Origin of the sequence: Clostridium lamae, from assembly GCF_033043255.1 — a bacterium.
In the GTDB taxonomy this organism is placed as follows: domain Bacteria; phylum Bacillota; class Clostridia; order Clostridiales; family Clostridiaceae; genus Clostridium; species Clostridium lamae.
In genome coordinates this window covers 1-57671 of the sequence record NZ_JASCQJ010000019.1, presented here as the reverse complement: position 1 = coordinate 57671, position 57671 = coordinate 1, and the positions used below count along the sequence as shown (strand labels likewise).

Annotated in this window: 50 protein-coding genes (1 of these 50 running past the window's edge); 3 read left to right on the top strand and 47 right to left on the bottom strand. The window is 29.0% G+C overall.

From position 1 onward, the window contains the following. The 16 genes from xdh to QK892_RS10555 form a co-directional block, all read right to left on the bottom strand. A protein-coding gene (gene xdh, locus QK892_RS10630; protein ID WP_317273525.1) for a selenium-dependent xanthine dehydrogenase crosses the window boundary here: on the bottom strand, positions 1-921 show its 5' portion. It extends 1638 nt beyond the left edge of the window; the window shows 921 of its 2559 coding nt (coding positions 1-921); its start codon is at positions 919-921; the stop codon falls past the left edge of the window. A 75-nt stretch (positions 922-996) separates the two neighbouring features. Continuing rightward, on the bottom strand, positions 997-2691 hold the full coding sequence (locus QK892_RS10625; RefSeq protein WP_317273524.1) for a 4Fe-4S dicluster domain-containing protein: 1695 nt from the start codon (positions 2689-2691) through the stop codon (positions 997-999). Positions 2692-2730: 39 nt separating this feature from the next. Continuing rightward, positions 2731-4059 carry a putative aminohydrolase SsnA gene (ssnA, locus tag QK892_RS10620; RefSeq protein ID WP_317273523.1) on the bottom strand — a complete coding sequence of 443 codons (1329 nt, stop codon included), beginning with the start codon at positions 4057-4059 and terminating at the stop codon, positions 2731-2733. A 291-nt stretch (positions 4060-4350) separates the two neighbouring features. After that, positions 4351-5622 (bottom strand): sigma-54 interaction domain-containing protein, encoded by a 1272-nt coding sequence (locus tag QK892_RS10615; protein WP_317273522.1) that lies wholly within the window; start codon positions 5620-5622, stop codon positions 4351-4353. 131 nt (positions 5623-5753) lie between these two features. Beyond that, positions 5754-6977, bottom strand: coding sequence for a YgeY family selenium metabolism-linked hydrolase (locus tag QK892_RS10610; RefSeq protein WP_317273521.1), 1224 nt, complete (start codon positions 6975-6977; stop codon positions 5754-5756). Between the two features lie 92 nt (positions 6978-7069). After that, complete coding sequence (locus QK892_RS10605; RefSeq protein ID WP_317273520.1) at positions 7070-7648, bottom strand: NTP transferase domain-containing protein; 579 nt, start codon at positions 7646-7648, stop codon at positions 7070-7072. Positions 7649-7726: 78 nt separating this feature from the next. Then, positions 7727-9088, bottom strand: a complete 1362-nt coding sequence (locus QK892_RS10600) for an 8-oxoguanine deaminase (RefSeq protein WP_317273519.1) — start codon at positions 9086-9088, stop codon at positions 7727-7729. Positions 9089-9140: 52 nt separating this feature from the next. Continuing rightward, a complete protein-coding gene (gene xdhC / locus QK892_RS10595) occupies positions 9141-9614 on the bottom strand; it encodes a xanthine dehydrogenase subunit XdhC (RefSeq protein ID WP_317273518.1) in 474 nt (157 codons plus the stop codon). Beyond that, complete coding sequence (xdhB, locus tag QK892_RS10590) at positions 9607-10488, bottom strand: xanthine dehydrogenase FAD-binding subunit XdhB (protein ID WP_317273517.1); 882 nt, start codon at positions 10486-10488, stop codon at positions 9607-9609. Before xdhB ends, xdhC begins: the two co-directional genes overlap by 8 nt. Before the next feature lie 12 nt (positions 10489-10500). Further along, positions 10501-12792, bottom strand: a complete 2292-nt coding sequence (gene xdhA / locus QK892_RS10585) for a xanthine dehydrogenase molybdenum-binding subunit XdhA (protein WP_317273516.1) — start codon at positions 12790-12792, stop codon at positions 10501-10503. A 98-nt stretch (positions 12793-12890) separates the two neighbouring features. Then, on the bottom strand, positions 12891-14654 hold the full coding sequence (locus QK892_RS10580; RefSeq protein ID WP_317273515.1) for a sigma-54 interaction domain-containing protein: 1764 nt from the start codon (positions 14652-14654) through the stop codon (positions 12891-12893). A 252-nt stretch (positions 14655-14906) separates the two neighbouring features. Then, on the bottom strand, positions 14907-16262 hold the full coding sequence (locus QK892_RS10575; protein WP_317273514.1) for a uracil-xanthine permease family protein: 1356 nt from the start codon (positions 16260-16262) through the stop codon (positions 14907-14909). A gap of 403 nt (positions 16263-16665) precedes the next feature. Then, positions 16666-16890, bottom strand: coding sequence for a hypothetical protein (locus QK892_RS10570; RefSeq protein ID WP_317273513.1), 225 nt, complete (start codon positions 16888-16890; stop codon positions 16666-16668). Between the two features lie 49 nt (positions 16891-16939). Then, entirely contained in the window at positions 16940-18961 is a 2022-nt protein-coding gene (locus tag QK892_RS10565) for an amylo-alpha-1,6-glucosidase (RefSeq protein WP_317273512.1), read from the bottom strand. A 204-nt stretch (positions 18962-19165) separates the two neighbouring features. Further along, complete coding sequence (locus QK892_RS10560; RefSeq protein ID WP_317273511.1) at positions 19166-19582, bottom strand: hypothetical protein; 417 nt, start codon at positions 19580-19582, stop codon at positions 19166-19168. Between the two features lie 17 nt (positions 19583-19599). Next, on the bottom strand, positions 19600-19938 hold the full coding sequence (locus tag QK892_RS10555; protein ID WP_317273510.1) for an arsenate reductase family protein: 339 nt from the start codon (positions 19936-19938) through the stop codon (positions 19600-19602). Here QK892_RS10555 and QK892_RS18435 point away from each other — a divergent pair. Beyond that, entirely contained in the window at positions 19852-20934 is a 1083-nt protein-coding gene (locus QK892_RS18435) for a site-2 protease family protein (RefSeq protein ID WP_394855023.1), read from the top strand. The genes QK892_RS10555 and QK892_RS18435 overlap by 87 nt on opposite strands. A 56-nt stretch (positions 20935-20990) precedes the next feature. On the opposite strand, the gene QK892_RS10545 is transcribed toward QK892_RS18435, so the two are convergent. Continuing rightward, the gene (locus QK892_RS10545) at positions 20991-22199 is read right to left on the bottom strand and encodes a DUF6398 domain-containing protein (RefSeq protein ID WP_317273508.1); all 1209 of its coding nucleotides are present in this window, start codon (positions 22197-22199) and stop codon (positions 20991-20993) included. Between the two features lie 216 nt (positions 22200-22415). Between QK892_RS10545 and QK892_RS10540 the strand changes: the two genes are divergently transcribed. Next, positions 22416-23027 carry a GerMN domain-containing protein gene (locus QK892_RS10540; RefSeq protein ID WP_317273507.1) on the top strand — a complete coding sequence of 204 codons (612 nt, stop codon included), beginning with the start codon at positions 22416-22418 and terminating at the stop codon, positions 23025-23027. Positions 23028-23094: 67 nt separating this feature from the next. Here QK892_RS10540 and QK892_RS10535 read toward each other — a convergent pair whose 3' ends face one another. The 3 genes from QK892_RS10535 to purB all read right to left on the bottom strand — a co-directional run bounded on the left by QK892_RS10535 (position 23095) and on the right by purB (position 26169). After that, a complete protein-coding gene (locus tag QK892_RS10535) occupies positions 23095-24342 on the bottom strand; it encodes a hypothetical protein (protein ID WP_317273506.1) in 1248 nt (415 codons plus the stop codon). A 115-nt stretch (positions 24343-24457) separates the two neighbouring features. Then, entirely contained in the window at positions 24458-24625 is a 168-nt protein-coding gene (locus tag QK892_RS10530; RefSeq protein WP_317273505.1) for a DnaJ-like cysteine-rich domain-containing protein, read from the bottom strand. 113 nt (positions 24626-24738) lie between these two features. Continuing rightward, a complete protein-coding gene (gene purB / locus QK892_RS10525; RefSeq protein ID WP_317273504.1) occupies positions 24739-26169 on the bottom strand; it encodes an adenylosuccinate lyase in 1431 nt (476 codons plus the stop codon). Positions 26170-26329: 160 nt separating this feature from the next. Here purB and QK892_RS10520 point away from each other — a divergent pair, with 160 nt between their 5' ends. After that, positions 26330-26548 carry a DUF378 domain-containing protein gene (locus tag QK892_RS10520; protein WP_317273503.1) on the top strand — a complete coding sequence of 73 codons (219 nt, stop codon included), beginning with the start codon at positions 26330-26332 and terminating at the stop codon, positions 26546-26548. A gap of 104 nt (positions 26549-26652) precedes the next feature. Here the strand turns inward: QK892_RS10520 and QK892_RS10515 are convergent, their stop codons facing one another. The 27 genes from QK892_RS10515 to QK892_RS10385 all read right to left on the bottom strand — a co-directional run. After that, complete coding sequence (locus QK892_RS10515; RefSeq protein ID WP_291625140.1) at positions 26653-26913, bottom strand: HPr family phosphocarrier protein; 261 nt, start codon at positions 26911-26913, stop codon at positions 26653-26655. A 185-nt stretch (positions 26914-27098) separates the two neighbouring features. After that, entirely contained in the window at positions 27099-27359 is a 261-nt protein-coding gene (locus QK892_RS10510; RefSeq protein ID WP_016206312.1) for a stage V sporulation protein S, read from the bottom strand. A 201-nt stretch (positions 27360-27560) separates the two neighbouring features. Continuing rightward, positions 27561-29114 (bottom strand): ribonuclease Y, encoded by a 1554-nt coding sequence (gene rny / locus QK892_RS10505; protein WP_394855022.1) that lies wholly within the window; start codon positions 29112-29114, stop codon positions 27561-27563. Positions 29115-29414: 300 nt separating this feature from the next. Continuing rightward, complete coding sequence (recA, locus tag QK892_RS10500; RefSeq protein WP_317273502.1) at positions 29415-30455, bottom strand: recombinase RecA; 1041 nt, start codon at positions 30453-30455, stop codon at positions 29415-29417. A gap of 167 nt (positions 30456-30622) precedes the next feature. After that, positions 30623-31213 carry a CDP-diacylglycerol--glycerol-3-phosphate 3-phosphatidyltransferase gene (gene pgsA / locus QK892_RS10495; RefSeq protein ID WP_317273501.1) on the bottom strand — a complete coding sequence of 197 codons (591 nt, stop codon included), beginning with the start codon at positions 31211-31213 and terminating at the stop codon, positions 30623-30625. Continuing rightward, positions 31197-32534, bottom strand: coding sequence for a 30S ribosomal protein S12 methylthiotransferase RimO (gene rimO / locus QK892_RS10490; protein WP_317273500.1), 1338 nt, complete (start codon positions 32532-32534; stop codon positions 31197-31199). The genes pgsA and rimO overlap by 17 nt, the downstream gene beginning before the upstream one ends. Positions 32535-32616: 82 nt before the next feature. Further along, a complete protein-coding gene (locus QK892_RS10485) occupies positions 32617-35013 on the bottom strand; it encodes a DNA translocase FtsK (RefSeq protein ID WP_317273499.1) in 2397 nt (798 codons plus the stop codon). 154 nt (positions 35014-35167) lie between these two features. Beyond that, positions 35168-35899, bottom strand: a complete 732-nt coding sequence (locus QK892_RS10480) for a ClpP family protease (RefSeq protein WP_317273498.1) — start codon at positions 35897-35899, stop codon at positions 35168-35170. Between the two features lie 47 nt (positions 35900-35946). After that, positions 35947-37149 carry an aspartate kinase gene (gene dapG, locus QK892_RS10475; RefSeq protein WP_317273497.1) on the bottom strand — a complete coding sequence of 401 codons (1203 nt, stop codon included), beginning with the start codon at positions 37147-37149 and terminating at the stop codon, positions 35947-35949. Positions 37150-37167: 18 nt separating this feature from the next. Continuing rightward, positions 37168-37494: a YlmC/YmxH family sporulation protein gene (locus QK892_RS10470; RefSeq protein WP_317273496.1), complete on the bottom strand. Its 327-nt coding sequence runs from the start codon at positions 37492-37494 to the stop codon at positions 37168-37170. Positions 37495-37559: 65 nt separating this feature from the next. Further along, complete coding sequence (locus QK892_RS10465) at positions 37560-38867, bottom strand: M16 family metallopeptidase (RefSeq protein WP_317273495.1); 1308 nt, start codon at positions 38865-38867, stop codon at positions 37560-37562. Between the two features lie 131 nt (positions 38868-38998). Continuing rightward, positions 38999-41107: a polyribonucleotide nucleotidyltransferase gene (locus QK892_RS10460; protein WP_317273494.1), complete on the bottom strand. Its 2109-nt coding sequence runs from the start codon at positions 41105-41107 to the stop codon at positions 38999-39001. Between the two features lie 81 nt (positions 41108-41188). Then, positions 41189-41452, bottom strand: coding sequence for a 30S ribosomal protein S15 (gene rpsO, locus QK892_RS10455; protein ID WP_136004902.1), 264 nt, complete (start codon positions 41450-41452; stop codon positions 41189-41191). A 129-nt stretch (positions 41453-41581) separates the two neighbouring features. Then, positions 41582-42505, bottom strand: coding sequence for a bifunctional riboflavin kinase/FAD synthetase (locus QK892_RS10450; protein ID WP_317273493.1), 924 nt, complete (start codon positions 42503-42505; stop codon positions 41582-41584). Positions 42506-42515: 10 nt separating this feature from the next. Beyond that, the gene (gene truB / locus QK892_RS10445) at positions 42516-43394 is read right to left on the bottom strand and encodes a tRNA pseudouridine(55) synthase TruB (protein ID WP_317273492.1); all 879 of its coding nucleotides are present in this window, start codon (positions 43392-43394) and stop codon (positions 42516-42518) included. Further along, the gene (locus tag QK892_RS10440) at positions 43394-44371 is read right to left on the bottom strand and encodes a DHH family phosphoesterase (protein WP_317273491.1); all 978 of its coding nucleotides are present in this window, start codon (positions 44369-44371) and stop codon (positions 43394-43396) included. The genes truB and QK892_RS10440 overlap by 1 nt, the downstream gene beginning before the upstream one ends. Beyond that, positions 44371-44721, bottom strand: coding sequence for a 30S ribosome-binding factor RbfA (gene rbfA / locus QK892_RS10435; protein ID WP_317273490.1), 351 nt, complete (start codon positions 44719-44721; stop codon positions 44371-44373). Before rbfA ends, QK892_RS10440 begins: the two co-directional genes overlap by 1 nt. 18 nt (positions 44722-44739) lie before the next feature. Next, a complete protein-coding gene (gene infB / locus QK892_RS10430) occupies positions 44740-46785 on the bottom strand; it encodes a translation initiation factor IF-2 (protein ID WP_317273489.1) in 2046 nt (681 codons plus the stop codon). A gap of 15 nt (positions 46786-46800) precedes the next feature. After that, the gene (locus QK892_RS10425; protein ID WP_317273488.1) at positions 46801-47112 is read right to left on the bottom strand and encodes a ribosomal L7Ae/L30e/S12e/Gadd45 family protein; all 312 of its coding nucleotides are present in this window, start codon (positions 47110-47112) and stop codon (positions 46801-46803) included. Further along, positions 47105-47368: an RNase P modulator RnpM gene (rnpM, locus tag QK892_RS10420; protein WP_317273487.1), complete on the bottom strand. Its 264-nt coding sequence runs from the start codon at positions 47366-47368 to the stop codon at positions 47105-47107. The genes QK892_RS10425 and rnpM overlap by 8 nt, the downstream gene beginning before the upstream one ends. A 12-nt stretch (positions 47369-47380) precedes the next feature. Next, the gene (gene nusA / locus QK892_RS10415) at positions 47381-48481 is read right to left on the bottom strand and encodes a transcription termination factor NusA (protein WP_317273486.1); all 1101 of its coding nucleotides are present in this window, start codon (positions 48479-48481) and stop codon (positions 47381-47383) included. Positions 48482-48497: 16 nt separating this feature from the next. Then, complete coding sequence (gene rimP / locus QK892_RS10410) at positions 48498-48962, bottom strand: ribosome maturation factor RimP (RefSeq protein WP_317273485.1); 465 nt, start codon at positions 48960-48962, stop codon at positions 48498-48500. 251 nt (positions 48963-49213) lie between these two features. Continuing rightward, entirely contained in the window at positions 49214-53548 is a 4335-nt protein-coding gene (locus QK892_RS10405; RefSeq protein ID WP_317273484.1) for a PolC-type DNA polymerase III, read from the bottom strand. Positions 53549-53660: 112 nt separating this feature from the next. Next, complete coding sequence (gene ispG / locus QK892_RS10400) at positions 53661-54710, bottom strand: flavodoxin-dependent (E)-4-hydroxy-3-methylbut-2-enyl-diphosphate synthase (RefSeq protein ID WP_317273483.1); 1050 nt, start codon at positions 54708-54710, stop codon at positions 53661-53663. A 13-nt stretch (positions 54711-54723) separates the two neighbouring features. After that, the gene (locus tag QK892_RS10395; RefSeq protein ID WP_317273482.1) at positions 54724-55743 is read right to left on the bottom strand and encodes a M50 family metallopeptidase; all 1020 of its coding nucleotides are present in this window, start codon (positions 55741-55743) and stop codon (positions 54724-54726) included. A 12-nt stretch (positions 55744-55755) separates the two neighbouring features. After that, on the bottom strand, positions 55756-56916 hold the full coding sequence (gene dxr, locus QK892_RS10390; RefSeq protein ID WP_317273481.1) for a 1-deoxy-D-xylulose-5-phosphate reductoisomerase: 1161 nt from the start codon (positions 56914-56916) through the stop codon (positions 55756-55758). A gap of 19 nt (positions 56917-56935) precedes the next feature. Continuing rightward, positions 56936-57671 (bottom strand): AI-2E family transporter (locus QK892_RS10385; protein ID WP_317273480.1); only part of this gene is annotated, 736 nt, incomplete at its 5' end.

The following is a 57671-nucleotide window of genomic DNA, read 5'->3' as shown; positions in this document are numbered from 1 at the left end:
TATATTTCCATTTGGATGAATATTAGGAGCGCCTTCCTTCATTGCCTCTTCTGGATTTGTTAATGGAGAAAGCTCTTCATAATCTACTTCTATTAAACTTAGTGCTTCTTTTAAAGTTTTCTTATTTTTTGCTGCTACTAAAGCTATTGCATCACCTAAATATCTTGTTGTTTCGCCAATATCTATTAAAGCAGGCCAATCTTGAACTAAATGCCCTATATATCTATCTCCTGGGATGTCTTTAGCTGTTAATACAGCATATACGCCTTCAAGTTCCTTTGCTTTTGTTGTATCTATTCCTTTTATTAAAGCTCTAGGATATTTTGTTCTTAAAGCTGAACCATATAGCATTCCCTCAAAATTCAAATCATCTGCATACTTACCTATACCTAGTGTTTTTATTTCAGCATCTATCCTTGGTAAATTTTCTCCAACTAAGCCCTTACAATAAACTTTTGGAACTTCTTCATTATTTCTTAAAAGCTGGGCTACTAACATTATTGCGTTAATTATTTTTACATATCCTGTACATCTACATATATTTCCTCTTAAGGCATTTTTAATTTCATCTTCTGTTGGATTTAAATTATTATCTAAAAGTCCCTTTGCACTTATAACCATTCCTGGAATACAAAAACCACATTGAACTGCTCCGCATTTACCAAAGGAATATGCAAAAACATCTCTTTCTCTTTCACTGATACCTTCTACTGTTATTATCTCTTTATTTTCTAACTTACTTAATTTTTGAAGACATGCTCTTTGTGCTACCCCATTAATAAGTACCATACATGCTCCACATGCACCTTCAGCACAACCATTTTTTATAGAAGTTAAATTGGCTATATCTCTTAAATACTCAAGTAATCCCATATCCTCTTGTACTGTTATATCTCTTCCATTGAGCCTAAAACTATACATTTATATTGCTCCTCTCAATTATCAAAATTCCTTTATATTCTCAACTACCTTTTATAATTATTAAATTAATAAAGTTTATTTAATATAATAAGGATAGTCTTCAGCAATAGTTTCAGTTGTAATTTCTAACTTACTTTTATTTTCGTTTGAATTAACTTCATAAATATATTCTTTACCTTCTTCTCTTAATAGGAACTTATCCTTATCTAATCTTAGTATTCCAGTATTACTTGAAGCTTTGTATTCTTCTAAATTTTCATAAATAGTTGTTTTCTTTAAATATGGATATCCTCCCTTAGGACAAAACATATGACAATTGCCACATTCGTTACACATATTTTCAATATGAACTATTTGATAATCAGCGGAAAGCTCTTCTACTACCACTTTCATATTTGCTCTATTAGGGCATACATCTACACAAATACCACAACTCTTTAAACAATCAAAAGTTTCTAGCTTATCCTCTAGGACTTTTCCATTACCTTTATTTTTATAATTTAAATCACTTTTTGCATTATCAGCTAATATATTAAGCTTTTCTATGTTTAAGCCTTCAGTGGCATGTCCTATTTTCTTCATTTCATTTAATACATCATTATTGTTTAAGTATCCTTTTGGCTGTAAATATAAAGTAGCTATTGTAATTGGTGCAATTCCAGTTTCAAATACATCTAAAACATTATTTTTATCTATTCCACCTGACATAGAAATTTTTATATCTTTAAACTCATTAGCTATATTCTTTGCTACATTTATTGCTATAGGATATAAAGGTTTTCCTGACATATACATAGCTTCACCAGGCATAATGTTTCTATTATTAATTACAGGTAATGTATTTGTTAATTTAACACCAAAAGTTACATTATTCTTTTTACCTACTTCTAATAACTTAGCTATTATTTCTTTAGCCATATCAAATTTTAAATCATGTTCAAAATCCTGAACTTTTAATTCTATATCCCCATAACCTAAATCATCTAAAATTTTTCTTACAGCATCATATCCTAATAGAGTAGAATTGCATTTTAATAGAGTATTAATTTTTTTATTATCTATTAGATGAGTTGCTATATCTAATATTTCACTTGCTTTACATCCATGCATTGTAGATAGTGTAATTATATTGCTAATCTTTGAGCTAATATTATTTATATCTTCTAATTTAAATCTTTTAAATTTATCTATATTTTTCTTTAATACTTCTATGCACTCTTTAAACATATCTGTATCTTTAGCTTCTTTTAAATCATCAATAAAATTAGATATTTTTTCTGATTGTATACCCTTTAAGTCATAACCTACACTTATATTAAATATAAAATCCTTTACATCTGACAATCCAAGTTCTATTCCAATAACCTGTAATAAAATTGAAGCTTTAATGTATTCTTCTTTTGCCTCTTCTACAGTTAATTCAGTTGACCATTCTACGTTATATCCTACATTTTTAACATCTATACATGGTCTAGGTATCATTTCTTGCATGTCTTTCCCATCTACAATTTGAACAGTCTTTGGTTCAAAATATCTACAGCCAGTTAAATATCCTGCAAGAAAGTTTTGAGTTAATTGTGTATGTGGACCTGCAGCTGGTCCTATTGGAAACCTTAAGTATTCGTTACAAAAGTTCATTTCTATACTATTGTCAATATCTCTATAAAAATGTTTTTCTTCTACTCCAAATATTTTTCCTTTTGTATAATAATCTTTAAGAGTTATCTCAAGAATCTTTTCGAAAGACATTATTTTCATTACATCACTCATACTATCTCCACCTTTATTCAAATATACAAATTATATCTATTACATTTGACTCCATAATTTACTTGCTAGTTCTCTTGACGTAGCAAATATTTTTTCTTCATCTATATTAATTAATTCTCTATCTTTCATTACAACTCTTCCATTAATTATAGTTGTAATAACTGATCTACCAGTAAATCCAAATAACATATGTCCAAATAAATTATTTGAATTCATAGGTGTTAATGGATTGTAGTCTACTATAATTACATCCCCATAAGCTCCTTCTTTTAAAACTCCTAGTTCCTTTTTAAAATATTTATTTGCAATATTTCTGTTGTTATCAAATAACATTTTAAATGTTTCAGTAAATGCAACACTTGGATTACATCTATTATGCCTTTGTATTATAGGAAAAACCTTCATAGATTCAAACATATCACTTGTATATCCATCTGTTCCCATTCCTATATTTATCCCTTTATTAATCATCTCTAAAGCAGGGGAACATCCAACTGCATTACCCATATTAGATTCTGGGTTATTTACTACATTTGTTTTTGTAGATTTTATTATATCCAATTCTCTATTATTAATATGAACACAATGAATTGCTAAAGTTTTTTCTCCTAATATTCCAAAATCATATAACCTTTCTACTACTCTCTTCCCGCTATATCTTAATGAATGTTGCAAATCTGAAATTCCTTCAGCTACATGTATATGAAATCCTGAATTTAGCCCCTCTATCTCTTTAATACATTTTTCAAGAGTACTATCACTTAAAGTAAATGATGCATGTAAACCGAATAACCCTTTTATCATATCGCTTTCATCTTTGTTAGCATACTTTATAAAGTTTACGTTTTCAGCAATACCCTCATTTGCTATATCTAATCCATCCCTTTCTGAAACTTCATAACATAAGGAAGTTCTAATACCAAGTTCCTTAGCAACTTCTGCTATTGTGAACAAACTATTTTTTATACTCATTGGACTTGCATGATGATCAAAAACAGTAGTTACTCCATTTTTTATACAATCAATATAAGTTGTATAAGCACTATATTTAGTATCTTGAATACTTAACTTTTTATCTAATTTCCACCATAATCTTTCTAATATTTCATTAAAGTCTTGTGCTAGCTCTTCCTTATTATCCATTCCTCTTGCAAAGGCACTATAAATATGATGATGTGTATTAATTAAGCCTGGCATTATAACCTTGCCCTTGGCATCAATAAATTCATATTCTTTATACTTGTTCTTTAATTCAATAAAATTTCCTACTTCTAATATTAGGTTATCTTGTAACACTACAGCTCCATTACTTATAAATGGATTATCTATATCTTGTGTTATAACCATACCATTTCCTATTAGAATCATTTATCTTACCTCCAATATAATATAATCATAAATATTTCAAGCATTAATCATGCCAAAATAAAAAAATTAAATATATATAGAATTATTTAATTGATTTTCTTTTTTTACTTTTTATATAACTATTATTTCTTGTCTATTGTTCTAAGTTTTTATCATATTTATAAATGCAATTATCATTTTAAGAAATTAAATATAATTATCTAAATAAATAAAAAGAAGATAACTGACATATCAATTATCTTCCTAAATATTAAACTTCTTAATTCTCTTACATCTTCTAAATATACTTTCCTAACTCTTTCTATATAAGGTAGCTAGTCCTATTCCTAACTTCTTTGCAGCCTTAGATTTTCCTTTAGTATCGCTCCCATATTTTTTTAATGCATAGTTTATGTATTTTTTTTCTAATTCCTCTAATGTTATAAACTCTCCATCAAAAATTGTTTCCAATGGTTCTTTGTTATTATCGTAATACTCAATAATATAATCTGGCAAAATACTTGTTGTTATTAAATTATCTTCTCCAACTAAATTAATCATAAATTCAACTGAATTTTGTAATTCCCTTATGTTGCCTTGCCAAGGATAATATTTTAATTTTTCAATTACATTATCGTCTATATTAATATTAGGTAAATTATTTGCGTTGCAATATTTATCTATAAAACTTAATACTAATGGCTTAATATCTTCTTTTCTTTGAGAAAGACTTGGCATTTCTATAGGTATAACGTTTATTCTATAAAATAAATCTTCTCTAAAAGTCTTTTCCTTAATCATTTCTCTTATATTTTTATTAGTTGCTGAAATAACTCTAATATCTAAATTAATCATTTTATTAGACCCAACTTTACAGAACTTTCGCTCTTGAAGTACTCTAAGTAACTTAACTTGCAAAGCTAATGGCATATCACCTATTTCATCTAAAAATATCACCCCACCGTTAGCTAGCTCGAATTTCCCAATTCTTCCAGAATTGCTTGCTCCACTAAAAGCACCTTTTGCATATCCAAAAAGTTCACTTTCTAAAAGTGGCTCTGGTATTGCTGCACAATTAATTGCAACAAAAGGTTTATCTCTTCTATTACTTTGATAATGTATAGCTCTTGCTATTACTTCCTTACCTGTACCACTCTCTCCTGTAATAAATACTGATGAAGTAGAATTTGCTATTTTTACAATTTTATTTTTAATATTTTTCATAGAGTCTGAGTTCCCAATTATCGACTCAAGAGCTACTTCTCCCCATACATTATTTTTTCTTTCAATATTACATTTATCTTTATTACAAATTTTATTCAATATAATTATACTCTTATAATTATAAGAATCACTGTCAATATTAAAACTTTCTCCTATACCATCAAACTCGGCTTCTTTAAATTTGATTATAATTTTATTTTCATTTTCTATAAAAACTTCAATCTTTTCTACTTCTTTATTTCCTACATTCAAAGCCTTTCTTACATAATTATTGGCATAAATTACCTTATTATTAGAATTTAAAATGATAATTCCATCACTAACTTTATTAGCAATATTCTCAATAAATCTCTCTTCCATACTATCACCTGTATCCCATAGTATTTATAATTCCCATTTATTATATGTTACCATTTTTACCCTCATCCTACAAACAAAAATAGCATTTGCTTTGAATATTATTTGTTATCTGTATAAAGTAATTTAGTATATTATTGTCTCTTTTTTATTTTGTCTAAATATATTAAAGGAATTAATGAATACATAGCTGCTGCTTTAACAATTTCACTTTTCCATGTTCTTTCATTTGGTGAATGAGCTTGTTCCTCATGCCCTGGTCCAAATCCTATACAAGGGATATTATATCGTCCCATTATTGACACCCCATTAGTTGAAAATGTCCATTTATCAACTATTGGATCTGTTTTAAAAAGCATTTGATAAGTATCTATTAAGCTCTGACAAACATTATGTTCTTCAGGTATAACCCATGTTGGAAAATATGCTTTAGTCTTATATACTAGTCCTGTATATGATTTCTTACTATAATCATACATTGTAACTTTTGCATTATTTTTCTTTATAGAGTCTAAGTTTCTTATTTGTTCGAGTGCAAATTCGTAGGTTTCTCCATAGGTTAATCTTCTATCTATTGAAATACTACAACCATCTGGCACAGCACATCTTGATGGTGAAGAATAGAATATTTCTGATACTGTTACTGTTCCTTTGCCTAAAAAATCATTATCAATTAATTTTTCATCCAATTCCTTTAGTTCATTAAGTATAGGAGCCATTTTAAATATGGCATTTTCTCCTCTTTCAGGTGCAGAGCCATGACAGCTTAATCCTGAAGTACTAATCTTAATTTCCATTCTTCCTCTATGACCTCTATATATATTACATCCTGTAGGTTCTGTTACTACAACAAATTCTGGTCTTATATTATCTTCATTAATAATATATTGCCAACATAACCCATCACAATCTTCCTCTTGAACTGTACATGTAATTAATAATGTATAATCGTCTTCTAAATTTAACTCTTTAATTATTTTCCCTGCATAAACCATGGCAGCGATACCACCACCTTGATCACTAGTACCTCTACCTAATATTACCTCTTCATCTTCGTCACCTTCATAAGGATTATAATTCCAAAGACTTGGATCTCCAATACCTACAGTATCTACATGTCCATCCATAGCTATTAAATGGCTTCCTGTTCCAATATAAGCTAAAATATTTCCCATAGGATCAATTTCCACCTTATCAAAGCCAACTTTCTCCATTTCTTTTTTTATTCTCAATATTTTAATTTCTTCATTACAACTTTCACAAGGAATGGCTATTATTTCTCTTAAAAACTCACTCATATCTTCTTTATACTTTTCTGCACATTTTTTAACCTCTTCAGATATAAATCTATAATCCATTTTGGTTACCTCCACCTTAATCTCTAAAGATATATCTTTTAACTTATATAAATCGTATTTTGAATCAAATTCTAGTAATAATAAGAATATTGTTATTTATTTATAGCTTTAATGAATTTATTATAATCTTCTATCGTATCTATATCTTGTAGAAATGAAGTATTCTCTATATCTATATACTTAACTTTATCTTTATTATTTTTTACTACTTCTTTTCCTCCAATGTCCCCTTCTAATTCTTCTAACTCATTCTTTAAATATTTTGGAAAAATAATAGGACTCCCAGTCTCCCCTTTAACCATCGGTATTATTATATTATTTTGAAACTTTATAGAAGAAGCTATTAACTTATTTATAGAAATACTATCTATAAATGGTTGATCTCCACAGAAAAACATAAAATTTTGCTTTAAATCTGCTTTTGATAATCCAAGTTTTATTGATTGACTTTGTCCATAAATAGCAAAATCATTCTTTATCACTTCTATATCTTCTTTTATTCCAATATTAATAACATCCTCTTCTTTTGCCACTAGAATTATTTTAGAAATATTACTTTTCTTTATTTCTCTTATAACCTTTTGAATAATAGCCTCTTCGCCAATATTCATTAGCAATTTATTTTTTCCCATTCTTCTACTAAACCCAGAGCCTAAAATTATTCCATTCATTTTTTCTACACACCTTTATTTTTAAGTAAGTAATCCCAAGTACTAAATTTATTTAATTAGTAAATATACATATGATTACTATATTTTTGCAAATAAATTTTCTACTGCTTTTCTAGCTTCAAAAATAGTTTTTTCTTCATCTATTGTAGTAATTTTCCCTGCTTTAACTACTACTTTTCCAGCAATAATAGTATAATCTACAGGTGCCTTACAACCTACAGTTCCTAATATTGATTTTGGATCATATTCTGCACCTATAAATTCTAATCTATTTGAATTAATCATAAATAAATCAGCAGCTTTTCCAACTGAAAGTTCCCCTATATCTTTTCTTCCAAGTATTCTAGCACTTCCTTTAGTAGCTAATTTTAATATATCATATCCAGTTGGTGCCTTATTACTCCAATTTAATCTATGAAGTAAATAACAAATTCTAAGTTCTTCTAGAAGGTTTGATCCATCATTGCTTGCACTACCATCAACAGCTAATCCAACAGGCACATCTAATTCTATCATTTCTGGAATCCTTGCTATTCCTGATGATAATTTCATATTGGAAATTGGACAATGAGCTACTCCTGTTTGCGTTCTTGCTAATACCTTAAGCTCATCTGTATTAAAGTGAATTCCATGTGCATACCATACATCACTACCAATCCAATTAAGGGTTTCCATATATTCAAGTGGTCTCATATTAAATTTCTCAAGAGTGTACTTTTCTTCATCTTTTGTTTCTGCTAAATGCGTATGAAGTCTAACATTATACTTTCTAGCTAAAGCTGCACTTTCTTTCATTAGCTCAGCTGTCACATTAAATGGAGCACATGGTGCTAATACAACTTGTCTCATAGAAAATTCATTAGCATCATGATATTTTTTTATTACTCTTTCAGAGTCATACATAATTTTATCAATCTTTTGAACTACAGAATCAGGTGGCAAACCTCCATCTTTTTTACTTAAATTCATGCTTCCTCTTGATGCATGGAATCTAATTCCTAACTCTTTAGCTGAATTAAATTGCTCATCGATAAGAGTTTCTTCAGCTTTCTCTGGGAAAAGATAGTGATGATCAAAACAAGTTGTACACCCATACTTCACTAACTCTCCCATGCCAACTAAGGCACTATATCTTACTGATTCAGAAACTACTCCTTTCCAAATTTCATACAAAGTAGTTAACCAATCAAAAAGCTCCATATTTTGTACTTGTGGTAAGTTTCTAGTAAATGTTTGGAAAAGGTGATGATGTCCATTTACAAGACCTGGATATACATACATATCCTTTGCATCAATTACCTCTTCAGCTTCATATATATCATTACCTATATACTTTATAATTCCATCTTCAATATATAAATTTACATTTTTAAATAAATTATCTTTTTCATCACATGTTACTAAAGCTTTGATATTTTTTATAAATAAGGTATTTTTCATAATTACTCCTCCAAATTTTATAAATTAGATAGCTTTAATAGACTTAAGAATTTTATTCCTCCAATGATTTTTTTGTAGCATTAAATATCTTTTGATATCCTGTACAACGACATAAATGCCCTGAAATTTCTCTCTTTATTTCTTCATCAGTATAATTTTTACCACTATTAACTAGAGACGTTGTTGTAAGGACTAATCCTGGTGTACAAAATCCACATTGTACTGCTCCTTCTTCTATATATGCTTTTTGTACCTTTGAAAGCTCTCCATTTTTCTCCACGCCTTCTATTGTTAAAATTTCTTTTTCATCTGCCCATATAGCCATATATATGCATGCATCTATTGGGACTCCATCTACTAAAACTGTACAAGCACCACATTCCCCTACAGAACATCCTCTTTTTACTCCTGTATAATGCAACCTCTCCCTCAATACATCTAATAAAGTTTCTCTTATATCAACTTCTAAACTACGCTTTTTCCCATTTATTATAAGAGTTATTTTCTTCATAAATTCACTACTCATAAACTACACCTCCAGCTCTTTTTATTACTTCTAAAATTCCTCTCTTAGTTAGCTCTTTTATCAAATGTTCCCTGAAGTCTTTAGAGCCTCTCCATGAATTTCTTGGTCTTGCATCAAGTAAAGCTTTTTCTGATATTTCTATTATATTTTTCATATTTAATTCTATGCCACTAGCAAATTCTTCTGCCACTAAACATCTAACTGGAGTTGGAGCTGCCACTCCTAATGAGATTCTTAAATCTTTAATTTTATCATTTTCAATAGCTCCAAATACAGATACCCCTAACATTGCAATATCCATAGCTTTTCTATTACTAAATTTTATATAATTTCCTTTATAACCTTTATAATCTTCTTTTCTTATTATTATCTTTACTAATATTTCATCTGGAAGAATACTAACCTTACCTGGCCCTAAATAAAAATCTTTTATAGGCACTATTCTTTCTTCATTTTTTCTTCTTAATAAAAGCCATGCATTTAGCGCAAAAAGAGTTGTAGCACTATCTGCTGAAACTGCACCATTACATACATTCCCTCCTATGGTAGCCATATTTCTAACTTGTGGACCTCCCATAGATACTGCTGCCTCTGATAATACATATATATTTTCATTTATTATTACATTTCTAAATATATCTGTGAAAGAAGACATAGCACCTATTTCAATATCTCCATCATCATTTAATACTATCTCTTTTAACTCCTCTATATCTCTTATACTAAGAAGTTCTATTCCACACATTTCTCCGTGATGTAATTTTATTAATACATCTGTTCCACCAGCTATAATCTTTATATTTTCACTACCATCTAAGATATCTAATGCTTCTTCTATAGTTTTAGGTCCATAAATATTTTTTATATCAAACATTTCTCTTCCTCCTTAAATTAGTCCAAGTTCTTTAAATTTCTCAAAAACTGACTGAGGATTCATTGGAATTTTATTAAAAGCAACCCCTGTTGCATCTAATACTGCATTACGTATTGCTGGCGCTGGTGATATCGTTGTATTTTCGCCAAGAGATTTTTGTCCAAAACCAGCTGCTGGTTCAAACTTTTCTACAAATGCAGAACCTATATTAGGTGTATCCATTATTGTCTGCAATTTATAATCCAACAAATTATTATTTAGTGGCTTTCCTGTTTTTTCATCAAAAAGCATTTGCTCTGAAAGCGCATAACCTAAGGACATACTAACTCCGCCGTCTACCTGACCTTCTGCTAATTTGTGATTCATTATTATACCTGAATCATGTATATTATAAATTTCTAAAACTTCTATTTTCCCTGTTTTCATATCTACTTCTACTTCTGTAAAAGTTGCACCATGAGAAATTGAATTAACTCTAACATTTACTGATGTATCACTTGTAATAGGAGCAGATTTTATTCTGTCATAATATGATTCCATAGCTATCTCTTCTAATGAACAAACAGTTCTACCCAACTTTTTTTCTATAATATTGCAATTTTCAATATCTAATGCATCTTTTTCTAGTCCACATTTATCACTAGCAAATTGCAAAACTTTATATCTAACTTCTAATGCTGCCTTTTTTACTGCTGCTCCTGATACAAATGTTTGTCTTGATGCAAATGATCCTAAATCAAAAGGTGTTATATCAGTATCTTGATTACTTATAACATGTACCATATCTAAAGGAATTCCTAGTACTTCAGCTACCATTTGCCCAAATACAGTATCACTACCTTGTCCTATTTCAGTAGCACCTATTTGTAATTGTACTGATCCATCTTGATTCATAACTATTCTTGCCCCTGCAGCCTCTAAAGCAACTGGATGTGTTCCGGCGAAATAGCTAAAACATGCCATTCCTATTCCTCTTCTTTTATCGCCTTTTTGATTCTTATATAATTCTTTCTTTTTGTCCCAATTTATTAACCTTTTTCCTTCTTCTATACATTCAGGAAGAGCAAAAGCTCTGACAATATTTTTGCTAACTGGCTCAATATATCCTTCACTAACTAAATTCTTTAATCTAAACTCTATTGGATCCATCTTTAATTCTCTTGCAATATCTTCAACATGACTTTCAAGAGCAAAAAACATTTGTGGTGCACCATATCCTCTCATAGCACCTGCTGCAGGTAAATTTGTATAAACTGTCTTAGGAGCATATCTAATTGAATTAAAATTATATAATGGTCTAAATTTACTACCAGCACTCATTGTTACCGAATGACCATGAGAAGCATAAGCACCATTATTAACTAAATTGTCTATATCTATCCCAAGCAATTTTCCATCATTAGTTACTGCAGTTTTAAATTTTAATTTCATAGCATGTCTAGTTCTTGTATCAATAAAACATTCTTCTCTATTTAATGCATATCTAACTGGTCTACCATTTACTGCAAGGCTCATTGCGACTGTTAGCGGTTCCAAAACTACATCTTGTTTATTTCCGAATCCACCTCCAATATAAGGTTTTATTACTCTTACTTTTCCCCAAGGTATTCCAAAAGCTTGTCCTACTATTCTTCTTACAATATGAGGTATTTGTGTAGATGAAATAATTACTATTCTTCCTTCACCATCAACATAAGAATATGCACTATGATTTTCCATTTGACAATGTTGTACTATACTAGTTTCAAAAGTTGCTTCAAATATTTTGTCAGCATTCTTCAAATCCTCTTCAATATTTCCTGATTCTGAACCCCTATCACCTAATATATTATTCGGTCTTTCTTCATGTATTATTGATGCTCCTTCTTTAATTGCATCTTCAGCTTTTATAATATGAGGTAAAACTTCATATTCAACTTTAATAAGCTTTAATGCTCTTTCTGCTATTATCTCATCACTTGCTACTACTGCTGCTATAGCATCTCCAGCAAATCTAGCTTTATCAGTTAATATGAGTCTATCTTCAATATCTCTATGGCTAGGCTCTAAGGACCAAGGATGTCCTGCTGTAGCGAATTTTATATTTGGTAAATCTTTATAAGTTATTACAGCTTCTACTCCTTCTACCTTAATTGCTTCACTTACATCAATATCGATTATTTTTGCATGAGCATAAGGGCTTCGTAGAACCTTACCAATAAGCATGTCCCTTTCAAAAAAATCATCAACATACTTTGCCCTCCCCGTAACTTTAGCAACTGCATCAACCCTATTTACATTGCTTCCTATTACTTTATAAGTCATTTTACACCTCCAAAAATACTTCTTGTAACTGTTTACAAATAGAGTAGTTTAATATATTTTTTTCTATATATTATCAATACATATTTCATTATTATTGCTTACGACTTTAATAATTTATACTCATCGATCTTTCTATATAATGTTGCTATACCTATTCCTAATTTTTTAGCTATCATTTTTTTATCTTCCGTTGTTGTTCCATAAATATTTAGTGCCTTTTTAATTTCAATTTCTTCTAATTCTTTAAGAGGAAGGATTTCATTTCTATCAAAATTTCTTTCAACTTTTTCACATGATAAAATGTTCATTGGTATAACTTCTTTATCAATCACTCCATCAAGACCTATCATATTAACTATAAATTCTATTGTATTTTCTAATTCTCTCACATTTCCTGGCCAAGAATATCTATAAAAAGATTTCTTTACATCATCTGTCATTACTATATTTTTAAAGCTTTTACCTAATAAATTAGTGTATTTATTAATAAAAAACTCTATTAATACTTCTATATCTTCTATTCTTTCTCTTAATGGTGGAATTTCAAAAGGTATTACATTTAATCTATAATATAAATCTTCTCTAAATTTATTTTCTTTTATTAATTCTTTTAAATTTTTATTTGTCGCTGCAATAACTCTTACATCTATATCAATTTCTTTATTTGACCCGACTCTTGTAATCTTTCTTTCTTGAAGTACTCTTAATAGCTTTGTTTGAAGATAAATTGGCATATCCCCAATTTCATCCAAAAAAATAGTACCTTTATTTGCAAGTTCAAATTTCCCTATTTTCCCCATAGGATCTGCACCTGTAAATGCACCTTTGACATAACCAAATAATTCGCTTTCTAAAAGAGTGTCTGGAATGGCACCGCAATTAATTGCAACAAAAGCCTTAGATTTTCTATTCCCCTCGTTATGTATGGCTCTTGCAAAAACTTCTTTACCAGTACCACTTTCCCCTGTTATTAATACTGTTGAAGTTGATAAAGCTATTTTTTTTACTTTTCTTTTTAAATCTTGCATTATGTTAGTTTGTCCTAAAATATTTTCTGTCCTAATTGTGTTTTTTATATTCGTATATTCTGATATATCATCTCTAAACCCTTTATAATCTCTAAATACAAATATTTTATCAAACTGCTTATCATTTAACTCCATTGAAAAAATATTCCCTATAAATTGAAATGTTTGTTTTCCAATAGTTACTTTATATATTTCCATTTGAAATAAACTATCTCCAGTTGCTTCAATAGATACCCTTGAAATAAAAAAATTATCTACCTGTTTAATTAGCTCAACACCTTTAGAATTTATATGTGTTACTTTATCATTTTTATTTAAGACCATTACTCCTTGATCCATCTTATCTATAATTAAATTCATTGACTTTAGTACTATGTCTTCTCTTTTTCTTTGAAAGTTTTCGTATGCAGCTGTACTTATAAATTCGGCTATTTGTTCCATAAAAGCTTTATAATTTTCAAATCTATCAATTATTTGTTCTTTTTGTTCCCTACTAAAGCAAACTAATCCAATTACCCCAATAATTCTCCCTTGAAATTTAATTGGTGTACTCATCTCAAATAATTCTTCGCATTTTCCTCTTTTTATACAACTGTTACAAATACTATCTTTTCCTGGTTCAGTTATAGCTCTAAATTCCCCAGTTTTCAATACATCTCTATATGCATATCCTTGCTTTGATATATCTTTATCTATTCTATTTCTGTAAGCTCCTGTTGCTGCAATTCTTATTAGATTTTCATCAACCACTTCTACATCAACCATTAGTATTTTTTCTACTATGTTAATATATTTCATTACGGCACCTTGAATTTCTTTCAATATAGATGACATATCTATACACCTCTTTTTTGCTTTTTTATATAACTATTTATTACTTCTATATATAATTAAGCAATTCCCATGCCATTATCTTACAATTCATAAACTTTACACTTCTAGAATTCCATAACTATTAAATATATTTAAGTATATTCATAAATATTCCTTCTCATTTTGATAATATCCTTCTTCTTATACTCTTTAGTAAAAATTATCATAATAAAACACTATACATAGATTTAACTCTATATATAGTGCTCTATTTTAGTTCTCTATTTTACTTCTTTCATTATCTTCATCTTCTATAGTTTGTTTTGGTAATATTAAATTTAGTAATATTACAGTAATTGTTGTTATTACTACTGGTGAACTACCAAACACCATATTAACCCAGCTTGGAAATGTATCTAAGGCTCCTGGAACTTGTGTTATACCCATCCCAAGTGCAACAGAAAGCCCAACTATACTCATATTTCTACTTGAAAGCTCATCTTTTATAATTACTTTTATACCTGTCATCGTTATCATAGCAAATACTATTATCGTAGCTCCACCTAAAACACTTTGTGGTATTGTCGTGATTAAAGCTCCAAACTTAGGTATAAAACCTGCTATTAACATAAACATGGCTGCTAGCATTATTATATACCTGCTTACGACCTTAGTCATAGCAACGATTCCAACATTTTGACTGTAAGTCGCCGTTGGCAATCCTCCAAAGAATGCACCAACTATACTAGATACCCCATTTGCCATTATTCCTCCTGCCAACTCTGTATCCTTTGGTTCTCTACTTAATCCACCTTCTGTTGTAGCTGAATAGTCTCCAACAGCTTGCACAGAGTTAACTATATAAATTATTACCATAGATATTATTGCAGAAGGCATAAACTCCATTCCGAAATGCATCGGTGTTGGAACTTGAACCCATCCAGCATTTGAAATTGCTGCAAAATCTACTCTTCCAATAATTATTGAGAATATATAGCCTGCAATTATTCCTACCAATATAGATGCTAACTTTACATATCCCTTTGTAAAATGGTTGCAAAATAAAACTACAACTAGTGTAACCATTGCTATTATCCAATTTGTAGGAGAACCAAAATCACTTGCTGTTGATCCACCCGCCATATACCTTATTGCAGTTGGATATAAAGATAATCCAATTGTAAATACTACTGTTCCTGCAACTAGTGGTGGAAATAACCTTCTTAGAGGCTTAATAAAGGCACCAACTATTATTGCTGCAATACCTCCAATTAATTGAGCTCCGAAAATGGCCTCTATTCCATAAGCAGAGCCTATAGCTGTTAATGTTGGTACATAAGCAAAACTTATTCCCATAACTACAGGTAACCTTGAACCTAGTTTCCATATTGGATATAATTGCATTAACGTTGCGATACCAGCCATAAATAATGAACATTGAACTAATAAAGTTTTATCACTCAAGTTCATTCCAGTAATACCAGCAACTATTATAGCTGGAGTAACATTTCCAACTATCATAGCTAGTAAATGTTGCATAGATAATGGCATAGCTTTTTTTATACTAGGCACCCCATCTACATCAAATATTGAATAGCTTTTAACTTTCTTTTTTTCTACTTCTATCATGATATTCCCCCTCATGTAAATTAAAGGTATAAACTTAATACATCACTCGAGAATATATGATTATTATCAATTTGAAAAGCTTTTCTCAAATTGATAATAATCGTATTCTTTAAATTATAAAGTAATCGTTTAATTATATTTTTGATATAATTATCTGTTTCAAAATTATTTTGAAACTAAAAAAGAGCTCTAAAGTTTCACATATTATTTAAGCAATAAATATGCCAAAACCCTAAACACTCTTCTTAATCTTGTAAATACTATATATAATTTAATTCTATGTGAAATTACTTTTGTAATTTAAGTATTAAAATGATAAATTATACAACTCTAATTAGCTAAACACCTGTTAATGCTTAATTTGTATCATATTAATAAAAATTATCATATTGATATAGTTATATTATTCCAGAATTTTCTTTTTTGCTATTTTGTCTTCTATATATGATATTATTATTGATAATACCATAAAGAAAATCCCTATAAATAATATCGGTCTATTATTATCAATAGGACATACTCCAGCAGGAAGCAGTTGTCTTACTGTAAATATTTTATAAGCTCCGTAGATAAATATCCCTACGGAAATAATAAATACTATATTAGAATAAGTTATTAATTTCTTCATTTCCCTACCCCTTCCATATATATATATTATAAAATGATACAATAAAAAACTACTTATGAATATCCATTTTTTTATATAGAATATTATAGATTCGTAATACTTCTCCTACACTCCATGCTTGTGTGTAGCATCCTCTACTAATAGACGCAAAATCCCCATCAAATATTTCAGCTATACCGTTAATACATCCATCTTTCATATGATCTTCAAATGCTGATAGCATTTCTTTTGCTTTATATATTGAATTTTTATTATAATCATTTACCTTTAAATAAGCTGTGATAAATGGTCCAATTAAAAAGCTCCAAGTAGTACCCATATGGTATGCTAAATCTCGATTAATAAGTTTTCCAACATACTTCCCTTTATATTCTTTATCCATAAAAGATAGAGATCTTAATCCATATGTAGAATATAAGTGCTTATAAACAGTATTTACTACAAGTTTTTCTTTTTCCTTTGATAAAATGGAAAAAGGTAATGATACTGCCCAAATTTGATTAGGCCTAATTTTATCATCTTTTTCATCTATAACATCATATAAGCATTTCTTTTCATCATTCCAGAACTTTCTCTCAAAGTTATCTTTTACAGTTTGTGCTAATTTTTGATATCCTAAATCTTCTTTATTAAATTTAATTCTTAGCTCATCCATTATACATAAAGCATTATACCATAATGCATTTATTTCTACTGGCTTACCATGTCTTGGAGTTACTACTAATTCTCCTATTCTTACATCCATCCAAGTTACTTGATCTAACCCTGATCCCGCAAAAATCAGCCCATCTTCATCCATACCTATTGAGAATAATGTTTTAGTAGAATATGCCTTAAAAATTTCAACTAATTTATCATATATCTTTTCCTCTATAAATTTATAATCTTTCTCTTCTCCCGTATATTTTAAATACTTATAAACAGCTTGAAAATACCAAAGAGAAGCATCTACAGTATTATATAGAGGTTCTGTATTTTCATCCGGAAATAAATTTGGAACCAGTCCATTCTTTACATACTTAGAAAAGGATTCTAATATTTCTCTAGCATCCTCATATCTATTTGTACATAACGCCACTCCTTCAAAGGCTATCATTGTATCTCTTCCCCAATCAGTAAACCAAGGATATCCAGCCAATATAGTCTTAAGTCCTGTGCTATTTCTTTGCACAATAAAATGGTCAGCAGCTTTAACTAAATTGTTCGCAAAATTATCCTTGTAGCCTGCTTTTATAACTAATTTGTTTATTCTATCTTTATATTCCTTTTCTATTTCAAATCCATCTTTTTGTATCTCTTTTTCTATACTACATATTATGTACAACTTTTTTGTTTCATTAGCCTTTATTTTTATATTTATTTCATATGGTGTATAGTGGTTATCTAAACCTAAAAATCCAGTTCTATTTTCAATATTATAATAATTATTTTCTTCGTATAGATAATTTGGATCTGTAATATTGGATGGTATCAATCTCCTATCATATAATTCACCCTCTGAAGCTTCACAAATAATTTTTATATCTTTATTTTCCTTTGGAATTAAGATTAGCCTATTACCATTTACTTCTGCATTAAATTTTAATTTTGATTTTTCTATAGCTTCTCCTGATAGTCTATAATTAAAGAGAGGTACTATTTTGAAATTTATATCTTCTATACCATTTTCAATTTCATAGCAAACAGCTACTGTATTATACCCATAATCCATCGATATGGTCTTTTTAATATTCACATCTTCAACTCTGTATCTATATTCTGGAATAGAATCAAAAATAAATCTTTCTAGATATTCATGACCATTCTTCGATGTGTTAATGTAATTTTGAGAAGTTAAATCGTACTTCCTAGAATTTATATTTATTTCTTCTTGAGTTCTTGATAAAATTAAATATCTATTTACAGGTGGATTTAAAGCTGCAACCAAATATCCATGATGAAGTATTGCACTTCCACCAGCTACTGTTGAGTTAGAAAACCCTCCAACACCGTTACTAATTAACCAACTTAATTCATTGCCTTCATTAATTGTTTTAAAACTCCCTCTACCATAATTATAAAATTTCTCCATATTATCCCCCTATACTATTTCTATTACAATTATTATACAATGAATTTTAAATTATTTTAATTGTATGAACTTACAAAAAAATAAGTGTCACCTATTAAATCTTTTTCATATACTATATTAGCTATTAGCTTTTAGGCTAATCCATATAAATTCATCTCCTTCATTAATTATAAAAAGAATCAAAGCAACCTGGCTTTGATTCTTTTATATTATTGACTCAAATTCAATATTTACTTTTTTAAATGCTATTTCTTTAGATAATTCTAATGTTTCAGGATTAATCCTGATTTTAAATATATTTGGGCATTTTTCTTGTCTCCATATTTTCATAAACTTAGGAGTGGCAGTTAAACTTGAATAATATTTTTCCTCAAACTCATCATAGAACTCTAAAAATTCTAGCTTACTATGTCTATCTATACAGATATTATCTTTATCTATATTATTTACTATAGGAACTAAAAATCTTAATGGAATTTCATAATTGAAATTACCCTTTATAGACTTACCTTCAATTATAGCTCTTTTTAAAAATCTATACTTTTCAATCTCATTATTTTTTATGTTAATCTTAAAAATTAAACTATCATTTTTTTCTTTTTGTATTTTAATTCTAATCATCTGTTCACCTTATTTTGTTATTCCCATTTGTCCCAAATCTCTTTTTTATATCCTAAAGTTGCTAAATTACCATTCCTTACAATAGGTGAGTTAAATAACTTTGGATTTTTTAATAATAATTCTTCCTTCATATCTGTATTTCTTATTTTATCTAAGTTAAGGCTTTTATATTCTTTTGCTTTTGTATTAATTAATTCATTAATTGATACATTTCTTTTAACTGAATTAAGTTCTCCATTACTTAATCCCTTTAAATCTATATCTATATATTGAAATTTAATATTTCTCTCTTTAAAATATCTTTCTGCTTTTTTTGTATCAAAGCATTTCTTTCTTCCAAATATTTGTATATTCATATTTTCCTCCCTTATTTTAAAATTTTTATTATAGAATATTCCATTTTATTTATTCATGAATTTATTCATTATATAACAGCTCTAGTTCTAGGTTTTAAAGTTAGTAGTTTTTACTTAATTCCCTTCAATATATGTAAGGAGAAGTCTAAATTTAAAATATCATTTATAAAAGATAACTTTATTACTAGTAGAATACATTTTTATTCGATTAATTTATCTTCTAAATTTGAATATAATATTTTATTAAAAAAGCTTAGAGTATACTTTTGGTTAGGTCCAATTTTTGATTTTATTATATTTGTTATATTGTTTTCTTTTGGTGTGGCTAATATATCCTATTCTTATTTGGTCTTAGTTTCTATAATTCACTTTTTCATATCCTCTATTAATTTTTTTAATAGTGATGGAAAATATGCTATTGGATTAAAAGAAGATAGTAGAATAGCCTTTGATGTCGTAAGAAATTGTACCCTTTGTGGAGATGGTGATGTTTCTCACAATACTAAAGGAATTATGACCGATATTCATATGGAAATCGCAAAAAGTATTTCTATAGAGCCTTTTGATGTTAATGATTTATGGAACTTTTTAAATAATACTTCTTTTTATACAAATTCAATAATTAGCTTTTTAAACAAAGACATTTTCACTTTACATCCATCTACGCTTATATTTCTAAATAATTTGCAGAATGATTTTGATAGTATAAAACAATTTGATTATAGACAGGTTGAAAAAACCTCTATAGCTATTCTTTATTATTTAATATTTGAGAAGATATCAAATGCTTCTTTTATTCCTAAAGAAGCAATTGTTGAAAAAATTTTTAAAGGTATTAAAGATAATTATTATAAAAAACTTTATAATTTATTTTTTAATAACGAAGTGGAAAGCATCCAATTTTTATTAAATAAAGATAATATGCCTGCTTCTATATCTACCATCGAAGGTCATAATAAACTCCTTTTAAACTTAGTGAATATCTATAAAAAATAATAGGAGCTGTCTTAATACAGCTCCAAATTTAAAATGTAGAATATAAAATATTTATATTAAAGTTTATTTTTAACTTCTTTAACCCAATTTCTAGCTCCACTTACAGAATCCCACGCAACTTCAGCATTTCTTATATAATAAATCGCATCTTCTTCTGAGCCTAATTTTTTAAGCTCTGGTTGTATTTTAGGAATTCTCTTTTGCTTAGTAATATAGCTAACTACAAAAGGATTTGATGCATTTGCAATTCTCAAAGCTCTTTCCGCCTCTTCTACTTTACCTAACTTAAATAAGTAAAGTGCTCTTGAAAACTTAGTTGCTGATAAATAGTCATCTTTAAACATTGACAGTATATCTTCAACATCTTTATCTAGATCCTCAGCAATTAACCAAGAAAGCAGAACCCCTCTTATTAATAATCTATCTTCAGGGCATAATCTAATTAAATCAACAAACTCCTTTATTGCTTCTTTCTTTTCATTAATACCCCATAATAAATTACCTAGTCTATATTTTGCACTATAATAAGGTTTAGTTATTTCTAAATCTAAATATTTTCCTATAAACTTATCAATATTTTCTTCACCTATAACTTCTTTAGCTACTTCTACGGCTTTTATTGATAATTTCTTTTGTTCTTCTTTGCTTATTGAGTTATCATAAGATAAAATAATATAAGCTTCTGCACATTTATCACTAATACTTAATGCTTCTTTTGCTAATTTAACTTTTTTGTTAAAGTTTTTTTGATTCCATGCTTCATTAGCTATTTTATTTGCTTGAATTAATTCTTCATCTTCTTTAATTACAGGTTCAGTTAAAATTTCACTTTGTTCTTCTATAACATCACATGCAACTTCTGAATTTGATACTTCTTCATAACTAGCTTCTTTATTTTCCACATTTTCTAAAGATATTAACCATTTTTCCTCATCAACATTTATCATACTTCTCACTTCTTTAGATTTAGAAAGGCCTGTACTACTACTTACATCAAATAATTTATAAAAATCTGAAGCCTTAATATCTAAAGTAGATTTATTTGTAAATAACCCATTTATTAATCCTATTGTGTGAACAATTCCACATGCCCAAGAATTAGCTTTACCCTTATTTAATTTAGAGTTCTCTAATTTAAATATTTCTCTACATAAGTTTTCTGCAAGAAACAAGTATTGTTCATTTAAATTATTTTTACATACCTCTTCAATGATACTTATTATTTCTAAACATCTTTCGTTATTTTCCGCAGCTGTTCTTTGCATTACTTATTTTCTCCTTTTTCATGGTATTTAAACTTAATAAATCGTGTATAAGCCGATGTTTTATATTATATGATATTTACATACATTTTTCAAATATTACTGTAACTATATTTAAATTTCATTTATTTTATGTAAATTGTAACACTTTTTCTATTATGTTATAATTAGATAATTCATTAAATTTTTAATTAATTAACTAAAAAAGGGGGAGTTTTTATGAAAAAGAACATAATAGCTATATTTCTATCATTACTTATACCATTCTCTTTAATTTCTTGCTCAAAATCATCTGAGGTTAAAAATAATGAAGAAAATAATGTTAGTAATTCTTCTTCAGTAAATAATAATGATACAAGCTCTGAAAATAAAAATACTAAAAAAGATATTGATCCAGATACTGAAAAAGAAGAAAATGCTAAAATATATTATTATGATGTTGTATCTGATAAAATTGTGTACATAAACACAACTATTACAGTTAAAGATGATAATGAAGTTATTACTTTAATTGATGAATTAAAGAAATCTCCAAATGCTGATATTTCTCCTTCACTTTCTAGTGAAATTACTCTTAATTCTTATGTCTTAAATACTGAAAAATCTACAATAACTCTAGATTTTTCTTCCAACTTTGTAGGTTCTCAAAATTTAGGATCAGGTGCTGAATCTAGGACTCTTACTGCAATAAGTAATACTTTTGGTGATTATTTTAATATTGAAAATGTTGTAATCACCTTAGATGGAGCTCCTTATTCATCAGGACATATTCTTATGAACGAAGGTGAAGCTTTTAAGGTCAATTTAGGTGATACTATAGAGCTAAAATGACAATTTTGGGCTTAGAAATATATGATTTTTGATATTAAATAATAAGGGGCTGCCTAGGCAGCTCCCTTTAATATTCTATACCTTTTCTATAAAATAAATCATCTGAAATAACTGCTGTTCCCTCTACTTTAATGCCTACCTGCAATTTTTCTTCATTTAGCGGATACATAGGATACGAATTACCGTTATACTTTAATACTCTAAAATCATATTTATCTTTTTTAATTAATCTAACTATTAAATCATTATATTCACCATTTATATTTTCTGATATTATAATAGGTGGAATAATATCTTTAATTTTTGAAGTCACTACATATTCGTTATTCTTTTCTTCTAATATTATTAAAGTCCCTCCTCTATCACTACAAAATTTTGGTCCTTCTAAGTACACCATTATTTGATATTTAGGTGTATTTTTTAATTTCACTCTATTATATAAATAAGTTAATTTATCAACATTAGGTTTTAGTGAAAATTCTTTTTCTATTGCTCTTTCAATTTTTAAATTAGGATTATAATCTGCTTCAATAAAATCTACTTTTGAAAAATCATATTTCTTATCTATCAATTCTCTTCTATAGTTGCTACTTTTATTTCTACTACTTGAAATAGAAACACTCATATCTACTTCCCTATATTTATCTCTATCATATCTTAAGAAACTAATTATTTCGCCAAGAACATCATTTATATCTTCACCTATAATTTTTTGTTTCAATATTAAATCAAGTACATCACTATTACTACTTCTAACTGTTAATATTTCATAAATAGGTGATAATTTCCCTTTGCACTTATTCTTTAATTTCCCATCTTTATTATATTTTTCTTTTAAATAACCATACTCTCTATCTTTTATATCTATAACATAGTCTATATTTCTGTTATCATCTACTAAGTTAACTTTAAAACCATCAGTATAAATAATATTGTAGTTTTTATTTGGTAAATATTTGCTTGAATCAAAAATTTCTATTATTCTTCCATTATCTAATCCATATATTATTGCTCTACTCCCACTCTCTTCCTTGTCTTCTTCTATTGTAAATAATATTTCATTAATTCCAATACCTCTAAACTCTCCTAATAAAATTCTAGGGTTATATCCCTTAATATCTTCCAAGTCTATATATGTTATTTTCCCATCTACCCCATTAGAAATGGCTATTTGTATCTCTTTACATAAGGTATTTTTGCCACTATCTATTTTTTCTCCTATTAAGTAAATTATATCTTCATCCATATTTCCACTTATATTCCCAAGTTTGCTCATTATTATTTCCTTTAAGCCTTTTTCTATTTTCCTAAACATATAAGCTCCTTAATAATTACTATAATATTATAATATTAACTTATCTCTTTTTTGCTATTTAAAAGAGATAGGCATATACCTATCTCTTTTATTCTGCAACTAATTATAAAATATTTTATAATATCCCTTCACCTTCACAAATAGGGCACATAAATCTTCCTTCACCAGCACAGGTTAAACATCTTTTGTTAGGATTATTATCTGTACCACAATCACAATTTACTATACCTGTACCATTACAACTAATACACTTACTAATATAATTACTGTTATTCGTATCCATAACTTTCCTCCAATGCCATCTTATCTATTAATTATTTACAAGTACTTTTATTTTATTCAGCTTTTAATTATAAAAATGAACTATAATTAATAAATTATAGTTCATTTTTATAATTAAACATTTATTTCACTTTTTATTTCTAATGCTTCCTTATTTTCTTCAATTATTGGGTTTATATAATTTTCTATAAACTCTACAACTTGACTTGGTGCTCTTCCTACAAATTTACTTGGATCAATAATATCTATTATTTCTTCTCTAGTTAATTTAAAACTATCATCGTTAATTATTCTTTCAATAAGATCATTATCTAAACCTTCACCTTTTACTCTTTGAGCCGCTGCCATTGAATGTATTCTTATATTTTCATGAAGCTCTTGTCTATCTCCACCTCTTTTTACAGTTTCCATCATAATATTTTCTGTAGCCATAAATGGTAGTTCATTATTCACATGTGAGCTTATAACTTTATCATATACAACCATATTTTCAGCAATATTTATATATAAATTTAATACTCCATCTAATGCTAAGAAGGCTTCTGCTACTGAAATTCTTTTATTAGCAGAATCATCTAAAGTTCTTTCAAACCATTGAGTAGCTGCTGTTATTGCAGGGTTTAATGAGTTTACTATAACATATCTTGCTAATGAACTCATTCTTTCACTACGCATAGGGTTTCTCTTATATGCCATTGCTGATGATCCTATTTGATTTTTTTCAAATGGCTCTTCTATTTCTTTCATACTTTGAAGTAATCTTAAATCATTACTGAATTTATATGCACTTTGTGCAACTTCTGATAATCTATTTAAAACTATTGAATCTAATTTTCTTGGATAAGTTTGACCTGTTACACCATAACTACTTTCAAATCCCATTTTTGTAGCAACTATTTTATCTAATTTTTTTACTTTTTCTTCATCATTATCGAATAAAGTCATAAAGCTAGCTTGAGTTCCAGTAGTTCCTTTAACTCCTCTTAATTTTAATGTAGATAGTAAGAATTCTATATTTTCTATATCTAATAATAAATCTTGCATCCAAAGAGTTGCTCTTTTGCCTACAGTTGTTAATTGTGCTGGTTGAAAATGAGTAAAACCTAAAGTAGGCATATCTTTATATTTAATAGCAAAATTTGATAAATGATTTAATACAGTTACTATTTTCTTTCTTACTAATAGTAATGCATCTCTCATAATTATAATATCAGTATTATCACCTACATAACAACTAGTAGCTCCTAAATGAATTATCCCCTTAGCTTTTGGACACTGTAATCCATAAGCGTACACATGGCTCATAACATCGTGTCTTACTTCTTTTTCCCTCTTAATAGCTTCATCATAATTAATGTTATAAATATTAGCTTTTAATTCATTAATTTGATCATCACTTATATTTAAACCTAACTCTTTTTCTCCTTCTGCTAAAGCAACCCATAGTTTTCTCCATGTTGAAAACTTCATATCATCAGAAAATATGTAGCTCATTTCTTTTGATGCATACCTTGAGTTTAATGGTGAATTATATAAATCTCTCATCCTTTGAAGACCTCCGAATAAACATTTATTTTTTAATAATATCATTCGTATTATAGCATATTTATAAATATATTTCAGCTTTTTTATAATATTTTTTAAGTTATATTTTTATCTTTTCATAATATACTATATTGTAATATTTTATAAAGGGGGATAATAAATGTGTAAAATAAATTTATTAGACAAGATATCATTCTTTTTAGTTTTATTAGGAGCAATTAATTGGGGACTTATTGGTATTTTTAGCATGAACATTGTTAGCATATTAGTTGGTGGGTCTGTTTTATTACAAAGATTAGTCTATATTATAATATTTGCTGCTTCTATAGATTTAATAATGTTAGTTTTTAAATGTGATCTTTTCAATATTAGTAAGTGACTACATAATTGATTTACAAATAATGTTTAGGTATACATTTCATATCTCTAAACTGTAATCTTTTTAAAATATATAAATAAAAAAGTGCCATAGGCACTTTTTTATTAATCTTCTAAATTAGCTATTAAATTAGAAATTTCTTCTACTGCTAAAGCTTCGTCATCACCGTTTGCTAATACAGTTATAGTTGCTCCTTTAGTTACTCCTAAAGAAAGAACACCAATTAAGCTTTTAACGTTTGCTTTCTTACCGTTAAATTCTATGCTTACATCTGATTTAAAAGATGAAGCTTTCTTAACTAATAAAGTAGCTGGTCTAGCATGTAAACCAGTTCCATTGTTTACTACAACTTCTTTAGATACCATTATATACACCTCTTTGCTAAATTTTAAAATAGTTATCTATTCAACTATTTCATTATATATGGAATTTGAAAAAAATTCAAGGCTTATAAGCACCTAATTTAGATTATAATAAAAAAGAACTACTTAAATGTAGTCCTTTTCTTTTACCCCTAAAAAATTCATTCCAAATAAATTATTCCAATATATTATCTTGGTTGAACGATTAGTTTTATTGCTGTTCTTTCTTCACCATCAATTTCTATATCAGTGAATGCTGGGACACAAACAATATCTTTTCCGCTAGGGGCAACGAAGCCTCTTGCTATAGCAATTGCTTTTACCGCTTGATTTATAGCACCTGCTCCTACTGCTTGGATTTCTACTATATTTTTTTCTTTAATAATGGCAGCTAATGCACCTGCCACAGAATTTGGATTAGATTTTGTTGAAACTTTTAATACTTCCACTTGTCTTTACCTCCTAGATAAAAATCGTTTACAATTATTCAAGAACTTACTCTTGCTATTTATATATTCTATATGCTTTTGTAAAATCCTTCTTTATTTTCAAAATAAATATTAAAAAAATTGAAAATATTTATTTTTTTAAAAATATTTTTGAAAATTAAAAATAAAGTACATTTTGCTTATCGCAAAATGTACTTTATATTATTTAGCATAATCTACTGCTCTTGTTTCTCTAATAACATTAATTTTAATCTGACCTGGATATTCTAATTGTTCTTCTATATTTTTAGCTAAACTCCTAGCTAATTCTACAGATCCAGCATCATCTAATTGGTCTGGTTTAACCATAATTCTAATCTCTCTACCAGCTTGAATTGCATATGACTTCTCTACACCTTCATAAGAATTTGCAATTTCTTCTAGCTTTTCTAATCTCTTAATATATGCCTCTAATGTTTCTCTTCTAGCACCTGGTCTTGCTGCTGATATTGCATCAGCTGCTTGAACTAATACAGCTTCTAATGTTAACATTTCAACATCTCCATGATGAGCCGCAATAGCATTTGATACTACTTGTGATTCTCCATATTTCTTAGCTAAGTCTCCACCTATAACAGCATGACGACCTTCGTCTTCTTTTGTTGCTACTTTACCAATATCATGTAATAAACCTGCTCTCTTAGCTAGACTTACATCTAATCCTAATTCAGCAGCCATAACACCAGCTAAGTATGAAACTTCAATTGAATGCTTTAAAACATTTTGTCCATAACTAGTTCTATACTTTAGTCTACCAAGTAATTTTATTATTTCTGGGTGAACTCCATGAACTCCAGTTTCTAGAGTTGCTTGTTCTCCTTCTTCTTTGATATCATTCTCGACATCTTTAGTAGCTCTTTCTACCATTTCCTCGATTCTAGCTGGATGAATTCTACCATCCACAATTAACTTTTCTAACGCTATCTTAGCAATTTCTCTCCTTACAGGATCAAAACTTGATAAAATAACAGCTTCTGGAGTATCATCTATAATTAAATCTACTCCTGTTAATGTTTCAAGAGTTCTGATATTTCTACCTTCTCTACCTATAATTCTACCCTTCATTTCATCATTTGGAAGGGCAACAACATGTACTGTTGATTCTGATACATGATCAGCTGCGCATCTTTGAATGGCAGTTGTTATAATTTCTCTTGCTTTCTTATCTGCTTCTTCTTTAGCTCTAGCTTCTATGTCTTTGATCATAATAGCAGTCTCATGAGTTATTTCTCTTCTAACTTCACCTAATAGGATTTCTCTAGCTTCATCAGTAGATAAAGATGCAACTCTTTCAAGTTCTTCTCTCCTCTTAGAATATAGTTCCTGTACACTTGCTTCCATTTCATCGATTTCTTGTAATCTCTTATTTAGAGCTTCTTCTTTCTTTTCTAAAACATCAGCTTTTTTATCCAAAGATTCCTCTCTTTGGATTAATCTTCTTTCAAGTCTCTGAATTTCATTTCTTCTTTCTCTTGAATCTCTGTCTAAATCGTTTCTAAGTTTATGAACTTCTTCCTTAGCTTCTAATATTGACTCTTTCTTAGTTGCTTCTGCTTCTCTTTTAGCATTTTCTAAAAGGCTTTCAGCTTCTTTTTCCAAGCCATCTATTTTCTTTTTAGAAGCATTTTGTATGGCTTTATATAGTACTATACCTAATACAGCTAATACTATAACATCAATTATTATTATTATTGTACCTATCAGAATTCTATTCATAACAACACCTCCTCCATTCATATAAACAATTCTGCTTAAATGAAAATGTAGAGGTATCATACTTAATCTAACTGATATATAAAATTTGATAAAACCAGTATTTGTTATTATTTTATATTAAAATTAAAATTATGTCAAGTTACTTATATGATACATCATGACAGTTGATATCAAATTATTTAATATTTTTAAGTTTCAATTTTTATATTAAAACTTAAAAAATCGATAGTATAATAAACTATACTATCGATTATATTATTATCATATTTATATAATAATATTCAAAGTAATAATATTATATTACTCCTTACTACCATTTAATTCAACAGCCACTTCTTGCATTATAGGTAGTTCATACTTCGTTCTAATCTTATTCTCTATATCTAATGCAACTTCTGCATTATCCTTTAAGTATTGCTTAGCATTTTCTCTTCCTTGCCCTAATCTTATGTCTCCATAAGAGAACCAAGCACCACTTTTTTGTACTATTCCTTCTTTTACTCCAACATCAACTATATTACCAGTTCTTGATATTCCTTCATTATACATTATATCAAACTCTGCTTGTTTAAATGGAGGAGCTACTTTGTTTTTCATTACCTTAACTCTTGTTCTGTTTCCTACTATGCTTTCCCCTTGCTTAATAGAATCTATTCTTCTTACATCAAGTCTTATAGATGCATAGAACTTTAATGCTCTACCACCAGTTGTTGTCTCTGGATTTCCAAACATAACACCAACTTTTTCTCTTAATTGGTTAATAAATATAGCTACACATCCAGTTTTTTGGATAGTTCCTGTTAATTTTCTTAAAGCTTGTGACATAAGTCTTGCTTGCAGACCTACGTGAGAATCTCCCATTTCACCATCTATTTCAGCTCTTGGAACTAAAGCTGCAACCGAGTCAACTACTATAACATCTATAGCACCTGAACGAACTAAAGCTTCTGCAATTTCAAGACCTTGCTCTCCTGTATCTGGTTGTGAAACTATAAGATTTTCTGTATCAACGCCTAAATTTCTAGCATAACTTGGATCTAAAGCATGTTCAGCATCGATAAATGCAACTGCTCCGCCTCTTTTTTGTGCTTCAGCTGCAATATGAAGTGCAACAGTTGTCTTACCTGAACTTTCAGGTCCATATATTTCTATTATTCTTCCTTTAGGGACTCCCCCTACTCCTAAAGCTATATCTAAATCAAGACACCCAGTTGAAATAGCTTCAATATTTAATGAGCTATTTTCTCCTAATTTCATAACTGATCCTTTACCAAATTGCTTTTCAATTTGACTCATTGCATTTTCTATAGCTTTTAGTTTATCCATATCTATATTTCCCATATAGCACCTTCCTCTCTATAAGAACACTTGTTCTGTATTTAAATTATAAATCAAATATTGACTATAGTCAATATAGTTTATGCTTATATTTATATTTTCGTAATAAGAGTTCCAACTACTGGAGATGGAACTCTTATTAATTATATCCAATTTTAAACAATTGTAAACTATCTATTAGTATTTATTATGTTAATATTCTTTTTAAAATAATCATATCCTGATACTATAGTCATTATTACTGCTAAAAGTAATAATACTTTTGGTCCATAATTTATTATCTCTTTAAACATATCATTATTTTGTATAAATGACATTAAATATTCCGATGAACCTATATTAACTTGTATTAATAATGCTATTATAGCAGCTATTTGAGTTACAGTTTTAATTTTTCCCCACATACTAGCTGCAATTACCTTACCTTCAGATGCCGCTATCGTCCTAAGCCCAGATACAGCAAACTCTCTAGCTAGTATAATTACTGTTGCCCATGCTGGAACAACTTGCAGTTCTACTAATGATATTAAAGCAGCTGTAACTAAAAGCTTATCAGCAAGTGGATCCATAAACTTACCAAAGTTCGTAACTTGATTTCTACTTCTTGCTATATAACCATCTAATTGATCTGTTAATGAAGCAATTATAAATATAAATGTTGCTATAAAAGTTCCATATGGAATATTTTTTACTGCAATAAAGATCAAAAATAAAGGAACTAATAATATTCTTAACATAGTTAGCTTATTTGCTAAATTCATCACATATCTCTCCCACTAAATCATACTCTAAAGCCTCTGTAATCTGTACCTTCACTATATCACCTTTTTTGATATTTTCAGCATTATGAATTAATATACTTCCATCAATTTCAGGTGCCATTTCTGAGCTTCTTCCAATGAAAAATTTTCCTTTTCTACCTTCTATAATAGTATCATAAACTTTTGATATTTTCAATTTGTTTAAGTCCTCTACTATATTTTTTTGAATTATCATTAGTGCTTCTTGTCTACGTGATTTTATATCTTCATCCACTTGATCAATCATATTAGCTGCTGGGGTTCCCTCTTCTTTAGAATATTTAAATACTCCAACATTTTCAAGTTTATAATCTTTTAAGAAATCGCATAACTCATTAAAATCTTCTTCTGTTTCACCAGGAAATCCTACTATCAATGAAGTTCTAAGTGCTATACCTGGAATTCTTTTTCTAAGCTTCTCTATTATAGCAATTATAGTCTCTTTATTTGTTCTTCTTGCCATTTTTCTTAGAATATTATTGCTTATATGTTGGATTGGTATATCTAAATATTTTACTACCTTTTTATTATTAGCCACTTCTTCAATTAACTCATCAGTAATCTCTTCAGGATAACAGTAAAGAAGTCTAATCCATTCTACACCATCTACTTTTGAAATTTCATTTATTAATTCGTGTAGTTTGTTTTCTTTATATATATCCATTCCATAATAAGTTAAGTCTTGAGCTATAAGTATAATTTCTTTAACTCCATTACTTGCAAGCATGTTAACTTCTTCTAATATAGCTTCTTTTGTTCTACTTCTAAATTTACCTCTTATTTTAGGGATTATACAATAAGTGCAGTAATTATCACACCCTTCTGCTATTCTTACATAAGCTGTATGTTTATCTGTAGTAAGTAGTCTTATTCCTTCATTAATATTATCATCACTATAATTTGCAGCAAATAATTTTCTTTCACCCTTAATAAAATCAAGTATTAACTTATGAATTTTCATATAATCATTAACACCCATAAGTATATCTATTTCAGGCATTAGCTCTAAAAGTTCTTCCCCATATCTTTGTGTTAAACATCCAGTAGCTATTAACATTTTACATTTATACTTTTTCTTATATTCAGCCATTTCAAGTATAGTATCTATAGACTCTTGCTTTGCGCTTTCTATAAAACCACATGTATTTACTATTATAATTTCAGCCTCTTTAGGATCATTTGTTATTTCATAAAATTTATTAATAGTTCCTAAAATAAGTTCTGAATCCACTCTATTTTTATCACAGCCTAAGCTTACCATACCAACTTTATATTTTTCCAAATTATTTCCTCCTAAGTTTTAAAGTTTACTCATTTTACCTAAGTTTTATTTTAATGTAGAAAAATAATATTTACAAGTTTTTTTAATCTTGAATATTCAGTTGCTCTTTACTTACCAATATTTGTCTTGGTCTACTTCCATCTTTTTCAGATATTATTCCTCTTTCTTCAAGTTCATCCATTATTCTTGAGGCTCTATTAAATCCAATTCTAAGTTTTCTTTGTAAAAAAGAAGTTGATGCCTGATTATATTCTACAACTACTTTTATCGCCTCATTAATAAGTTCATCACCATCATCATTATCTGATACCTTACCATTATCTTTGCTTTCATTTTCAATATGTTCAATTATTGATTCTTCATATTCATTTTCTTCTTCATTCTTAATAAAGCTTACTACTTTTTCCACTTCTTCTTCAGATATAAATGCTCCTTGAACTCTTATAGGTTTATTTTCACCTATTGGGTAATAAAGCATATCTCCTTTTCCAAGTAACTTTTCAGCTCCAGTTTGATCTAAGATTGTTCTTGAATCTATTCCTGAAGAAACAGCAAATGAAATTCTAGATGGAATGTTTGCTTTTATTACTCCTGTAATAACATCTACAGAAGGCCTTTGAGTAGCTATTATTAAATGCATACCTGCTGCTCTTGCCATTTGAGCTAATCTACAAATGTAATCTTCCACATCATTCGGGCACGCCATCATTAAATCTGCAAGCTCATCTACGATTATTACTGTATATGGTAACTTTTCTTCTATTAACCCTTTATCAAATAATGCGTTATAACTCTCTATGTTTCTTACAGCTGCTTCTGCAAAAAGTTTATATCTTTTATTCATTTCATTTACAGCCCAATTTAATGCAGCTGCTGCTTTTTTAGGGTCAGTTACAACTGGTATTAATAAATGTGGTATTCCGTTATATACGCTAAGCTCGACTACCTTTGGATCAACCATTAAAAGTTTAACTTCTTTTGGACTATATTTATATAATAAACTTACTATTAATGTATTTATACATACTGATTTACCAGAACCAGTTGCCCCTGCAATTAGCATATGTGGCATTGTCGCTAAATCTCCAACAACACATTTACCAGCTATATCTTTTCCTAATGCAAAAGCTAACTTTTTATTTGTATTTATAAATTCATCTGAATCTAAAACTTCTCTTAGAAATACAGCTGTTTGCTTATCATTTGGAACTTCTATACCTATTGCTGCCTTTCCTGGAATAGGAGCTTCCATTCTTACCCCACTAGCTGCAAGCCCTAATGCTATATCATCTTGGAGATTTACTATCTTAGATACTTTAACTCCTGGACTTGGTTGCAACTCAAACCTTGTTACTGATGGTCCTTTTGTAACTTGTATAACTTTAGCATCAACTCCAAAATCATTTAAGATTCCTACTAACTTCCCTGCATTCTCTATTAACTCTTTTTTATCTTCACTTTTTAATTTTGTTTTGCTATTAATATTTAATAATTTTGTTGAAGGATGAATATAAACCCTTTCTTCTTTTTTTTCTACAGTGAGGCTTTCTTCAATTTCTTTACTTACTACTGCCTTAACTGCATTATCTAATTTTTCTTTTTTCTTATTTTTTTCATCATACGAATATTGATTATTATTTCCCTGTTTCTCGTCGTTATATACCTCTATATTAAATTGATTATTTTCTCTTAAGTTATCTATTGATTTATTATTCTCATCAACAGAAGCTTCAAGCATAGTATCTTCTAATGAAGAGTTTTTCATAAAATCTAAAATCTTTATCTTATTGTTTATTCCATTAATAAATTCTTCTCTTTCTTTCTCATCAACTTTTGGCACAACTTCTATTAATGGAACTCTTTCTTTGTTCTTATTTTCATTTACTTTATTAGGTTTATTCTTAATTTCTTTTTTGAATTTGTCTTTAAATAATAATGCAATATCATGTAGAGTAACATCAGACATAATGATAATGCCGATTGCTATTATTGCTAAATATAAAATATATGAACCTATAAATCCAATTAACTTACTCAATGGATAAGTTACTATATGTCCTAAAAGTCCTCCGTGAATTCCATCTGTTTCTATTATCAATTTCCATGTTTCAGAAAAGCCTTCATTAACTTCTAATATATGAATACTCCCTGTTGCACAACCTAATGTAATTGAAATGATGATTAACGTCAATCCAAAAACTCTTCTTGATATTTTTATATTTCCTTTTGAAACAATAATACAAAATCCAAAATATATTAAATATAATGGAAGAATAAAAGCACTAACTCCTATCATTTTATAAATCACTTCTCTAGATATTGTAGATAATGCTCCTGCCCACTTTGTATATACAGCAATTGATAACAATATACCTACTGCTATATATATTACACCTTTAATATCTCCGTTATCTTTATTATTCTTTTTCTTACTCGTGTCTTTTTTACTGCTATTCTTTTTTACTTTACTTCTAGACACAAAATCACCTCGCCATTTTCCCACTTTTTGTATGTCAATTCTTTACATAATATTATTATAAACATAATAAAAAAAAAAGCAATTTAAATAAAGCTTCTATTACTTAAATTGCTTAATCAATGATTATAATATATGTTTTTTATGTATAAAGTTATTATTCCTTCTCATTTTCTTTTTCTTCGATTAATTCCCTTAACTTACATAGTGCATCCTTTATTCCACCTTCTTCATCTATAAGTCCACATTCCACCGCTTGATTTCCTATTAAAATAGTTCCCATATCATTAAGTAATTCATCAGACTTTAACATCATTTCCTTTAATTCTGCTTTATTTATTTTTGAGGTTCTTACTATAAAGTTATCTATTCTTTCCTGCATTTTTTGGAAGTAATTAAAAGTTTGTGCTACTCCAATTACAAATCCATTCATTCTAATTGGATGAACTATCATTGTGGCAGATGGGGTAATAAATGAATAACTTGATGAAGTTGCTAGTGGTACTCCAATTGAATGCCCTCCACCAATAACAATTGAAACTGTAGGCTTTGATAAAGAATTTATCATTTCAGCTATTGCAAGTCCTGCTTCAACATCTCCTCCAACAGTATTTAAAATTATTAAAACTCCCTTCACTTTATCATTTCTCTCCATAGAAATTAGTTGTGGAATTACATGTTCATATTTAGTTGATTTAGTTTGTGCCGGTAAAACTTGATGTCCTTCAATCTGGCCAATTATAGGTAATATTTGAATACTTTCATCTTGAGCTGTACCATTTGCATTACCAAACTCTACAATTTCTTCTCTTCTTTCTTTGGCCTCTTTAAGTTTTTCTTCTTCTATATCATCATTTTCGTTCTTTAACTTCTTATAATCTTCAAACATAACAAAATCCTCCTGTACATTAATATTTTGTACAAGAGGATTTTATTTTATTCACCTAAATTAAATGCATTATGAAGTAAATTCAAAGCTCTATCTACATATTCTGATTTTATTAAACACCAGATAGTCATATTAGAATCGGCTGTTTGAAGAATTTCTATAGAATTTTCCACTAAAGCATTCATTATTTTAGCCATTATTCCCGGAACTCCTCTCATTCCAATCCCGACTATCGCTATAGTACTACAGTTATCTGTAAACTCATAACGAATGTTAATTTCATTTAAAACTTTTTGAAGTACTTCTTTTCTACTAGAATCAATTGTGAATATTTGCTCAGTAGGAAAAATATTAATTAAATCTAAACTTATTTCACTCTTAGCAAGTATATCCAATAAATATCTATAATTATCATTATCTTTATTATCTTTTAGTCTAACCGTTACTTGAGTTCTATTATTTAAATGAGTTATACCTGATAATATTTTATTACTATTTAAATTCCCTTTATTATTAATTAAAGTTCCATTACAATTATTCATAGTATTTTTAATTAATATAGGTATATTAGCTTTTCTTGCACAATCAACTGCTCTAGGATGTATAATCTTAGCTCCTTGATCTGCTAATTGAAAAATTTCATTATAGCTTATTGCAGGAATCAAAGTAGCATCTTTTACAATTCTAGGATCTGCAGTCATTATTCCATCTACATCTGTATATATTTCTATCTTTTCAGCACTTAATGCTTCTCCTAATATACATGCAGATGTATCACTTCCACCTCTACCTAAAGTAGTAAAATACCCTTCTCTTGTGATTCCTTGGAATCCTGCCACAATTGGAACTTTACCTAATTTTATTACACTTAAAATATTTTCAACATTTGTGCAAATTAATTCAGCATTAGAAAACTCTTCATTAGTTATGATACCTGCCTGACCACCAGTAAGTGGAACTGCTTCTATGCCAGAATTTATTAATACATTGCTCATTACAACAGTACTTATCATTTCTCCACAGCACATAAGCAAATCTAAAGCTTGTAGGTTATTTTTTTTAAAATTATTATCTACTAAGGATAATAGGGTATCTGTAGCGTAAGCTTCTCCTTTTCTACCCATTGCTGATACTACTAAAACAGGAGAATAGCCTTTTTCTAAGGCATTCTTAACTTTAGAAACCACCTTGTTTCTTCTATCCTCTGTAGAAACTGAAGTTCCTCCAAACTTTTGTATAATTATTCTCAAGCAATAACCTCCCTAAGTTTATGCTCTTGCCCTTTTAATTTTTTCTTTATCGGCAGAAACTACAATTACATTAGTCCCTATCTTTGTAATGCAGTTCCACGGAATTTCTACATACTCCCTGCTACCAAAAAATCCAAACTTACTTCCAGCAACAGCAGCAACTATAAATTGTAAATTACCATTTTCATCAATAACGAAATCTAATGATTCTTGAGTATCATATTTTTCTGCTTCTTCTGTATTAAAAATTTCATATCTTTCCAAATCGCTTAATAACCTATATTTTGATTCTCTTTTTACTTCTTCTTCATAAAAGCTTTCTTTTTTTCTATCACCTTTAAACATAAGAACACCTCCATACCATCTTATGTAAATCATATGATAGAAATATTTAATTTATTACTTACAATTTAAACTCTTAAAATCTCTTCCTTAATAGAATTATCATAAGCTTTTATGTTAGGTTCTATAATTTGATTTAGTTTTTCATAATCTATATCTTGACCTACATAAGCTGAACTTATTATCCCTGGTTTAAAGCATGTATCTAATACATAATTTATGTCATCATTATTTATATTGTTAATTTTTTTTATGACTTCTTCTTGAGTTCTAATTTTATTTTGTAACAACATATTTTTGGCATTTGAAAACATTCTTGATGAAGTGCTTTCAAGACCTAAGATATAATTAGCTTTAATCTTTTCTTTATTTATTTCAAGCATATCATTAGATATGCCTTCCTTAGCAAATTTCTTAAGTTCTTTGTTTATAACATCTAAAGCTTTTTCTGCAGATTGCTTACTTACACCTGTATAAATGTTATTTATCCCAACACCTAAATATGGATGTCCATATGAATATATAGTATAGCAAAGTCCTAGCTCTTCTCTGACTTTTTGGAATAGAATTGAAGATGCTCCTCCTCCAAAAATATTATTAAGCAATACTAGAGAATAAGCTTTTTCATGAGCATATGGTAATCCTTTTAATGCTAAGTTTATATGAACCTGTTCAATTTGTTTATTCGTATATTTACTTTCATTTAATAAAATTGGTTTTTCATAAGTAGGAATATAATCATTATCCCCTTCCCAGCTACCAAAGTTTTCTTCAAGAATTTTTAATAATTCTTTTTCATCAAATTTTCCACAAACAGATATTACTGAATTATGTGGTGCATAATGAGATCTTACAAATTTTTTAATTTTACTACTATTAAAAGATTTTATATTTTCAATACTTCCTAATATAGGATATGATAATGAATTATTTCCAAATATAGCTTTAGATTGATTATTGTCTAATACATCTTCAGGTTGGTCCTCACTCATATTAATTTCTTCGATTACGACTCCCTGCTCCTTTAATATCTCTTCATCATCGAACTTTGAATTTATAAGCATATCTGCTAGTATTTCTATAGATAGATCTAAATGTGTATTTAATGCCTTTATATAATAGCAAGTAGCTTCCTTACTAGTATATGCGTTTATCTGACCACCAACATTTTCTATTTCTTGAACTATTTCTTTAGAATTTCTTTTTTCTGTCCCCTTAAAAAACATATGTTCAATAAAATGTGAAATTCCATTAACCGATACATCTTCATTTCTAGAACCATTTTGAACCATAACCCCAACACTTATTGAATTAACGTGTTCTATATATTCGGTAACTACTCTTAATCCATTTTTTAGTTTATAAATATTATACATATTCTCTCCTTTTAATCTTAATATCGTTTATACTAATATTATTCTAATTTAATCCTTACTTATGTAATTATATTTTAAATTTTATCATATAAAGAAAAAAAGGCAATAAATTGCCCTTTACTAACATTTTATTATTCTGTTTTTTCTTCCTCTGAATTATCTATTAAAGCATCTTTTCTTGAAAGATTAATTCTTCCTTGATTATCTATTTCAGTTACCTTAACTAATATTTCGTCTCCTACTGAAACAACATCTTCTACCTTATTAACTCTTGCCTTATCTAATTTAGAGATATGGCATAGTCCTTCTTTGTTTGGAAGAATTTCTACAAAAGCACCAAAAGTAGTGATTTTAGTAACCTTACCTAAATAAACTTCTCCAGCCTTGACTTCTTTAGTAATGCCTTCAATAATAGAAATTGCTTTTTTCACTCCATCATGATCTGGTGAAGATACAAATACTGTTCCATCTTCTTTTATGTCTATTTTAACACCAGTTTCTTCAATAATTTTATTAATTACCTTACCACCAGTTCCTATTATATCTCTTATTTTTTCTGTATCTACAGTTATTATAGATGTCTTAGGTGCATACTCAGAAACTTCTTGTCTAGCTTCTGGAATACAAGATGTAATCTTTTCTAAAATTTCTAACCTAGCTTTTCTAGCTCCTATTATTGCATCTTCAATTACCTTAAAGCTTAACCCTTTAATCTTAGTATCTACTTGAATTGATGTAATACCTTCTACAGTACCAGCAACCTTAAAGTCCATATCTGCAAAGAAATCTTCAATACCTTGTATATCTGTTAATACTTCTTCTCTTGAAAGATCCTCTGAAGTTATTAATCCCATAGCTATTCCTGCGGCAGGTCTCTTTAATGGAACACCAGCATCTAATAAAGCTAAAGTACTTCCACATACAGATGCTTGAGATGTAGATCCATTAGAACTTAACACTTCTGAAACTAATCTTATAGTGTATGGGAATTCTTCTTCTGAAGGTATTAATGGTTCTAATGCTCTTTCAGCTAAAGCACCATGACCAATTTCTCTTCTTCCTGGTCCTCTTAAAGGTCTAACTTCACCAACTGAGTATGCTGGGAAATTGTAGTGATGCATATATCTTTTTGATTCTGCTTCACCAATACCATCGATTATTTGAATATCACCAACTGCTCCTAAAGTAGCAACAGTCATAACTTGAGTTAACCCTCTTGTAAATAATCCAGTTCCATGAGTTCTTGGTAAAATTCCTACCTCACAAGATATTGGTCTAACTTGATCAAATGCTCTTTCATCTGGTCTTCTATGATGATTTAAAAGCATATCTCTTACAACTTCTTTTTGTAAGTTGTATATTATTTCCTTAGCATCACCTATGGTATCAGCATACTTTTCTTCAAATTCTGCATAAACTTTTTCATTAACTTCGTCCATAGCAGCATTTCTCTCATCCTTATCTGTTATCCACATAGCTTCTTTTATCATATCGCTAGCAAATTCTTTAATTTCTGTTTCTAATTCTTCACTAGGCTTATATAACTCTGGAACTAACTTTTCTTTACCAAATTTAGCCATAGCTTCTTCTTGGAATTTAATTATATCCTGACAACTATCAAAACCAAACTTAATAGCGTTAAGCATTACATCTTCTGGTATTTCGTCCCCACCAGCTTCAATCATCATAACTCTTTCATTAGTTGCACAAACAGTTAATTGAAGAATGCTTTCTTCTCTTTCTTTAGATGTTGGATTTAAAATGAAATTTCCATCGATTAGTCCTACTTGCACAGCTGCAACAGGAGTTGTAAAAGGAATACTTGATAAGCATAAAGATAATGAGGCAGCATTAATAGCTAGAATTTCTGGTAAATTATCTTTTTCAACTGATACTACTGTACAAACTACTTGCACATCATTTCTATATCCCTTTGGAAATAAAGGCCTTAGAGGTCTATCTACTGCTCTTCCAAATAATATAGCATTTTCTGAAGGTCTACCCTCTCTTTTCACAAATCCACCCGGAATTTTTCCAACAGAATATAGTCTTTCTTCATATTCAACACTTAATGGGAAAAAGTCTATCCCCTCTCTTGGTTTCTCTGAAGCGTTTACGTTAGTTAAAATAACTGTATCCCCATAACTAATAAAAGATGCTACGTTTGATAACATACCTATCTTACCAAACTCTAATTTAAGCTCTCTACCTGCTATGGTTGTTTTCATTACATTGTTCATTTTGTAACCTCCCTTCAAGGCTCGTTATTTATCATTTTAAAATGTTAAAATAATAGAGCGGCTTAAAAACCGCTCTAAAAACTATCTTCTTAAGCCTAATTTTTTGATTATAGCTCTGTATCTTTCGATATCTTGTTCAGCTAAGTAGTTTAAAAGACCTCTTCTTCTACCAACCATCATTAAAAGACCTCTTCTTGAGTGGTGGTCTTTCTTGTGCATCTTTAAGTGATCAGTTAAAGAATTAATTCTTTCTGTTAATAATGCTATTTGCACTTCTGGTGAACCAGTATCTCCTTCATGTCTTCCATGTTCTTTAATAATTTCTTGCTTTCTTATTGCGTCCATTACTCGCACCTCCGTATAATTATCCCCTATATCCAAGAAGTGAGCTAGCACCCTCATATCTTAGGTTTAGGTTCTTCCTTGATATTATAACAAATCCTATTATTATTGTAAATTGTAAATTTATAATAATTATATTATTATTCCTTTATTTTTGACAAAATCTTCATCTTTTTTGATTTGTTCAACAAGTTCATCTAATGAGTCAAATTTTATTTCTCCTCTTATTCTTTCAACAAAATATACTTGGATTTCTTCTCCATAAATCATTTCATCAAAATTTAGAATAAAAGTCTCTATAGTTAATTCTTTCCCATTTACAGTAGGATTATTCCCTACAGAAGTAAGACCTTTAAAAACTTTATCCTTATACTTTACATTAGTATAATATACACCTTTACTTGGAATAATCATTTTATCATCAAATTCTAAGTTTGCTGTAGGCACTCCTATCGTTCTTCCTAGATGCTTGCCATGAATAACTTTTCCTTTTATTGAAAAAGGTTTAGATAGCATATTAATAGCTTCTTTTACATCACCTTCTAATATGCAATTTCTTATTCTTGTGCTACTTATTGCTTCTCCCTTATATGTACATGGATCTATAATATATAATTCATATCCATACTTACTTTGAAGATTCTTTAACAATTCAACATCACCTAAATTTTTATGTCCAAATCTAAAGTTAAATCCTACTACTATGCCCTTTACGTTATAATCTTCACATAGTAATCTAATGAAATTTTCAGCTTCCATCGACATAAATTCTTTTGTAAAACTTCTAAGTACTACTATATCAACATTTTCTTCTTCTAAATATTCAAGTTTTGTATCTAAATCCATAATTAGTTTTGGTACACTATCAGGCTTAACTATCGTTTTAGGATGATTTTTATAAGTAAACACCATGCTTTTCCCACTATTTTCTCTAGCAACTTGGACTGTTTTTCTTACAAGGGATAGGTGACCACAATGAAGACCATCAAAGCTACCTAATGCAACATAGTTTCCACTTTCCTTATTGTCCATAATAATATCATCTATTACTATCATATCAGCACCCCTAATTAATTAACAATTTTTCTATCTTAAAGCCTTGATGATTACTCTTTCCAAGCCCTATAAATATTCCGTCTTCATCATATACTCTATATAGTTTTTCCAATTCGAAAAGTTCATTTGTAAATCTTTTATCAAAAACTCTAACTCCATTAATTAGAAGTTTAGAATACTTATTTTTAACAATTAATTTATCATAAGTATCCAAAGCATCTTCTATACTTATTAGAAAATCTTTTATGTTTTCTGGATTAATATCATTTATATTAACCGATTCTTCCTCAGTAAATTTAGAAGTCTTAGTTCTTTTTAATTTTGTCATTGCTGCTCCAACTCCTAAATAGCTACCTATATCATAACAAAGACTTCTTATATAAGTTCCTTTAGAACATACTACCTTCATACTCACATACGGATTGTTTATTTTAATATTTTCTATATTAATTATATTTATAAGTCTTGCTTCTCTTTCAACTTCAATTCCTTGCCTAGCAAGTTCATATAGTCTTACACCATTTTGTTTTAAAGCTGAATACATAGGTGGAATCTGATTATATTCTCCTATAAAAGAATTAATTGCGGATAATATTTTTTCATTAGATAGATTAGATGGATCTTTTTCTTCGATTATATCGCCTTCTAAATCGTAAGTTGTAGTTTTAATTCCAAGTTTAAATTCTACTTCGTAAACTTTATCACATTTCATTATATAATCTATAATCTTTGTTCCTTTTCCTATACAAACTGGAAGAACCCCAGAAGCTTCTGGATCTAATGTGCCTGTATGTCCAACCTTCTTTGTACCTGTAGCCTTTTTAACCATTCTTACTACATCAAATGATGTCATACCAGTATTTTTAAAAATATTAATTACTCCATCCATTACAACAACTCTTTCTCAATCTCTTCCAAAATTTTGAACTTAGCTTCTTCTAAACTTATACCAGTTAATGTTATACCAGCAGCTTTAGAATGGCCACCACCACCTAATTTTTCTGCTATTTTTCTAACATCAAAATCATTTTTAGATCTTAAACTTGCCTTAGCTCCACTGTCAGTTTCTTTAACTAAAACCGAAACCTCTACTCCCTTAATTTGTAATCCAAAAGAGATAATATCTGATGTATCTCCAATTTCTATACCTAATTCTTCAGCATACGATTTAGGTATTTTAATTAAAGCAACTTTCTTGTCAAATAAAAGTTCCATATTATTAATAGCTTTACCAATTAATCTAATTTTTTCAAAACTATTGTTATCAAACAGACTTTGATGTATAAAAGTATTATCTACTCCAATTTCTTTTAATATCGATGCTATTCTATGAGTTCTAGAAGTTACATTTGAATGTCTAAATCCACCTGTATCTGTTACTAGTGAAGTGTATAAACAAGTTCCTATATCATAAAAATCATTATTTTTAGAATTAAAGCTTATACCTAGTATTTCTAATAATTCAAATACTATTTCAGCTGTAGCTGCTGCATTTGTATCAACATAATTATAATTTCCATACTTATCATTTGAAAGATGATGATCTATATTTATCAAAATTCCCTTAAAATTATTAAGCTCAGCTGATATACGTTCGAAATTACCACAATCTAAAACGATAACCATATCCGTATTATCAGTGGGCTCTTTAACCAATCCATTAGCTTCCTTAGCAGATTTCAAAAACTGAAGATTATCTGATATTATGTCCTTTGAAATTAAATAAGCATCTTTATTTAGATATTTTAATCCATTTAATAGTGCAAGTGCACTACCTACCGCATCACCATCTGGTGATACATGATAGGTAATGCCTATTTTATTACTTTTTAATATTAGTCTACTAATATCAAGTAATGTATTCATTATTTATCCTTAGTTTTATCTATAAGTTCTTCTATTTTCATACTGTAACTTATAGAATCGTCTAATTCAAATATTATTTGAGGAGTATTTCTTAAATTCATTCTTTGACCTACTTCTCTTCTTACATATCCACTTGCACTCTTTAATGCAGCAAAGGTTTCATTTTTTTCTTCTTCATTTTTTCCAAATATACTTACAAATACCTTTGCATATCTTAAATCCTTACTTACTTTGACTGATGTAATAGACACCATAGCAGTCATTCTTGGATCCTTTATCTCATCTCTTATAATTACGCTTACTTCTCTTCTTACTTCTTCGTTTATTCTTCCGCCTCTATAATTAGCCATTTAAAATCACCTCTTTATTTAAAGCTGCTTTCTTTCTGTTGCTTGCATGCTAAATGATTCTATTATGTCGCCTTCTTTAATATCATTAAATCTATCTACACTTAATCCACATTCATAACCTGAAGCTACTTCTTTCGCATCGTCCTTAAATCTCTTTAATGACGCTAATGTTGATTCAAATATTACTATTCCATCTCTTATAACTCTAACTTCAGAATTTCTTAAAATTTTACCATCTAGAACATAGCATCCAGCAATAGTTCCAATATTAGAAATTTTATAAACCACTCTTACTTCTGCTTTACCATTTATAACTTCTTTATACTCTGGATCAAGCATTCCGATCATAGCAGATTTAACATCCTCTATTGCATCGTATATAATTCTATAAGTTTTTATTTCTACTGCTTCTTTATCAGCAACTAAAGTAGCATTTGAGTCAGGTCTTACATTAAATCCAATTAGTAATGCATTTGACGCTCTTGCAAGTGTAACATCAGTTTCAGTTATAGCACCTACACCACCATGAATAACTCTAACTCTTACATCATCAGTAGATAACTTTTCTAAAGATTGCTTGATTGCTTGAACTGATCCTTGAACATCAGCTTTTACTATTATTCCAAGTTCCTTAACAGTTCCTTCTTGAATTTGATTATATAAATCTTCAAGAGAAACTCTATTTGCTGAATGGAAGCTTTCATCTTTAAGTTTTTGCTTTCTAATTTCAGCCATATTTCTAGCAGTCTTTTCATCCTTAACAACTGTAAATCTATCACCTGCTGATGGTACTTCTGAAAGTCCTAAGATTTCCACTGGTATTGATGGTCCAGCATTTTTAATTGCTTTTCCTTTATCATCAAACATAGCTCTTATTCTACCGTATGTAGAACCTACTAATATTGAATCACCAACATGTAGTGTACCATTTTGAATAAGTAAAGTAGCCACTGCTCCTCTTCCTTTATCAAGCTTAGCTTCTATTACAGTTCCTTTTGCTTTTCTCTTTGGATCAGCTTTAAGTTCTGCCATTTCAGCTGTTAATAGAACCATTTCTAATAATTGTTCTAGGTTTTCACCAGTCTTTGCTGATACTGGAACACAAATAGTATCTCCACCCCAGTCTTCTGCTAAAAGTTCATGTTCAGTTAATTCTTGTTTAACTCTATCAATATTAGCACCTGGTCTGTCGATTTTATTTATAGCAACAATGATTGGCACTCCTGCAGCTTTACAGTGACTTATAGCCTCTTTAGTTTGTGGCATTATTCCATCATCTGCAGCAACTACTAAAATAACAACATCTGTAACTTGAGCTCCTCTTGCTCTCATTGCTGTGAAAGCCTCATGTCCAGGAGTATCTAAAAATGTTAACTTTTCTCCATTTAAATTAACAGTATATGCACCTATATGCTGAGTTATTCCACCTGCTTCATGTGCTGTTACATTTGCTTTTCTAATAGCATCTAAAAGAGATGTTTTTCCATGGTCAACATGGCCCATAACTGTAACTATAGGTGGTCTCTTAACTAGATTTTCTTCTACTACATCTTCTTCTTCGACTACTTCTAATTCTTCTTTTTCTTCTTTTTTAACTACTAAACATTCATATTTTTCACAAACTTTTTCTGCAGTTGCAAAATCTATTTCTTGATTTATACCTGCCATAACACCTGTGAAAATAAGTGTTTTAATAACATCCGCAGTAGGTCTTCCAATTTTTTCAGATAGCTCTTTTACAGTTATAGTTTCTCCAATTTCAACTACTCCTGATCCACCTTCTCCTATTGCTTCTGTAGCATCTTCATTTCTCTTTCTCTTTTTCTTTTTAGCTTGATTATTAACTTCTTCAGCTAATATTTCTTCATACTCATCAACTATTGTTTTATTATTAGTATCTTCTCTATCACCTAATAATTCTTTAATTAACTCCGCATCTTCGTCTTCAATTACGCTCATATGATTTTTTACATCAACGCTAAATTCATTCATTAATAATTCTATAAGTTCTTTTGAACTTATTTCAAGTTCTTTTGCCAATTCATATACTCTGATTTTTGACAATAAAATCACCCCCGATTAAATTTTGGTGTTTTGCTCATAAAGGGTATAAAGCTTTTTAGCCATATTCTTGTCTGTAATGGCTAATATTTTTACCTCTTCTCTTCCAATAGAAAAACCTAATTCTTCTTTTGAAAAATCTTCTATAAAGTCTATATTCTTTGTTAAGCAATGATTCTTAAATTTCTTTTTAGTACTATTTGAAGCGTCATTAGATATTATGAATAAAAAAATTGCTTTTCTATTTCTTTCTTCATCACATTTACTATACCCTTCAATTACATTACCTGATCTTTTTGTTAATCCTAGAAAGTTAAAAAAATTATTCATTTATTTCTTTCCTTAATCTATTGTATATTTCGTCATCTATAGATATATCTAAGTTTCTTGAAAGTCTTTTAGTTTTAAATGCCTTTTCTAAACATTCTATATTTTTGCAAATATAAGCTCCTCTTCCAGACTTTTTCCCAGTTAAATCAACAGAAACTTCACCTTCTGGACTTTTAACTACTCTTATAAGTTCCTTTTTAGGCTTCATTTCCATACATCCTGTGCACATTCTTAAAGGAATTTTCTTTACTTTCATAAAAATCCTCCATTATTCTAAAATTTCTATTTTTTCATCTAAATCTTCTAGAACTTCTGTTTTTAATGCTTCTGCTTGTGATTTACTCTTTATATCTATCTTCCAATTAGTCAATTTTGCTGCAAGTCTAACATTTTGTCCTTCTTTACCTATAGCAAGTGATAATTGATTATCATCTACAACAACTTTAGCAGATTTACTTTCTTCAGAAACTACAACTTCTAATACTTTAGCAGGGCTTAAAGCTGCAGCTATAAACTCTTCAGGATTTTTACTCCATTTAATAATATCTATCTTTTCACCTTTAAGTTCGTTAACAATATTTTGTACTCTTGTTCCTTTAGGTCCAACACAAGCACCCATTGGATCAACATTTTCATCGTTTGAATAAACTGCTATTTTACTTCTTGAACCAGCTTCTCTTGAAATGCTCTTTATTTCAACAATACCTTCATAAATTTCAGGTACTTCTAATTCAAATAATCTTTTTACCAATCCTGGATGAGTTCTTGAAACTAAGATTTGAGCTCCTTTTGATCCATTCTTAACTTCTACAACATATAGTTTAACTTTCTCATTAAACTTATATTCTTCTCTTGGAATTTGTTCATTTGGTCCAATAGAAGTTTCTATTCTACCAAGATTAACAAAAACATTTCCTTTATCTTTTCTAAGAACAGTTCCTGTAATAATATCATACTCTAATTCCTTATACTCAGAATATACTATATTTCTTTCTGCTTCTCTTATTCTTTGAGTAACTACTCCTTTTGCAAGCTGTGCTGCAACTCTACCAAAGTTTTTTGGAGTTACCTCTAAATCTACAATGTCATCAAGATCATATCTTGGACTTATCTCCTTAGCTTCTTCCAGACCAATTTCTGTTACATTATCATATACATCTTCAACTACTACTTTTTGAGCATAGACATGTATTTCGCCTGTTTCTCTATTTATACTTACTTTAACATTTTGTGCAGAAGTAGTTGGACTAGCATAATTCTTTTTATAGGCTGCAACTAATGCATCTTCAATAGTAGTAAAAATTAAATCTTCGCTAATCCCCTTATCTTTTACAATTTCTTTAAGAGCACCTATAAACTCTTGGTTCATCTTAATTTCCTCCTTATTATATTTCCCCTTCTAAATTTGCTGATTTTATTTTATCTTTAGGAATAGTAATTAGTTTGTCAGTTTCATATTCAACTTTAACTGAATCTTCGTTTACTTCCCTTAATATGCCTTTAATATTTTTTTTACCTTCAAAAGATTTTACAAATCTAATAAGAACTTCATTTCCAATCTGTTTTCTATAATGCTCATCTGTAAATAATCCTCTATTTAAACCTGGAGATGATACTTCAAGAAAATATGCAACTGTAATTGGATCCTCTTCATCCATAATTTCACTTACTCTTCTTGATAACTTTTCACAATCAGTTAAAGTTATACCACCATCTTTATCAATATATATCCTTAAATAATATTCTCCATTTTCTTTTACATACTCAATGTGATAAATTTCATAATTTAATTCATCCGCAACAGGTCTTACTAATTGATAAATTTTTTCTAATAACGCATCAACTTTCATATTAACCTCCTTCATATTCAATTTTATTAAAGCTTTACTCCTTGTAGCTACTATAAAAAAAGCAACTAAATGGTAGTTGCAATTAAATAGAAAGAGCGGGCATTTTCACTCCCACTCACAATTCTCGCCTATTAGTAAATTACTTCTTTTTAATCCTAACACAATTTCCTAATTAATACAAGGGGGTAGTAAGCAATTTATTAATTCCATTATACTTATTACTTTCCCTTATATATAATTATTATACTTGTTTAGAATAAAGATAACTGATTTGTTTCTGACATGCCTTCAAGACATCCATGATTACTTAAGGTTTCTATAACTGTTTTTGAAACTTTTGATCTAATTCTAAGATCTTCTTTTGATATAAATTCTCCATTTTTCCTTGCTTCAACTATACTTTTAGCTGCATTATCACCAACACCTTGAAGTGCGCTTATCGGAGGTCTAATACCATCTTCTTCTATAGTAAATTTAGTAGCTTCAGAAATATATAAATCTACTCTTTTAAATTTAAGACCTCTGGCATAAAGTTCATAGGAAAGCTCTAGAACTGTAATTAAGCCTTTATCTTTTGCAGTAACCTTATTACCTAATTCATAAAGCTCATCTAATTTTGCCTTAATAGCCCCAGGTCCCTTACATATTAAATCTGCGTCAAAGTCGTCTGCTCTTACAGAAAAATATGTTGCATAATATGCTTCTGGATAATAAACTTTGAAATATGCAATTCTCACTGCCATCATTACGTAAGCAACTGCGTGCCCTTTAGGGAACATATATTTTATTCTTTTACAAGATTCAATATACCAATCAGGAACATTATTTTCTTTCATTGTCTTTTCAAAATCTTCAGTTAACCCCTTACCTTTTCTTACACTTTCCATTATTGTAAATGCCATCTTAGGTGGTACGCCAGCATACATTAAATAGACCATAATATCATCTCTTGTAGAAATACAATCTTTTAATGTAGTATATCCTTCTTTTATAAAGTATTGAGCATTATTAAGCCATACATCAGTACCATGAGAAAGACCAGATATTCTAACTAAGTCAGCAAAACTTTTAGGCTGAGTATCTACTAACATCCCTCTAACAAACTTAGTTCCAAACTCAGGAAGTCCATAACTACCTACTTCACAACCTAATTCTTCCTTTGTTACACCTAATGCATCAGGTGATGTAAATAAAGAAATAACTTTCTTATCATTAAGTGGTATTGTCTTTGGATCTACTCCTGTTAAATCCTGTAGCATCCTAATCATAGTAGGATCGTCATGACCAAGTATATCAAGTTTCAATAGTCTACCAGATATTGAGTGATAGTCAAAATGTGTAGTTGTAACATCTGAGGTAGAATCATCTGCTGGGCGCTGAATTGGTGTAAAATTGAAAATTTCATTATCACTAGGAACTACCATAATACCACCTGGATGCTGTCCAGTTGTTCTTTTAATTCCAGTACAACCAATTGTTAATCTTTCAATTTCAGCACTTGATGCTCTTAATCCTCTCTCATCTAAATACTTTCTTACATAGCCATAGGCAGTTTTTTCTGCCACAGTTCCTATAGTTCCTGCTTTAAATACATACCCCTTACCAAATAAAACTTCTGTATATTTATGGATATCACCTTGGTTATCTCCTGAGAAATTAAGGTCTATATCAGGTTCTTTATCTCCTTCAAATCCTAAGAAGGTTTCAAACGGAATATCATGCCCCTCTTTAATATACTCAGCTCCGCATTTAGGACAATTTTTATCTTCTAAATCCGCTCCAGAGCTAACTGAACCATCTAAAAAGAATTCAGAGTTCTTACAATCAGGACATACATAATGTGGAGGAAGACCATTAACTTCAGTTATATTTGACATTGTTGCAACAAATGAAGATCCAACAGATCCTCTTGATCCAACTAAGTACCCATCCGCTAATGACTTAGCAACTAACTTCTGTGCAATTAAGTAAAGTACAGCATAGCCATTATTAATTATAGAATTTAATTCTTTATCTAGTCTTTTTTGAACTATTTCTGGTAATGGATCACCATATATTGAGTGAACTTTCTTCATTGTCATTTCTCTAATCTCATCATCAGCACCTTCAATCTTAGGTGGATAGGTTTCATCAGGTATTGGTTTTAATACCTCTATTGAGTCTGCAATAATACCAGGATTAGTTATAACAACTTCTTTGGCTATATCTTGACCAAGATAAGAAAATTCCTTAAGCATTTCTTCTGTAGTTTTTAAATAAAGAGGAGGTTGATTATCAGAATCCGAAAAACCTTGCCCTGCCATTATTATTCTTCTATAAGCTTCATCTTGTGGATCTAAAAAATGAACATCTCCTGTTGCTACTACTAATTTATTTAGCTCTTTCCCAAATTTATATATCTTTTCATTTAAAGCCCTAAGTTCATTTTCATCTTTAACATTTCCTTTTTCTATTAAATAACTATTATTTGCAATAGGTTGAATTTCTAAATAATCATAAAAACTCATTATTTCTTTAATTTCTTCATCAGATTTACCATCTAGTACAGCTCTATAAACTTCTCCGGCTTCACAGGCAGAACCTATAATAAGTCCTTCCCTCATTTCCATCAATCTACTTTTCCTAGTTCTTGGATGCTTATGAAAATTCTCTAGATGGGCTTCGGAAATTAATTTATATAAGTTTTTCATTCCTTCTTGAGTTTTAGCAAAAATAATTACATGGAAAGTTTTTTCCTTCTTAATATCCATTTTTTGAAGATACTCATTATTTAGTTCTTTTATATTATTTATATTCAACTCTTCTACCATCTTTTTTATAGATATTAAAAAGATCTCTGCCGTAGCCTTTGCATCATCAACTGCTCTATGGTGATTTTCAAGTGATACCCCTAAGTACTTAGCAACTAAATTTAATTTTACTCTTTTTAAATCAGGATATAAAAATCTTGCGAGCGGTACTGTATCTACAATAGTAGATGTAAATTCTAAGCCTAAATCATTGCAATTTTTCTTTATAAACCCAGTATCAAAGGCCGCATTATGAGCAACTACTGCACATCCGTCTATAAATTCCATAAATTTAGGTAATACAATTTCAATTGGATCTGCATCCATTACCATTTCATCTGTTATACTTGTTAATTCAGTAATCTTATATGGAATTTTACACTTCGGATAGACAAATTCACTAAAAGTATCTATTATTTCATTATTTCTAATCTTTACCGCACCAATTTCTATGATTTTATCATTATGCGGTGAAAATCCAGTAGTTTCTATATCAAATACTATAAATGTATCCTTAAAATCTTCATTTTTATCATTAATAGCTATAGGAATACCATCATTAACTAAATATCCCTCTACTCCATATAATACTTTAATCTTATTTTTCTTTGCAGCTATTTGTGCATCTGGAAAGGCTTGAACTACACCATGATCTGTAATTGCAATTGCCTTATGCCCCCATTTTGAAGCTCTCTCAATTAATTTAGTAGCAGATGTTACGCCATCCATAGCACTCATAGTAGTATGACAATGTAACTCAATTCTCTTTTCTTCAGCGCCATCCATTCTCTCTATTTTGCTCATTCTCAAGATATCTCTACCCATTATTACTACTTCTCTTGCATAAGTATCATATACAGCTTCTCCTCTTACTTTGCAATATAGACCTTTCTTCACAGCATCTAATACTTCTTCTGTCTCTTGTGGTTTTAAAAAGCATTTTACTGTTATAGAACTAGTATAATCAGTAATATAGAAGGTAAGGATAGTTTTCCCTGTTTTAGTTTCTATTATATCTGTCTTAAATACTTCACCAATTACCGCAACTATACCTGATGTTTCATCAATTTCCTTAATTGATATAGCTTCTTGGCTTATGGATCTTCCTAATATGCTATTTTCACTTTTTGGCTCTCTCTTAAATTCACGTTTTTCATAAGTTTTCTTAGGTTTTTGCCCTTTATTATCATCAGCATTTTCACTTTTATTGGTACTTTCTTTTGAAATCGATCTTCCACTAAATATTTCTTTTAAGACTTCTCTCTCTTTCTCTATTTTTTCTTCGTAACTATTTTTGAGTTCTAAACTACTATCATATTCCAACTTCACCTTTATCTTAATACCAAACATACTTTCTATATTAAGAGCAATTTGATTTGGTACACCTTTTGTATTTAAATGCTCATTTATCTTCTCATATCCACTAGATATTATAATAGAATTTCCTTCTATTTTTTTTATTCCTTTTGTTAAAACTGATTTTGATAATGGAACTGTATTTAATATATTTCCGACAACTTCAAGCCAATGCTTCTCGACTATTTCTTCTATACTTAAAGAAGATATATCTCTATAAAAAAGAACCTCTATATTAACATCAACATTTAAAGCTTTCTTAATAGCTTTTTTTACTTTATCCTCTTCCTCATTATTTAATCCATCTTTTCCTCTAAGGACTACTTTGAGAACATTGCTCTTTTTCAGAAATTGAAATTTTATTATATTAATTTCTTTATCTTCTAAAGTATCTTCTTTATTAATTTCCTTTTTTATAAGTTTTAAAGCATTTTCACTCATTAAAGCACCCCCTTCTAAAAAGCATAATAAGAAATTGAAAATTGACAATGCAAAATGACTATTAAGTATTATATCACCTTAATTATTCATTATTCATTGTCAATTAATTCCATTACATATTTTCTATTTCTTTCATTAATTCTTCAATTAAATGTTCCTCTTTAACTTTTCTAACTATTAAGCCCTTTTTAAATATTAAACCTTCACCGTTTCCACCAGCTATTCCAATATCAGCTTCTCTTGCTTCTCCAGGTCCATTAACTGCACATCCCATAACAGCAACTTTAATATTTTTATTAATACTTTCCAATCTTTTCTCTACTTCTTGTGCTATTTTTATTAAGTTTATTTGAGTTCTTCCACAAGTAGGACAAGATATGAATTGTAATCCACTTTTTCTTAATTTAAGTGCTTTTAGTATTTCTTTAGCAACCTTTATCTCTTCAATTGGGTCACTAGTTAAAGAAACTCTAATAGTATCTCCAATACCTTCTGCTAAAAGTGTTCCAAGCCCAATGCTTGATTTAATAGTCCCTCTAAAAGGAGTACCTGATTCTGTTACTCCTAAGTGTAATGGATAATCACAGCTTTCACTCATTAATCTATAAGCTTCTATCATCATCACTACATCTGATGATTTTATGGAAACAACTATATCATAAAAATCTAATTCTTCTAATATCCTAACATGTTTTAAAGCTGATTCAACTAAACCTTTAGCTGTTGGCTTTCCATCTCTCTCTAATATTTCCTTTTCTAAAGACCCTGAATTAACACCTATTCTTATAGGAATATTTTTAGCTTTAGCAGCTTCAACAACAATTTTTACTTTATCAATTTTTCCTATATTTCCAGGATTAATTCTTAGAGCTGAAACACCATTTTCAATAGCAGCTAATGCAAGTTTATAATCAAAATGTATATCTGCTACTACTGGAATTGGAGATTTCTCACAAATTCCCTTTAAAGCCTCTGCAGCTTTCTTATCTGGAACTGCACACCTTATTATTTCACATCCAGCTTCATATAATGTATTAATTTGAGCTAATGTAGCTTCTACATCTCTTGTATCTGTATTTGTCATCGATTGGATAGACACAGGTGCATCCCCACCTACATAGCAAGTTCCAACCTTAACTTTTCTTGTTTTCTTTCTTTCCATCTTATTACCTCTCCTATAGTTGTATAGGGAATAATATATCCTTTATAGTTACCACAATCATAAGTCCAAAAAGAAGCATAATTCCAACATAATTCATTGCCCCTACAACTTTTTCTGGAACTTTTCTTCTAGTTATAAGCTCTATAATTAATATTACCGTCCATCCACCATCTAAGGCTGGGAATGGTAACATATTAAATACAGCTAAATTTATGCTTATAAAAGCTATAAAGTTCATAAGATTCCATATACCATTTTTTGCGGCTTCACTTGACATTCTAATAATAGAAACAGGACCCCCAACATCAGTTTTAAAATTAACCTGACCAGTAACCATCATCTTAAGGCTTTTATAAGTCTGATTAATTGCTGCTAAAGTTTCTTTAAAGCTTTGCTTAAAACTTTCAACTATTCCTGGATTTTCTACTCTTTCAAATCCAAAGCCAATCATATATCTTTCTACGTTATCTTCCTTTACTAACTTAGGAGTAACGACAATTTCTTTTTTATCCCCATTTCTTTCAATCAGGAAATTTATTGGCTGATCCTTAGCCAAGTTAATTCCAATACTTACATCATCTGCTGAAAATACTTTACTGCCATTAACCTTTAAGAATTCATCTCCCTCTTGTAATCCAGCCTCAATAGCAGGCATATTATCAAGTAAACTATTTACCTTTGGCAAACTATAACCAAACTTATTCACAATTACTGTAAAAATAATTATAGCTAGTAAAAAGTTCATAAATGCTCCTGCTATAATCACACTAATTCTTCTAAGTGGTGATTTAGAGGAAAAACTTCTTTCATCATGAACATCTTCCTCTTCCCCTAACATTTTAACATATCCACCAATAGGAAACAAACCAATTGAGTATTTTGTTTCTTTTCCTTCAGTGGAAAAAATCTTAGGCCCCATACCTATAGCAAACTCTTCAACCTTTATTCCATTTACTTTTGCCATTACGAAATGTCCAAGTTCATGTACTATTATAAGTAAACTAAAACCTAATAACGCATAAATTATATACAATGTACTTTCCTCCTAACTCCATCTAGCCCTTATATATTTTCTAACCTTCTTATCTAATTCTATAATATTATCAAGTGTTATTTCTTTTGCTTTTTCTTCTTTAAATTCTTCTAGTGCTTCTTCAATTATCTTAGGTATATCTAGGAATTTAATTTTTCTTTCTAGTAATAAGGCAACAGCTTCTTCATTAGCCCCATTTAATATACATGGAGCTAAGCCACCTTCCATACCGACTTTATATGCAAGCTTTAAACACTTAAAAGTATCTAAATCTGGTTTTTCGAAGGTTAAAGTACCAATTTCATAAAAATTAAGTTTTTTTGCAACTGCATTTTTTCTTTCTTTTTTATTTATTGCATATTGAATTGGTAGTTTCATATCTGTTGAACCTAACTGAGCTATAACACTAGCATCCTTATATTCTACCATTGAATGGATTATACTTTGCGGATGTACAACTACCTCAATATCTTCATAAGGACAGTTAAATAAAAAATGTGCCTCTATTACTTCTAAGCCCTTATTCATTAACGTCGCAGAATCTATAGATATTTTTTGACCCATATTCCATTTAGGATGTTTTAATGCATCATCTACTGAAACATTCTTTAAATAATCAATATCCTTTCCTCTAAATGGACCTCCAGAAGCAGTTAGAATAATTTTACTTACATCCTTCTCATTATACCCATTCAAAGCTTGGAATATTGCACTATGCTCTGAATCAACCGGTAAAATATCTACATTCATTTCCTTAGCTTTTTTCATAACTAATTCACCAGCAACTACTAAAGTCTCTTTATTGGCTAGTGCTATATCTTTTTTAGATTCTATAGCTTTAAGTGTAGGTCTAAGTCCTATCATGCCAACGACGGAAGTTACTACCATATCTATTTCTTCTAAAGATGCAATTTTTTCTAATCCTTCTATTCCTGAGTACACTACGATATTTAAATTATTGGTTAAACAATATTCTTCAACTTCTTTTGCACTTGCTTCATCCATCATAGCTACGTATTTAGGATTAAATTCATTAATAATCTCTATTATTTTATTTACAGATGAATTAGCACTAATACCAATTAGTTTTATTTCATTATTAGAATTTCTAATTACATCTAAGGTTTGAGTACCTATTGAGCCTGTAGCTCCTAAAATTGAAATGTTTTTCATCTTTTCCTCCTAGTTTAACTTAACTATTGTAAATTAAGTCTTTTGCTATAATACTATAAATTGGACCTGCTATTATACCAATAAATCCAAACATATTTACCCCTACATAAATAGATATTATTACTATTATTGGATGAATTTCAAGTTTGCTGCTTAAAAATTTTGCTTCTAAAATTTCTCTAGTAAATCTTTCTAGAAAATATAAAGAAATCAATCCAACTACTAATAAGTACCTCTTCATTATAATATTGTATATTATTATTGGTATAAAAACAATTGTTGTTCCCACAAAAGGAAGTATATCTAAAATAGCACATAAGCTTCCAAAAAACAAACTATTATGTATTCCTAAGACTTGAAAGCCAATTGTAATTATCAAAGCACTTAAAAATACTAGTTTTACTTCAATTTTAAATACATCTCTTAAATTTTTACTCTTAATAAAAACATTTTCAACAAAACTTTTAGGAAATAAATTATTAATTAAACTATATATTTTCACTTTATCAGTTAATATAAAATAAACAATTATATTTGCTAAAAAATATGAAACTACTCCCTCTCCTGTCACTATAGCTCCTTGCATTATTAAATTACTATTTAATAAGTTACTTAAGCCTTGTAATATCTTATTTATATCTAAATCTAATAATACCTTAAAGCTATTAATAAATGAATCTACATATGCCATATTATTTAAATATAGTTTATAAAATAGTTGAAGCAATCTATTTCCAAAATAAAATACTATAATA

Bases quoted from the DNA above. Each gene is read 5' to 3' on its own strand.
- QK892_RS10480 (WP_317273498.1), bottom strand. From the start codon at position 35,899: ATGTTTGAAGATTATAAGAAGTTAAAGAACGAAAATGATGATATAGAA.
- QK892_RS10440 (WP_317273491.1), bottom strand. From the start codon at position 44,371: ATGAATACATTACTTGATATTAGTAGACTAATATTAAAAAGTAATAAA.
- recA (WP_317273502.1), bottom strand. From the start codon at position 30,455: ATGGGAAATATAGATATGGATAAACTAAAAGCTATAGAAAATGCAATG.
- xdhB (WP_317273517.1), bottom strand. From the start codon at position 10,488: ATGTTTGATATAAAAAATATTTATGGACCTAAAACTATAGAAGAAGCA.
- QK892_RS10580 (WP_317273515.1), bottom strand. From the start codon at position 14,654: ATGTCATCTATATTGAAAGAAATTCAAGGTGCCGTAATGAAATATATT.
- rbfA (WP_317273490.1), bottom strand. From the start codon at position 44,721: ATGGCTAATTATAGAGGCGGAAGAATAAACGAAGAAGTAAGAAGAGAA.
- QK892_RS10530 (WP_317273505.1), bottom strand. From the start codon at position 24,625: ATGGATACGAATAACAGTAATTATATTAGTAAGTGTATTAGTTGTAAT.
- QK892_RS10610 (WP_317273521.1), bottom strand. From the start codon at position 6,977: ATGGATTATAGATTTATATCTGAAGAGGTTAAAAAATGTGCAGAAAAG.
- QK892_RS10560 (WP_317273511.1), bottom strand. From the start codon at position 19,582: ATGATTAGAATTAAAATACAAAAAGAAAAAAATGATAGTTTAATTTTT.
- purB (WP_317273504.1), bottom strand. From the start codon at position 26,169: ATGAGAGATTTATATAATTCACCATTAAACTCAAGGTATGCATCAAAA.
- QK892_RS10450 (WP_317273493.1), bottom strand. From the start codon at position 42,505: ATGATAGTAATAGATGATATTATTATGGACAATAAGGAAAGTGGAAAC.
- rimP (WP_317273485.1), bottom strand. From the start codon at position 48,962: ATGAAAGTTGATGCGTTATTAGAAAAAATTTATCAATTAGTAAGACCT.
- QK892_RS10465 (WP_317273495.1), bottom strand. From the start codon at position 38,867: ATGTATAATATTTATAAACTAAAAAATGGATTAAGAGTAGTTACCGAA.
- ssnA (WP_317273523.1), bottom strand. From the start codon at position 4,059: ATGATTCTAATAGGAAATGGTATGGTTATAACACAAGATATAGATAAT.
- QK892_RS10570 (WP_317273513.1), bottom strand. From the start codon at position 16,890: ATGAAGAAATTAATAACTTATTCTAATATAGTATTTATTATTTCCGTA.
- QK892_RS10600 (WP_317273519.1), bottom strand. From the start codon at position 9,088: ATGAAAAATACCTTATTTATAAAAAATATCAAAGCTTTAGTAACATGT.
- nusA (WP_317273486.1), bottom strand. From the start codon at position 48,481: ATGAACCAAGAGTTTATAGGTGCTCTTAAAGAAATTGTAAAAGATAAG.
- QK892_RS10425 (WP_317273488.1), bottom strand. From the start codon at position 47,112: ATGAATAATTTTTTTAACTTTCTAGGATTAACAAAAAGATCAGGTAAT.
- QK892_RS10405 (WP_317273484.1), bottom strand. From the start codon at position 53,548: ATGAGTGAAAATGCTTTAAAACTTATAAAAAAGGAAATTAATAAAGAA.
- QK892_RS10565 (WP_317273512.1), bottom strand. From the start codon at position 18,961: ATGGAGAAATTTTATAATTATGGTAGAGGGAGTTTTAAAACAATTAAT.
- QK892_RS10615 (WP_317273522.1), bottom strand. From the start codon at position 5,622: ATGGAAGAGAGATTTATTGAGAATATTGCTAATAAAGTTAGTGATGGA.
- QK892_RS10555 (WP_317273510.1), bottom strand. From the start codon at position 19,938: ATGAATATACAAATATTTGGAAGAAAGAAATGCTTTGATACAAAAAAA.
- rny (WP_394855022.1), bottom strand. From the start codon at position 29,114: ATGAATAGAATTCTGATAGGTACAATAATAATAATAATTGATGTTATA.
- QK892_RS10520 (WP_317273503.1), top strand. From the start codon at position 26,330: ATGTGTAAAATAAATTTATTAGACAAGATATCATTCTTTTTAGTTTTA.
- xdhC (WP_317273518.1), bottom strand. From the start codon at position 9,614: ATGAGTAGTGAATTTATGAAGAAAATAACTCTTATAATAAATGGGAAA.
- xdhA (WP_317273516.1), bottom strand. From the start codon at position 12,792: ATGACTTATAAAGTAATAGGAAGCAATGTAAATAGGGTTGATGCAGTT.
- QK892_RS10625 (WP_317273524.1), bottom strand. From the start codon at position 2,691: ATGAGTGATGTAATGAAAATAATGTCTTTCGAAAAGATTCTTGAGATA.
- QK892_RS10470 (WP_317273496.1), bottom strand. From the start codon at position 37,494: ATGTTTAAAGGTGATAGAAAAAAAGAAAGCTTTTATGAAGAAGAAGTA.
- QK892_RS10515 (WP_291625140.1), bottom strand. From the start codon at position 26,913: ATGGTATCTAAAGAAGTTGTAGTAAACAATGGAACTGGTTTACATGCT.
- truB (WP_317273492.1), bottom strand. From the start codon at position 43,394: ATGGATGGAGTAATTAATATTTTTAAAAATACTGGTATGACATCATTT.
- rpsO (WP_136004902.1), bottom strand. From the start codon at position 41,452: ATGGACGCAATAAGAAAGCAAGAAATTATTAAAGAACATGGAAGACAT.
- QK892_RS10575 (WP_317273514.1), bottom strand. From the start codon at position 16,262: ATGATAGAAGTAGAAAAAAAGAAAGTTAAAAGCTATTCAATATTTGAT.
- QK892_RS10460 (WP_317273494.1), bottom strand. From the start codon at position 41,107: ATGAACAATGTAATGAAAACAACCATAGCAGGTAGAGAGCTTAAATTA.
- rnpM (WP_317273487.1), bottom strand. From the start codon at position 47,368: ATGAAAGTAAAGAAAATTCCTTTAAGAATGTGCACAGGATGTATGGAA.
- QK892_RS10545 (WP_317273508.1), bottom strand. From the start codon at position 22,199: ATGCAAAGAACAGCTGCGGAAAATAACGAAAGATGTTTAGAAATAATA.
- QK892_RS10540 (WP_317273507.1), top strand. From the start codon at position 22,416: ATGAAAAAGAACATAATAGCTATATTTCTATCATTACTTATACCATTC.
- QK892_RS10535 (WP_317273506.1), bottom strand. From the start codon at position 24,342: ATGTTTAGGAAAATAGAAAAAGGCTTAAAGGAAATAATAATGAGCAAA.
- ispG (WP_317273483.1), bottom strand. From the start codon at position 54,710: ATGGAAAGAAAGAAAACAAGAAAAGTTAAGGTTGGAACTTGCTATGTA.
- dxr (WP_317273481.1), bottom strand. From the start codon at position 56,916: ATGAAAAACATTTCAATTTTAGGAGCTACAGGCTCAATAGGTACTCAA.
- QK892_RS10605 (WP_317273520.1), bottom strand. From the start codon at position 7,648: ATGAATGGAATAATTTTAGGCTCTGGGTTTAGTAGAAGAATGGGAAAA.
- pgsA (WP_317273501.1), bottom strand. From the start codon at position 31,213: ATGAATTTAGCAAATAAGCTAACTATGTTAAGAATATTATTAGTTCCT.